52 protein-coding genes and 1 tRNA gene (1 of these 53 running past the window's edge) are annotated in these 57671 nt (G+C 62.8%); 16 read left to right on the top strand and 37 right to left on the bottom strand.

Features of this window, described 5'->3' with window-relative positions; genetic code table 11:
• Positions 1-751 carry the 3' portion of an anthranilate phosphoribosyltransferase gene (gene trpD, locus RAS12_RS23790; RefSeq protein ID WP_306942025.1) on the top strand. 281 nt of this gene lie to the left of the window's left edge, so 751 of the gene's 1032 nt are visible here — the last part of the coding sequence; the start codon falls outside the window, past its left edge; its stop codon occupies positions 749-751.
• Positions 748-1536, top strand: a complete 789-nt coding sequence (gene trpC / locus RAS12_RS23785) for an indole-3-glycerol phosphate synthase TrpC (RefSeq protein ID WP_306942022.1) — start codon at positions 748-750, stop codon at positions 1534-1536. The genes trpD and trpC overlap by 4 nt, the downstream gene beginning before the upstream one ends.
• A gap of 11 nt (positions 1537-1547) precedes the next feature.
• Here trpC and RAS12_RS23780 read toward each other — a convergent pair whose 3' ends face one another.
• The gene (locus RAS12_RS23780; protein ID WP_306942020.1) at positions 1548-3449 is read right to left on the bottom strand and encodes a sigma-54-dependent Fis family transcriptional regulator; all 1902 of its coding nucleotides are present in this window, start codon (positions 3447-3449) and stop codon (positions 1548-1550) included.
• A gap of 229 nt (positions 3450-3678) precedes the next feature.
• Here RAS12_RS23780 and adh point away from each other — a divergent pair, with 229 nt between their 5' ends.
• Together adh and RAS12_RS23770 are read left to right on the top strand one after the other, a co-directional pair.
• Positions 3679-5208: an aldehyde dehydrogenase gene (gene adh, locus RAS12_RS23775; protein ID WP_306942018.1), complete on the top strand. Its 1530-nt coding sequence runs from the start codon at positions 3679-3681 to the stop codon at positions 5206-5208.
• A gap of 68 nt (positions 5209-5276) precedes the next feature.
• Complete coding sequence (locus RAS12_RS23770; RefSeq protein WP_306942017.1) at positions 5277-5654, top strand: DUF779 domain-containing protein; 378 nt, start codon at positions 5277-5279, stop codon at positions 5652-5654.
• A 280-nt stretch (positions 5655-5934) separates the two neighbouring features.
• Here the strand turns inward: RAS12_RS23770 and RAS12_RS23765 are convergent, their stop codons facing one another.
• The gene (locus tag RAS12_RS23765) at positions 5935-6585 is read right to left on the bottom strand and encodes a 2-hydroxychromene-2-carboxylate isomerase (protein ID WP_306942016.1); all 651 of its coding nucleotides are present in this window, start codon (positions 6583-6585) and stop codon (positions 5935-5937) included.
• A 126-nt stretch (positions 6586-6711) separates the two neighbouring features.
• Between RAS12_RS23765 and RAS12_RS23760 the strand changes: the two genes are divergently transcribed.
• Positions 6712-7632: a LysR substrate-binding domain-containing protein gene (locus tag RAS12_RS23760; protein ID WP_306942014.1), complete on the top strand. Its 921-nt coding sequence runs from the start codon at positions 6712-6714 to the stop codon at positions 7630-7632.
• Between the two features lie 243 nt (positions 7633-7875).
• Positions 7876-9996, top strand: coding sequence for an LTA synthase family protein (locus tag RAS12_RS23755; RefSeq protein WP_306942012.1), 2121 nt, complete (start codon positions 7876-7878; stop codon positions 9994-9996).
• A gap of 6 nt (positions 9997-10002) precedes the next feature.
• On the opposite strand, the gene selD is transcribed toward RAS12_RS23755, so the two are convergent.
• Positions 10003-11064, bottom strand: a complete 1062-nt coding sequence (selD, locus tag RAS12_RS23750) for a selenide, water dikinase SelD (protein ID WP_306942009.1) — start codon at positions 11062-11064, stop codon at positions 10003-10005.
• A 140-nt stretch (positions 11065-11204) separates the two neighbouring features.
• Between selD and RAS12_RS23745 the strand changes: the two genes are divergently transcribed.
• Both RAS12_RS23745 and RAS12_RS23740 read left to right on the top strand, forming a co-directional pair.
• Positions 11205-12305, top strand: a complete 1101-nt coding sequence (locus tag RAS12_RS23745; protein WP_306942008.1) for a transglutaminase-like domain-containing protein — start codon at positions 11205-11207, stop codon at positions 12303-12305.
• Between the two features lie 21 nt (positions 12306-12326).
• The gene (locus RAS12_RS23740; RefSeq protein ID WP_306942006.1) at positions 12327-12866 is read left to right on the top strand and encodes a TlpA disulfide reductase family protein; all 540 of its coding nucleotides are present in this window, start codon (positions 12327-12329) and stop codon (positions 12864-12866) included.
• A gap of 59 nt (positions 12867-12925) precedes the next feature.
• Here RAS12_RS23740 and RAS12_RS23735 read toward each other — a convergent pair.
• From RAS12_RS23735 to fdnG, 7 genes are all read right to left on the bottom strand, one after another.
• Positions 12926-13021: transfer RNA gene (locus RAS12_RS23735), tRNA-Sec, on the bottom strand.
• A gap of 12 nt (positions 13022-13033) precedes the next feature.
• Positions 13034-14968, bottom strand: coding sequence for a selenocysteine-specific translation elongation factor (gene selB / locus RAS12_RS23730; RefSeq protein ID WP_306942004.1), 1935 nt, complete (start codon positions 14966-14968; stop codon positions 13034-13036).
• Positions 14965-16395 carry an L-seryl-tRNA(Sec) selenium transferase gene (gene selA / locus RAS12_RS23725; RefSeq protein ID WP_306942002.1) on the bottom strand — a complete coding sequence of 477 codons (1431 nt, stop codon included), beginning with the start codon at positions 16393-16395 and terminating at the stop codon, positions 14965-14967. The genes selB and selA overlap by 4 nt, the downstream gene beginning before the upstream one ends.
• A gap of 2 nt (positions 16396-16397) precedes the next feature.
• On the bottom strand, positions 16398-17330 hold the full coding sequence (gene fdhE, locus RAS12_RS23720) for a formate dehydrogenase accessory protein FdhE (RefSeq protein ID WP_306942000.1): 933 nt from the start codon (positions 17328-17330) through the stop codon (positions 16398-16400).
• Between the two features lie 124 nt (positions 17331-17454).
• The gene (locus RAS12_RS23715) at positions 17455-18087 is read right to left on the bottom strand and encodes a formate dehydrogenase subunit gamma (RefSeq protein ID WP_306941999.1); all 633 of its coding nucleotides are present in this window, start codon (positions 18085-18087) and stop codon (positions 17455-17457) included.
• Positions 18080-18979 carry a formate dehydrogenase subunit beta gene (gene fdxH / locus RAS12_RS23710; protein WP_306941998.1) on the bottom strand — a complete coding sequence of 300 codons (900 nt, stop codon included), beginning with the start codon at positions 18977-18979 and terminating at the stop codon, positions 18080-18082. Before fdxH ends, RAS12_RS23715 begins: the two co-directional genes overlap by 8 nt.
• Before the next feature lie 10 nt (positions 18980-18989).
• Complete coding sequence (gene fdnG / locus RAS12_RS23705; protein ID WP_306941996.1) at positions 18990-22058, bottom strand: formate dehydrogenase-N subunit alpha; 3069 nt, start codon at positions 22056-22058, stop codon at positions 18990-18992.
• A gap of 310 nt (positions 22059-22368) precedes the next feature.
• Between fdnG and RAS12_RS23700 the strand changes: the two genes are divergently transcribed.
• Positions 22369-23922, top strand: a complete 1554-nt coding sequence (locus tag RAS12_RS23700; protein WP_306941994.1) for a DUF1254 domain-containing protein — start codon at positions 22369-22371, stop codon at positions 23920-23922.
• A gap of 75 nt (positions 23923-23997) precedes the next feature.
• Positions 23998-24504, top strand: a complete 507-nt coding sequence (locus tag RAS12_RS23695) for an acyl-CoA thioesterase (protein WP_306941992.1) — start codon at positions 23998-24000, stop codon at positions 24502-24504.
• Between the two features lie 21 nt (positions 24505-24525).
• Here the strand turns inward: RAS12_RS23695 and RAS12_RS23690 are convergent, their stop codons facing one another.
• The 24 genes from RAS12_RS23690 to gpmA form a co-directional block, all read right to left on the bottom strand.
• Entirely contained in the window at positions 24526-25701 is a 1176-nt protein-coding gene (locus RAS12_RS23690; RefSeq protein WP_306941989.1) for a T6SS immunity protein Tli4 family protein, read from the bottom strand.
• 50 nt (positions 25702-25751) lie between these two features.
• Positions 25752-27524: an esterase/lipase family protein gene (locus tag RAS12_RS23685; protein WP_306941988.1), complete on the bottom strand. Its 1773-nt coding sequence runs from the start codon at positions 27522-27524 to the stop codon at positions 25752-25754.
• Positions 27525-27763: 239 nt separating this feature from the next.
• Positions 27764-28771: a sterol desaturase family protein gene (locus RAS12_RS23680; protein ID WP_306941987.1), complete on the bottom strand. Its 1008-nt coding sequence runs from the start codon at positions 28769-28771 to the stop codon at positions 27764-27766.
• A gap of 2 nt (positions 28772-28773) precedes the next feature.
• Positions 28774-29568: a polysaccharide deacetylase family protein gene (locus RAS12_RS23675; protein ID WP_306941985.1), complete on the bottom strand. Its 795-nt coding sequence runs from the start codon at positions 29566-29568 to the stop codon at positions 28774-28776.
• Entirely contained in the window at positions 29552-30532 is a 981-nt protein-coding gene (locus RAS12_RS23670; RefSeq protein WP_442538743.1) for a YVTN family beta-propeller repeat protein, read from the bottom strand. The genes RAS12_RS23675 and RAS12_RS23670 overlap by 17 nt, the downstream gene beginning before the upstream one ends.
• Positions 30533-30707: 175 nt before the next feature.
• The gene (locus tag RAS12_RS23665; protein WP_306941984.1) at positions 30708-31565 is read right to left on the bottom strand and encodes a DUF2950 family protein; all 858 of its coding nucleotides are present in this window, start codon (positions 31563-31565) and stop codon (positions 30708-30710) included.
• Between the two features lie 23 nt (positions 31566-31588).
• Positions 31589-33091: a DUF3300 domain-containing protein gene (locus RAS12_RS23660; RefSeq protein WP_306941982.1), complete on the bottom strand. Its 1503-nt coding sequence runs from the start codon at positions 33089-33091 to the stop codon at positions 31589-31591.
• A 120-nt stretch (positions 33092-33211) separates the two neighbouring features.
• Complete coding sequence (locus tag RAS12_RS23655; protein ID WP_306941979.1) at positions 33212-33427, bottom strand: TOBE domain-containing protein; 216 nt, start codon at positions 33425-33427, stop codon at positions 33212-33214.
• Positions 33428-33494: 67 nt separating this feature from the next.
• Positions 33495-34400 carry an ATP-binding cassette domain-containing protein gene (locus RAS12_RS23650; RefSeq protein ID WP_306941977.1) on the bottom strand — a complete coding sequence of 302 codons (906 nt, stop codon included), beginning with the start codon at positions 34398-34400 and terminating at the stop codon, positions 33495-33497.
• Positions 34401-34424: 24 nt separating this feature from the next.
• Positions 34425-35252 (bottom strand): MetQ/NlpA family ABC transporter substrate-binding protein, encoded by an 828-nt coding sequence (locus RAS12_RS23645; RefSeq protein ID WP_306941976.1) that lies wholly within the window; start codon positions 35250-35252, stop codon positions 34425-34427.
• 15 nt (positions 35253-35267) lie between these two features.
• Complete coding sequence (locus RAS12_RS23640) at positions 35268-35930, bottom strand: methionine ABC transporter permease (RefSeq protein ID WP_306941975.1); 663 nt, start codon at positions 35928-35930, stop codon at positions 35268-35270.
• The gene (locus RAS12_RS23635) at positions 35930-36730 is read right to left on the bottom strand and encodes a methionine ABC transporter ATP-binding protein (protein WP_306941974.1); all 801 of its coding nucleotides are present in this window, start codon (positions 36728-36730) and stop codon (positions 35930-35932) included. The genes RAS12_RS23640 and RAS12_RS23635 overlap by 1 nt, the downstream gene beginning before the upstream one ends.
• Positions 36731-36758: 28 nt before the next feature.
• Positions 36759-37985: an acyl-CoA dehydrogenase family protein gene (locus RAS12_RS23630; protein ID WP_306941972.1), complete on the bottom strand. Its 1227-nt coding sequence runs from the start codon at positions 37983-37985 to the stop codon at positions 36759-36761.
• Positions 37986-37995: 10 nt separating this feature from the next.
• A complete protein-coding gene (locus RAS12_RS23625) occupies positions 37996-38799 on the bottom strand; it encodes an ABC transporter permease subunit (protein ID WP_306941971.1) in 804 nt (267 codons plus the stop codon).
• Positions 38799-39971: an FMNH2-dependent alkanesulfonate monooxygenase gene (ssuD, locus tag RAS12_RS23620; protein WP_306941969.1), complete on the bottom strand. Its 1173-nt coding sequence runs from the start codon at positions 39969-39971 to the stop codon at positions 38799-38801. The genes RAS12_RS23625 and ssuD overlap by 1 nt, the downstream gene beginning before the upstream one ends.
• A gap of 14 nt (positions 39972-39985) precedes the next feature.
• Positions 39986-40579: an NADPH-dependent FMN reductase gene (ssuE, locus tag RAS12_RS23615; protein ID WP_306941967.1), complete on the bottom strand. Its 594-nt coding sequence runs from the start codon at positions 40577-40579 to the stop codon at positions 39986-39988.
• 22 nt (positions 40580-40601) lie between these two features.
• Positions 40602-41402 (bottom strand): MetQ/NlpA family ABC transporter substrate-binding protein, encoded by an 801-nt coding sequence (locus RAS12_RS23610; protein ID WP_306941964.1) that lies wholly within the window; start codon positions 41400-41402, stop codon positions 40602-40604.
• A gap of 656 nt (positions 41403-42058) precedes the next feature.
• Complete coding sequence (locus tag RAS12_RS23605; protein ID WP_306941962.1) at positions 42059-43471, bottom strand: FAD-binding oxidoreductase; 1413 nt, start codon at positions 43469-43471, stop codon at positions 42059-42061.
• Positions 43468-44187, bottom strand: a complete 720-nt coding sequence (locus RAS12_RS23600) for a FadR/GntR family transcriptional regulator (RefSeq protein WP_306941960.1) — start codon at positions 44185-44187, stop codon at positions 43468-43470. Before RAS12_RS23600 ends, RAS12_RS23605 begins: the two co-directional genes overlap by 4 nt.
• Before the next feature lie 108 nt (positions 44188-44295).
• A complete protein-coding gene (locus RAS12_RS23595) occupies positions 44296-45507 on the bottom strand; it encodes a GGDEF domain-containing protein (RefSeq protein ID WP_306941959.1) in 1212 nt (403 codons plus the stop codon).
• 139 nt (positions 45508-45646) lie between these two features.
• Complete coding sequence (locus RAS12_RS23590) at positions 45647-46402, bottom strand: HesA/MoeB/ThiF family protein (RefSeq protein WP_306941958.1); 756 nt, start codon at positions 46400-46402, stop codon at positions 45647-45649.
• Complete coding sequence (locus RAS12_RS23585; protein ID WP_306941956.1) at positions 46399-47844, bottom strand: S41 family peptidase; 1446 nt, start codon at positions 47842-47844, stop codon at positions 46399-46401. The genes RAS12_RS23590 and RAS12_RS23585 overlap by 4 nt, the downstream gene beginning before the upstream one ends.
• Positions 47845-47934: 90 nt before the next feature.
• The gene (locus RAS12_RS23580; RefSeq protein ID WP_306941954.1) at positions 47935-49527 is read right to left on the bottom strand and encodes a murein hydrolase activator EnvC family protein; all 1593 of its coding nucleotides are present in this window, start codon (positions 49525-49527) and stop codon (positions 47935-47937) included.
• A gap of 7 nt (positions 49528-49534) precedes the next feature.
• Positions 49535-50287, bottom strand: a complete 753-nt coding sequence (gpmA, locus tag RAS12_RS23575) for a 2,3-diphosphoglycerate-dependent phosphoglycerate mutase (protein ID WP_306941952.1) — start codon at positions 50285-50287, stop codon at positions 49535-49537.
• 206 nt (positions 50288-50493) lie between these two features.
• Between gpmA and RAS12_RS23570 the strand changes: the two genes are divergently transcribed.
• From RAS12_RS23570 to RAS12_RS23550, 5 genes are read left to right on the top strand one after another with little or no spacing between them, the layout of a single operon-like run.
• Positions 50494-50916 (top strand): rhodanese-like domain-containing protein, encoded by a 423-nt coding sequence (locus RAS12_RS23570; RefSeq protein ID WP_306941949.1) that lies wholly within the window; start codon positions 50494-50496, stop codon positions 50914-50916.
• Positions 50917-50965: 49 nt separating this feature from the next.
• A complete protein-coding gene (gene grxC, locus RAS12_RS23565) occupies positions 50966-51223 on the top strand; it encodes a glutaredoxin 3 (RefSeq protein ID WP_006224674.1) in 258 nt (85 codons plus the stop codon).
• A 40-nt stretch (positions 51224-51263) separates the two neighbouring features.
• Positions 51264-51791, top strand: coding sequence for a protein-export chaperone SecB (gene secB, locus RAS12_RS23560; RefSeq protein ID WP_306941946.1), 528 nt, complete (start codon positions 51264-51266; stop codon positions 51789-51791).
• A gap of 15 nt (positions 51792-51806) precedes the next feature.
• The gene (locus tag RAS12_RS23555; RefSeq protein WP_306941944.1) at positions 51807-52889 is read left to right on the top strand and encodes an NAD(P)H-dependent glycerol-3-phosphate dehydrogenase; all 1083 of its coding nucleotides are present in this window, start codon (positions 51807-51809) and stop codon (positions 52887-52889) included.
• A 48-nt stretch (positions 52890-52937) separates the two neighbouring features.
• The gene (locus tag RAS12_RS23550) at positions 52938-53930 is read left to right on the top strand and encodes a Bug family tripartite tricarboxylate transporter substrate binding protein (protein ID WP_306941942.1); all 993 of its coding nucleotides are present in this window, start codon (positions 52938-52940) and stop codon (positions 53928-53930) included.
• Positions 53931-54034: 104 nt separating this feature from the next.
• Here RAS12_RS23550 and RAS12_RS23545 read toward each other — a convergent pair whose 3' ends face one another.
• Positions 54035-54505 (bottom strand): tRNA (cytidine(34)-2'-O)-methyltransferase, encoded by a 471-nt coding sequence (locus RAS12_RS23545; RefSeq protein ID WP_306941940.1) that lies wholly within the window; start codon positions 54503-54505, stop codon positions 54035-54037.
• A 135-nt stretch (positions 54506-54640) separates the two neighbouring features.
• Positions 54641-55351: a ComFC family protein gene (locus RAS12_RS23540; protein ID WP_306941938.1), complete on the bottom strand. Its 711-nt coding sequence runs from the start codon at positions 55349-55351 to the stop codon at positions 54641-54643.
• Between the two features lie 90 nt (positions 55352-55441).
• On the opposite strand from RAS12_RS23540, the gene RAS12_RS23535 reads away from it, so the two are divergent.
• Complete coding sequence (locus tag RAS12_RS23535; RefSeq protein ID WP_306941936.1) at positions 55442-56377, top strand: methyltransferase domain-containing protein; 936 nt, start codon at positions 55442-55444, stop codon at positions 56375-56377.
• Positions 56378-56407: 30 nt separating this feature from the next.
• On the opposite strand, the gene RAS12_RS23530 is transcribed toward RAS12_RS23535, so the two are convergent.
• Positions 56408-57649 carry a YbdK family carboxylate-amine ligase gene (locus RAS12_RS23530; protein ID WP_306941934.1) on the bottom strand — a complete coding sequence of 414 codons (1242 nt, stop codon included), beginning with the start codon at positions 57647-57649 and terminating at the stop codon, positions 56408-56410.
• Positions 57650-57671 lie beyond the last annotated feature (22 nt).

The following is a 57671-nucleotide window of genomic DNA, read 5'->3' as shown; positions in this document are numbered from 1 at the left end:
TATCTCGACCACCGCGATGTTCGTGGCAGCGGCGGCCGGCGTGCCGATCGCCAAGCACGGCAACCGCAGCGCCTCGTCCTCAAGCGGCAGCGCCGATGTGCTGGAAGCCCTGGGCGCCAATCTGGTCCTGACGCCCGATCAGGTTGCGGAATGCATCCAGGCCACCGGCATCGGCTTCATGTTCGCGCCTGCCCACCACGGCGCGATGAAAAACGTGGCAGCCGTACGCAAAGAGCTGGCGGTTCGCACTATCTTCAACATTCTTGGCCCCCTGACCAACCCCGCAGGCGCGGCGAACCAGCTGATGGGTGTGTTTCACGCCGATCTGGTGGGCATTCAGGTGCGCGTGCTGGAACGCCTGGGCTCGCGTCACGTGCTGGTCGTGCATGGCAAGGACGGCATGGACGAGGCCTCGCTGGGCGGCGCCACCTTGGTCGGCGAACTCAAGGATGGTCAAATCCGGGAATACGAAATTCATCCCGAGGACTACGGGCTATCCATGATGTCCAACCGGAGCATCAAGGTGTCCAATCGCGAGCAGTCACGCGAGCTTGTCATCGAAGCGCTGGAGAATGTCGACGGCGCCGCCCGCGACATCGTCGCCCTTAATGCAGGCCTTGCCATTTACGCCGGTAATAAAGCCGATTCCATTCCCGAAGCCTTAGCGTTAGCATTTGAACTACTCTCCACCGGCGCGGCGCGAGCCAAGCTGGAAGAATTCTGCGCATACACCCGGAAGTTCCAGAAATGAACGATATTCTTGCGAAGATCCTCGCCGTCAAAGTCGAGGAAGTCGCGGCCGCTCGCCAAATGCGTAGCGAAGCCGAAGTCTTGCGTGAAGCGCAGGCGCGGCAAGACGTGCGTGGCTTTGCCCAAGCCATTGAAGACAAAATTTCTCAGGGCAAAGCCGCCGTCATCGCCGAGATCAAAAAAGCCTCGCCGTCCAAGGGTGTGCTGCGCGAAAATTTTGTCCCCTCGGATATTGCCTCGACGTACGCTGTGCATGGCGCAGCCTGCCTGTCGGTGCTGACCGACGTGCAGTTTTTCCAAGGCTCGCACGATCACCTGCGCCAAGCGCGCGCGGCGTGTTCGCTGCCGGTGCTGCGCAAAGACTTCGTGATCGATCCCTACCAGATCATCGTGGCGCGCGCGATGGGCGCGGACTGCGTGTTGCTGATCGTGGCCGCGCTCAGTCCCTCGCAATTGCGCGACTACGAAACGCTGGCCATGGAGCTGGGCATGGATGTGCTGGTGGAAGTGCATGACGCCCAGGAGCTGGACGTGGCGCTGACCTTGAAGACGCCGCTGTTGGGCATCAACAACCGCAATCTGCGCACATTCGAGACCAGCCTGCAAAACACGCTGGACCTGCTGCCGCGCATCCCTGCGGGCAAGCGCGTCGTGACGGAAAGCGGCATCCTCAAGCCCGAAGACGTCAAGCTGATGCGTGATCACCAGGTGAATGCTTTCCTGGTGGGCGAAGCCTTCATGCGCGCCAAGGACCCAGGCGCTGAACTCGCACGGCTCATCGGCTGAACCCGACGCGGCTAACGCAAACGCAGCAGGCCCAGCGCGGCCGCGCGCCGGTAGATGGTGCTGCGGTGCACACCCAGCGCCCGCGCCGCGCGGCTGACATTGCCTTCATGCGAGGCCAGCGCGTCGCGGATCGCGGCGTCTGTCATCGATTGCAGATTGGACGGCTCGCTGCTCAATAGCGGCGAGCCAGCCGCCGCGTCGCGCGAGCCTGCTGGCGACAGCTCGGCAGGCAGCATGTCCATATCGACCATGCCCGATGGGCCTGCCAATACATGCAGCGTACGCAACACCGCAGCCAGTTGCCGGTAATTGCCGGGCCACGGATAGCGGGCCAGGATAGCTTCGATGGTTGGCGGCAAGACCGGGCCCGCGCCTTGCGCGGCCCACAAGCCGCGCAGCAGTTCCAGCCGGTCCGCACGCGTGCGCAAGGGCTCAAGCGTGACGGTGTATTCGGCGATGCGGAAATACAGATCAGGACGCACCGGCGCATCCGCGCCTTCGTGGGCCAACGGACGGTGGGTTGCGCAGACCAGCGCAAAATCCACCAAGACGGGCCGCGCCGCACCCAGCGGCGAAACCTCGCGGGTTTGCAGCACGCGCAACAACCGTGATTGCAGTGTCAGCGGCATGTCGCCGATTTCATCCAGAAACAACACCCCGCCATGCGCCTGGCGCAACAGGCCCTTGCTTCCCTGGCGGCGCGCGCCGGTAAAGGCGCCCTCTTCGTACCCAAACAATTCGGATTCGATCAGGCTTTCGGGCAGCGCCGCGCAATTAACCGCCACGAACGGCCCGGTTGCCCGCTTGCTGCGCTCATGCAGTTGGCGTGCAAACACTTCCTTGCCCACGCCGGTTTCGCCTTGCAGCAATATCGACACGCCCGCGTCTGACAGATGCACGGCGCGCGCCAACGCTCCCAAGGTGGCCGCATCAAAACTCGGTGTGCGCATGCCGCCCGGCAGGCGCGGAGCATCAACCGCTGGCAACGCCGGCGTCACAGGTGATTTCGGCGGCCGTGAGCGCGGCCAACGCAAACGCGCGTGATACGTCGTGCCCGCGCGCGTCTGCACCCGGCCCGCGGCGTCCGGGCAGCGTTCAAGCTCGCCCTCAAAGACATCGGCGTAGCGGTACACCCCCAGCGCGGTGGCGGCCAGCCCCAGCGCATGCAGGGCGCGCCGGTTCGCGCCGATCAGAACATCACCTTGAAACGCCAACAAGCCTTCGCCCGGCGCGCCCAGTCCGGAATGGTCTCCATGCAGACGCAGCACCGCGTGATGCTCGTAGGCCTCTTCAAACAAACGGTGTTCAATCACATCGACCGCCGCGCGCACTTGCTCAAGCACATCCGGGCGTACGTCGCGCGCTTGACTGGACAAGTCCAGCACGCCCAGCGTGCGCCCTTCGCTATCGGTAATGGGCACCGCTGCGCACGTCAGAATGCGGTTGGGTTCGAAATAGTGTTCGGCGCCATGGACGGTAGTAGCGCGGCCTTCGACCAGCGCCGTGCCGATGGCATTGGTGCCGGCCGCGGCCTCGTCCCAGGGTGCGCCGGGCATCAGCGCCACGCGTGAGGCACGATGCGCAAAACCGGTATCTCCGTCGCTGTCCAGGACCAATCCTTGCGCGTCGGACAAAATCACCAGGTTGCCGCTGCCGCCCGCTTGGCGGCGCAAATAGGACATCGCAGGTTCGGACAAGCGGCGCAGCGCTTCATTGCGCTGCTGGGCTTCACGCAGCTCACCCTGCGTCATAAGTTCAGCGCGGCGCACGCCGCGCATATCAAAGCCCAGGTCGGCGCAACGCCGCCAGGATCTCAGGATGGGCTCGGCAACCACGCCGCCGGGCACGGCGCCCTGCTGGTTGAACAGCAGGCGCGCTTGCGTCAGCGCGTGCTGACGGGAATGTGTGGCCATGCATGTCTCCTAGGACCGGTGTTCTGCGACACCTGTTCCGCGACAATGTCGCAAAAAACATCATCCCGGCAAGAAAAAACTTTGCCCGCGCCCGGTAAGAGCGCGTGCAAATCTACTTTCGCATGCGTCGCACGGGCTGTCCAGCAGGGAAGCCCCGGACTGGCACGGACTTTGCTTGATATCGGATAGGCAGCCGACTGCCGCTATCCCAACAATATCGGAGACAAGCATGGACATCGCGACCCGCATTACCCCGGATACCTATGGCACACGCCTGGATCTCAAGACGCAGTACGACAACTTCATTGATGGAAAGTGGCAGAAGCCGGCGGACGGTGAATACTTTGACAACGTGACCCCGGTTACCGGACAGGTCCTTTCCCGCAACGCCCGTTCCAAGGAGCGCGACATTGACCTGGCGCTGGACGCCGCGCATCGTGCCGCACCGAAATGGGGTGCGACCCCAGCCGCGGAACGCGCCCGCATGTTGATGCAGATTGCAGACGTGATGGAAGCCAACCTGGAACGTCTGGCTACCGCCGAAACCTGGGACAACGGCAAGCCCATCCGCGAAGCCCGCGCGGCCGATATCCCGCTGGCGATCGACCACTTCCGCTACTTCGCTTCGTGCATCCGCAGCCAGGAAGGCGGGCTGTCAGAGATCGACAGCGACACCGTGGCCTATCACTTCAACGAACCGCTAGGCGTGGTTGGCCAGATCATTCCGTGGAACTTCCCCATCCTGATGGCCGCGTGGAAGTTGGCGCCGGCCTTGGCCGCAGGCAACTGCGTGGTGCTCAAGCCCGCCGAACAGACGCCGCTGGGCATTTTGCTGCTGGCCGAGTTGATTGCCGACATCCTGCCCCCTGGCGTGCTGAACATCGTCACGGGCTTTGGTCTGGAAGCCGGCAAACCGCTGGCATCCAGCAAGCGGATTGCCAAGATTGCCTTCACCGGCGAAACCACGACCGGCCGCTTGATCATGCAGTACGCGTCGCAGAACATCATCCCCGTCACGCTGGAGCTGGGCGGCAAGTCGCCCAACATTTTCTTTGCTGACGTGGCCGCGCAGGACGATGACTTTCTGGACAAGGCCATCGAGGGATTCGTCATGTTCGCGCTGAACCAGGGCGAAGTGTGCACCTGCCCCAGCCGCGCTTTGATTCAGGAATCGCTATATGACCGCTTCATGGAACGCGCCTTGAAGCGCGTGGCCGCGATCAAGCAGGGCAACCCGCTGGATGGCGATACCATGCTGGGCGCGCAGGCCTCAACCGAGCAACTGGAGAAGATTCTGTCCTACCTGGACATCGGCAAGCAGGAAGGCGCCGACGTGCTGGCAGGCGGCTCTCGCGCACAGTTGCCTGGCGCGCTGGAAGGCGGCTATTACGTGCAGCCCACGGTGTTCAAGGGCCACAACAAGATGCGCGTGTTCCAAGAGGAAATCTTCGGGCCGGTGGTGGCCGTGACGACGTTCAAGGACGCCGATGATGCGCTGGCTCTGGCCAACGACACGCTCTATGGTTTGGGCGCGGGTGTGTGGTCGCGCGACGCCAACACGTGCTATCGGATGGGCCGCGCCATCAAGGCCGGCCGCGTGTGGACCAACTGCTATCACGCCTACCCCGCGCACGCGGCGTTCGGCGGCTACAAGCAGTCTGGCATTGGACGCGAGAACCACAAGATGATGCTCAACCACTATCAGCAGACCAAGAACCTGCTGGTGAGCTACTCGCCGAAGAAGCTGGGTTTCTTCTGATCCCCAAGCCGTGAAACGGCGCGCCGGGCCCCTGGGTCTGGCGCGCCGGATGCCAATAGGAAAACGTCATGGCAGAGCACACCCCACGCGTGGTTGCGACCGACGAGGCGCGCCAGCTGATCAATACCCTGCGCACCAAGCACGGGCCGCTGATGTTCCACCAATCGGGCGGATGCTGCGATGGCAGTTCTCCCATGTGCTACGCGCTGGGAGAATTCATGGTGGGCGGCTCGGACGTGCTGTTGGGCGACCTGGAAGGTTGCCCGTTTTACATGGGCGAAGACCAATTCGCGTATTGGGAGCATACGCAATTGATCATCGACGCCGTGCCCGGACGGGGCGGTGCGTTTTCATTGGACAGCGCAGAAGGGAAGCGCTTTCTGCTGCGCTCTCGTCTGTATTCGGATGAAGAATGGGCCCAAGTCGCACCGGTGACGAAGGGGTAGGCGCGTTGGATGCTGGCGTGTTTATAACCGCGCCTCCAGCCCCCTGCCTACGTGCCTACGTGCCTTTGGGACCTTGGCGGGTTCCGCTTGGCAAGGGCTGGCTTTCTGTGAAATCTGGCTGCCCTATCTGCTGCCATTGAAACGATACCCGCCGGATGCGAGCGGCGCGGAATTGGGTGAATGAACGGCCGCCCGGCATGGGCGCGCCGCGATAGGCACTGCTTGCGTTTTTCATTTGAGGTGCGTTGACGAAGAAATCTGTGCGTTGCTGCGGATATTCTCAAGCGTGCCGGGCGGCGGGCCAAGGACTGGCCGCTTCGGCGCGGCGCGTCCAATCCAGCGCGTCTTCCAGGCGGTCGTTGCCCCAGAACATCTCGCCATCCACAAAAAGCGTAGGCGCCCCGAAAATGCCCAAATCCCGCGCGCGGTCCACCTGCCGGCGCAGCGCCTCCTTGGCGGCTTCGGACTTGCCGCGGGCAATGAGGCTTTCCGCATCCAACGACAAGTCTGTCAGCAACGTATGGACAACGTCTTCGTCCTGGATGTCCAGGTCATGCTGGAAATTGGCACGGAATACGGCCACGCAAAAGTCGCGGCCCCAAGGCTCGTCCTGACCCAGCAAGGCAATACGGGCGGGCAGCACACTCATGCGGGGAAACAGGCGCGGCCGGTTGTAGACCACGCCATACTTTTCGGCCAGGCGCGCGATGTCGCGCATCATGTAGGCGCCCTTGCCCGGGAACAGACGGAACGGCGTGTCATTCCAGCCTTGCGCCTGAAAAATCGGCCCCAACAGAAAAGGGCGCAGATCAACCTGGACGCCTGCCGCTTGCGCCAGAGCGTCAACACGCTCGATCGCCAGATAGCTGTAGGGGCTGGCGAAATCGAACCACATCTCGATGTGAGGCGTATCGGGCAAAGGGGCGGTCATCACTGCAACTCCGGTGTCCTGTCTGGTGGCGCGGCCAGGGCGTTGCCCATACCACTCAAGTATTGAACGCCTTGGGCGTACTATTGCTCAAGCGATATTTCCGCCCGCTACGCATGAGTTTCAGGAATGTCATACCCGCTGGCAAAACTCCCCCCGCTAGACCTGATCAAAGGTTTCGTCGCCGTCGGACGCCGCATGAGCATCACGCTTGCTGCGCAAGATCTGCATGTCACGCAGTCGGCCGTCAGCCGTCAGATCCGTGCCCTGGAGGCCCATCTGGGGGTGCCGCTGCTGGTGCGCGGGTTTCGCAGCGTGTCCTTTACTGCTGAAGGCGCGCAACTGTTCCGCATGGCCGATGCCTGGTTGAGCCGGCTGGGCGACGTTACCGAGCAATTGCGAGCGCCAGAACGGCGCACGCCCGTCACTGTGACGACCACCATCGGCGTGGCCTCGCTGTGGCTGCTCCCCCGGCTGGGCGACTTCCAAGCCGCGTATCCGCATATTGACGTGCGCGTCGCTGCGGACAACCGCCTGATCGATATCGACCGCGAAAGCGTGGATATCGCCATCCGCTATAGCCCGCGTGACATGGTGCCAGATGGCGCGGTATGGCTGTTTGGGGAGTCGGTGGTGCCGGTGGCCCATCCTTCATTGCAAGCCCGCGGCTTGGATGCCAGTGAATTGCAACGTCATGTGCTGCTGGAATTCGATGACCCCACGCGTCCCTGGCTGCAATGGTCAGAATGGTTGAATGCGCGCGGTCTGGGCCGTGTACGCCCCCGGGGCATGCTGCGGTTTAACCAATACGATCAGATCGTGCATGCGGCCCTGGCGGGTCATGGCATTGCACTGGGACGGCTGGCGCTGATTGCCCCCATGCTGGCCGATCACCGGCTTGAAGCGGTGGGGGGCCAGACCGCCAGCGCCACGGAGCATGCCTACTGGCTGGTGCGCAACACGCGGCGCAGCACCCCGGACGCCGACGTCGTCGCAACATGGTTGACAGAGCAGGCGGCGTCAACTGCCCGCGGTCTGATCGCGGAGTAAGGCGGCCGGGTCCCCGGCGACAGCCGTCCCCTCGTCCCCCTGCATCTCTACAAAGGTATACAAACCTTTATACATTCGGCTGAGACGTCCTGTACATTTCGCGCTGCATGGCGAAAAGCGGCAATAACCTGAACCCCAAAAGCCACTGATCGCCAACCGGCCATACCGGGTCCCGGCGCAAGCGCCCCCTTGAACCCGGGGCCGGATTGTTCCCCATATCACTGAGTCCCCGACGGTTTCTCCTTGAAGAAGCTGCGGCCCCCGGTGGCTGCCAGTTGCGTGCTGCCGATAGATTCCTTTACGTTGCAGATGAAACTCTTCCGTCCGGCATTTGCGTGGCAAGACTGGTTCCTCAATGTTCAGCGCTCGTGCTTGTTCATGCTGGCGCCATGGCTGATCTGCGTACTGGCCCAGTTCATCGGCCGAGCCTATCTGCTTGTGACCTACGCTCCCCCTGCCACCTATGCCGCATTGCCTCTGGATGTTGGCCGCACATTGGGTATTGGGCTGCTGTTCGATATCAAGATCGCCAGCATCGTGTTCGCGGTGATGTTGGCGCTGGCCATGCTGGCCGCCGCCAGCAAGACGCTGCAAGCGCAATGGCTGCGTTGGTTGCCGGGCGTCAGCGCCAGCCTGGCGATGCTGATCACGGCCTCGACGCTGATCAGCGCGTTCTACTACGCCACGTTTTCCCGATCGATCGATATTTTTGTTTTTGGCCTGATCGACGACGACACCCACGCCATTCTGATGACCTTGTGGCACGGTTATCCGGTGGTGCAAGCGGGGCTGCTGCTATCGGCGGTGCTGGCGGGCACCTGGTGGCTGGGTCTACGCTGGCGGCGCAGCGTGCTGCAAGCCGGCCTGCGCCGCAGACCCCTGATTCCCACCCTGCTACGGCTGCTGCTGATCTTGGGGATTACCGTGCTGGCATGCCGTGGATCCATCGGCCGGTTTCCGCTGAACAAGGACGACACCAGCATTTCCAGTGTGAGGGTGCTGAACGACATTGCCCCCAACGGCATTTCTTCGTTCTTCTGGGCACTGGCTGAGCGCGACAACGACAAGCGCTTCACCCCCGTCACCGCATCGGAAGGGCGCGCGCTGTTCGAGCGCTTCCAGGGATGGGCCAAACCCGGGTTGGAGCCCTTCATGGCCGTCACGGCCGCGCATCCCGCGGCGCGAGAGCGCCCGCCTCATGTGGTGCTGCAAATCATGGAGAGCATGGGGCACCATCTGAATGCTTACGACCAGCCCGGCCGTGACCTGCTGGGCGCGCTGCGTACGCATTGGGAGCAGGACTGGCGCTTTGACCGCTTTGTTTCGGAGGGCAACGGCACCATCGATTCGCTGGCCCGTCTGCTGGTGCGCAGCCCGGTGTCCGCCATCGGCCAGTCGTCGGCCGCCAACGCCGAATTTGCCAGCAATGCCTTTACACCCTATCTGGCGCGCGGGTATCGCGTGCTGTTTGTCACGTCTGGCACCGCCACGTGGCGCAGTCTGGGCACCTTTGCCACGCACCTGGGCGCCCACAAATTTATCGATCAGCAGACCTTGCGCGCGCGCTTTCCCAAAGCGGAAACCGGGACCTGGGGCGTGCCCGACGAATACATGTTCCGCTACATCGAAAGCCGGCTGGCTGAAGCCGATAAAAACGGAGAACGCCTGTTCATCGTTGCGCTATCCACGACTCATCATCCACCGTTCATCCTGCCCGACGGCGCGCGCCGCGGCGGCTTGCCGCTGGATGACGTTACCAGCCAGCCGTACTTCAAATCCTGGGATTCGCTGGATGACACCTTCGACACGCTGCGCTATGCCAACGACCAGTTGGGACAATTCCTGACGCGACTCAAAGCATCGGCCAGCGGCCGCAGCACCATCGTCGCCGTCACGGGGGATCACAACATCCAGGGCATCTCTTACCAAGACCCGAAGGACGCGGTATTAAACCGCGCCGTTCCGTTCTATCTGTACGTGCCGCAAGCCTACCGAACGCGCTCCGTGTTTGATCCGGCGCGCGCAGGCAGCCACAAAGACATCATGCCCACCTTGTATCAGTTGAGCCTGCCTGACACGCCCTTCTTTCGAAGCGGCTGCGATCTGTTGGCGGCGCAACCCGATCCCGTCTGGTGCTTTGGAATCAACGACCCGAATGTGACGATCACGCAGGAAGGCGCTTACCGGCGTAACCGGCCCGGCCGCATCCTGCCTTGGGCTGACGCAGCCGGCGTGAAACTGGCGGAGGAGCAGGACGCCTCAGCCGAGCAATGGGCGGAACAAGTGCGGCTCAACGCCTACCCCAAGCTGATGCACTGGCAGATCAACTACCAAGTGCAAGAGCAAGCGTCGCGGCCGCGATAACGCCGCTCAGTCGACCTGCACCATCGCGTCACCGGCCGTCATCTCGCCAATCACGGCCGCCTGATCGAACCCCTGGCTGCGAAACAGATCCAACACGGCATCCGCCACATCGGGCGAACACGAGACCAGCAGGCCGCCCGAGGTTTGCGGATCGGTCAGCAAGGCCCGCTGCGTGCCGGTCACGCTGGCGCCCAGGCGCACGGAATCGCCGTATGACGCCCAGTTGCGGCCTGACGCGCCGGTAATCACACCTTCCGCAGCAAAAGCCTGCACGCCGGGCAACCAGGGCAAAGCGTCCAAGCGCAAACGCGCGGTCAGCTTCGCGCCCCTGGCCATTTCCAGCGTGTGGCCCAGCAAGCCAAAACCCGTCACGTCGGTGATGGCATGCACGCCATTCAGCGCGGCCAGCGCGGGGCCGGGCCGGTTCAGCAGCGTCGTCGTGTCAATCATGACGCGATAACCCTCGTCGCCCAGCCGGTTCTTTTTCAGTGCCGCCGACAAGATGCCAACGCCCAGGCCTTTGCCCAGAATCAGCACATCGCCCGCGCGCGCATCGGCGTTGCGCTTGATGCGGCCGGGATGCACCAGCCCCATCGCCGCCAGGCCGTAGATCGGTTCAACGGAATCGATGCTGTGGCCACCCGCCACGGGAATGCCCGCGTCGGCACAGACCGATTCGCCGCCACGCAAAATGTCCGCAATAACGCTGTGCGGCAACACATTGATCGGCATGCCAACGATGGCCAAGGCCATGATCGGGGTGCCGCCCATCGCGTACACATCAGACAGCGCATTCGTAGCCGCGATACGGCCAAAATCGAATGGGTCGTCAACAATCGGCATGAAGAAGTCTGTCGTGGCGATCAACGCCTGTTCATCGTTAAGACGGTAGACAGCGGCATCGTCCGCCGTTTCGGTACCCACCAGCAGATTGGGATAACTGGCCGCCGGCCCAAAGCGCGCCAGCAACGCGGACAGCACTCCCGGCGCGATCTTGCAGCCGCAGCCGCCGCCATGAGAAAGCGAAGTCAAACGCGGCACATCCGCCGACGCAACATCCTGGGTCATCTCAGTCTCCGGTGATCAATCGAAAAAGGATAGCACCGCTCCCGGGATTCGCCCTATGATGGATCGGCATTACGCAGCAACGGACGGCCGCCCGGCTCCGGGCGCACCGATAGCCAATCTTCACCGTGCGTGGGGGCTTTATGGACCGCCGACACTTTCTCCGTTTCTCGGGCGCATTGTGCGCCGCCACAACGGCGCTGCCGCAAGCCCTGCGCGCGCAGCAAGCGCCCGTCAGCGCCGACTGGCGCAGCTTTGAACTCAACACCGACATCACCGTTAAAGATCCCGGCGCGCACACGCGCATCTGGATTCCCGTGCCCTATGCCACCGACACCGCCTATCAGCGCGGCGCGCAAAGCACGTGGCAAGTCAGCGGTGGCGGCACCGCCCAGCTGACGCAAGCCCCCGGCTACGACGTACAAATGCTGGCCGTGCAATGGCCGGATGCACAGGCCCCGCGCCAAGTCACTGTCACGAGCCGCTTCCAAACCCGCAACCGGCGCGTGGACCTGACCCAGCCGCCTTCGGCCAGCGCCGCGCGCGAGAGTCAGGCAACCTTGCGCGAATTTCTACAGCCCACCGCATTGCTGCCCACCGACGGTATTGTCAAAAGCACCGCAGACCAGATTACGCGTGGCCATCAGGGCGACTTGGCGCGCGCCCGCGCGCTTTACGAATGGGTGGTTGAGAACACCTGTAGAACCGCCTCCACGCGAGGCTGCGGCGTAGGCGATGTGCGCTATATGCTGACCGCCGGTGATCTCAACGGCAAGTGCGCCGACATCAATGCGCTGTTCGTAGCACTCGCTCGCGCATCGGGCATCCCTGCGCGCGACGCCTACGGTTTGCGGGTGGCAAATTCTGAGCTGGGCTACAAGAGCCTGGGCAAAGCGGGCGACGTCACCAAGGCCCAGCATTGCCGCGCCGAGTTCTACGCGGCGGGCTACGGCTGGGTTCCTGTGGACCCGGCCGACGTACGCAAGGTCATGCTGGAAGAGCCTCCCGGCGACTTGCCGCTGACCAATGCGAAAGTCCGCGCCGCCCGCGTCATGCTGTTTGGCGCGTGGGAAATGAACTGGGTTGCCTACAACCATGGCCACGACGTGATGCTGCCAGGCACCAACCACGGCCCGGTTCCCTTCCTGATGTACCCCAACGGTGAAACGAGCGCAGGCCGGCTGGACAGCCTGGACCCTGACAGCTTCAGCTACAAACTTACCGCCAAACCCATTTCCATCTGACCCTTCGCAGAGGAAGCCGCCTTGATCAGCCGCCGCCGCCTGCTTCAATCCGGCCTGTCGCTGGCCGCCCTGCCCTGGTGGGCGCAGGCAGCCAGCGACTCCGCCTTAAAGACCGCCACCGGCCCCGACTGGGCGCCGTGGACCGCTCCGACGCCGCCGCTAGTCCTGCCCGACCTGTCGGGCCGTGAACAAAAGCTCTCGGCGTGGCGCGGCAACGTCGTCATTGTCAGTTTCTGGGCCACGTGGTGCGACCCCTGCCGCGATGAAATTCCGCTCATGTCCGCCATGGCCAAACGCCATCGCGAAGAAGGCCTGCGCCTGATTGCCGTGAACGTCGGCGAAGCCCTGGGCAAAGTCACCACCTTTCTGGCGAAATGGCCGGTGGCTGGCACCGTGCTGCACGACCGCAACAGCGCCGTATCGAAGAAATGGGAAGCGATCGGTTTGCCCGCCAATTACCTCGTCGATCGGGGTGGATCGATACGCTACTGGCACTTGGGAGAACTGGATTGGAAGTCGGACCGGGTGGGGGGAGTCGTGACCAGGATGCTGCGGACGTGAAGATGGATGGTCCACGCGGGGCCGTAGGATAGGTGCTGATCTAGCGGCTAGTCTGGAATTGGCGGAAGGCAGCAGGAGTCGAACCTACCTGGGAGCGTCTGACGCCCCCAACTGGGTTTGAAGCCCAGCCGTGCCGCCGGGCACGAATGCCTTCCGTAGCGACCCGCCTATGATACCGGTTGTGCCGCCGCGTAGGCGCTTTCGCCCCGCAGCACATGAGTGTCCCGCACGCGCCGCGTGTACCCCACACGATCGAAAAACTCCAGAATCTGAATCGACCGTTTGCGCCCCAGTCCTGTCGCATCGCGGAACACCGCCGCATTCAAACCGGCTGGCTGCGCCGCCAGGTCCGCAGCCAAGCCTGCCAGCACGCGCATCTGCTCACGGTGATAGAACAAGTCTTTGACCACCTGCGCCACTTCTGCGCGCCGCAGCAATTTGCGCAACAGCTGCCGTACGCGATCCTCGGGTTCGTTCAGCGCACCCGCCAGATCGCGCACCCACGGCGGATCAAATGCGCCAGCGGCCAATAGCGGCAACAAGCGCGCGGCCAGCGCCGTTTCCGCCTCTGCCAACGTCGAGGTATGCGCAGGCAGATGCAGCCACGGCCCGTTGCGCACCATGCGGCTATCACGCTGCAATTGGTCCAGCACTGCCAACCACAATGCGTCGGGCCCTACAGGCATCGCCATGCGGCGCAAACGTGCGCTATCCGGGCCCGGCTCATCCGGAGCGCTGAGATGGAACGCCGCCAGCGCTTGCTCTACACGATCGCGCAAGGCGTCCCAATGCGCGCTCAAAATCAAGGTACGCGGCGCCTGCGCATTGCGTGTCTCTATCCATACGGCGCCATGAGGCGCCGCGATCTCCCGCACGGGCTTGCCTGTCAGCCGTTGCAGGGCGCCTTCGTCCAGGCCCAGCGGCGCGTGTTCCAGCACGGGATGCAGCCCGGCGCCATCCAACATATCGCTCAACGCCTGCAAGCCCTGCATGCGCGATGCGGCACGGCGCTTGCGGTCCGGCGCGTTCGGATCAAGCACCCGCCCGCCGCCCACTGTGCGAGTCGCCTGCGCGTTGCGCACGATATAGCGGTCGCCTGGCATGGCGCAGACCGGCTCGTCGAACACCAATTGCACCCAGCCCGATTGGCCCGGCGCCAACGATTCCCCACTCAGCGGCACGACGTGCGCCACATGACGCGCGGCGCCAATATGCACGTGCAGCGGCGCCCAGGCGCGCACTGGCGAATCCGCGCTGGCCAACAACGTCAGCGCAACATCGATATGACGCGAAGGAAGAAAACAACGTGCGTCCGCAATCCAATCGCCTCGCGATATCGCGTGCTTATCAATGCCGGCCAGATTCAACGCGCAGCGCTGTCCGGCCACGCCGGTTTCACTGGGCTGATTCTGCGCATGAATGCTGCGCACTCGCACACGAGTGCCTGCGGGCATCAGGCGCAAGTCAGCCGTGTCATCGCCCGCGCGGACCAGACCCGCGTGCGCGGTGCCGGTGACAACAGTGCCGTGCCCCGCCAGCGTGAAGACGCGATCCACCGCCAACCGGAACAAGCCAGCCCGGTCGCGTTGGCTCAACACCTGTGCCTGCGCGTCCAGATGCGACTTCAATGCCACCACGCCCGCGTCGTCGGACTGGGAAGCGCACACCGCGAACACCTGCGCGCCATCCAGAAACGTGCCGGCTGTCAGCTCCGCGATTCCGGCGCGCGCGGCCGCCAGTTGCTCCGCATCAGCCCGGTCAGTCTTGGTCAGTGCAACCGCGCCTTGCTCCACGCCCAGCAGGGCCAGAATGGCCAAATGCTCACGCGTCTGCGGCATGACGCCGTCATCGGCCGCCACCACCAGCAAACCGAAATCGATGCCGCTGGCTCCGGCCGCCATCGTATGCACCAGTTTCTCGTGGCCAGGCACATCGATAAAACCCAGCACGTCGCCATTGGGCAGCGGCGTATAGGCGTAACCCAGTTCGATGGAAATGCCCCGCGCCTTCTCTTCCTTGAGACGGTCGGTGTCCACGCCCGTCAATGCACGCACGAGCGTGGTCTTGCCGTGATCAATATGGCCAGCGGTGCCGACGATCATGTCAGGGGCTCCGCCAGCTGCGCGGCAAAGGCTGCCTCGTCACGCGCTTCCAGACAGCGCAGGTCCAGCCAAAGCGCATCGTCGCCAATGCGGCCGATGACGGGCGTTGGCAGACGGCGCAACATCGTCTCAAGCTTATCCAGATGCCGTCCCGGACGTCCGCTGCCGGTGTAACGCACCGCCAGCCCGAAGCTGGGCAACTGATCCACCGGTAACGCGCCGCTGCCTATCTGGCTGAACATCGGCACCGCTTGCACCGCGTAGTTCGCGCCCAAGGCATGCGCCACCGTGCCGCGCAACCGCTCGGCCAAGGGTTGAATGTCGCGCTGCGGCCGCGTCAGCAAACGCAAGGTGGTCAGGCGCTCGGCCAGGAACTCCGGCGCGCGGTACAGGTTCAGCACGGGTTCCAGCGCCGCCAACGTCAGCTTGCCTACGCGCAATGCGCGCTTCAACGGGTTCTTTTTGATCTTGCGGATCAAGTCGGCACGTCCTACCAGCAACCCCGCTTGCGGACCGCCCAGCAGCTTGTCGCCGCTGAAGGTCACCAGATCGGCGCCCGCTGCGATGGTTTCTCGCACCGTGTCTTCTTTGGGCAACCCAAACTGTGTCAGATCCACCAGCGTGCCACTGCCCAGGTCCACGGTCGCTGGCAGACCCCGCGCATGCGCCAACGCGGCCACCTCGGACACGCCTACGCTTTTGGTGAAGCCCGTCACGGCATAATTGCTGCAGTGCACTTTCATCAGCATCGCTGTGCGCGGCCCGATGGCGCTTTCGTAGTCGGCGGCGTGGGTGCGGTTCGTTGTACCGACTTCAACCAATTTGGCGCCCGCGCGCTTCATGATGTCGGGGATGCGGAACGCGCCTCCGATCTCGACCAGTTCGCCGCGCGACACCACGACTTCGCGCCGGTCAGCCAGGGCGTTGAGCATCAGCAGCACAGCGGCAGCATTGTTGTTGACCACGGTGGCGGCTTCGGCGCCAGTCAGCTCGCACAGCACATCGTCGATCAAGTCATCACGATCGCCGCGCCCGCCGGTGTCCAGGTCGAATTCCAGATTCGCAGGCGATGTCAGCGCACGCAGCACTGACGCCACGGCCGCATCGGGCAACAGCGCCCGGCCCAGATTGGTGTGCAACACCGTGCCCGTCAGGTTGTACACGGCGCGCAATCGCGGCTCGGCCGTTTTGGCCAAGGCCGCGGCCGTGCGTGCGGCCACGGCGGCCGCATCCAGCTCGTGACGCATCAGACTCCCCGCCAGCGCACGCTGGCGCAGCGCATCCAGATCACGCCGCAACGCGGCAACCACCTGGGTACGGCCATACGTGTCCAAGCTGGCGCGCATGGCGTCTGCATTCAGCAAGCGGTCCAGCGCAGGGATGTCTGAGACGGCCGCCACGACGCCTTCGGACCGGTGATCAGCCATGCTTATTCCTCAGAGCCGTGCCATAGCAACGGGTTGCCGCTGGCGCGCGAATAACCCGCCTCGCCCACCAGCACGTCCAGCATCAGGCTGGCCAAGTCGTCGGCTACCGGCTCTACATAAAAGTCTTTGTCTTGGTAGAAAATCTTGCGGTACGTATGGCAGTGGTCGCAGGTTTCAGCCTTGATGGCGGGTGAGCGGCCATCAATGGCCTGGTAGGCCACGGATTCCACATCCTCGCAGTGGGTGCATTTCACACGCACCATGTGCCACTGGGTCGCGCACAGGCTGCAACACAGATATCGATAACCTTCAAATTGTCCGCCCACGCGCACCACGCTTGCCACCGGCAGGCTGGCGCACACGGGGCACACCCCGAAGGGGCTCGCCACGGGCAATTGCTTTTCGTCAAACCGGCTGGCCAGGTCGGTCCAATAGACCTGCAAGGCAGCCATGACAAACGGCGCGGCGGCGCTGTCTACCCCTTGGTCCTGTTCGGCCAGCACGGCCTCGGCCAAGTCTTCCAGCGATTCGGGGTCTTCATCGACTGCGCGGCGCAACGCCGCGCATACTTCGATGGCTTCGGCCGGCACGGTTTTGCTGCGCGACACCTCGTCCACCAACTGGGCAAGAATCCCGCGCCACAAGGGATCTCGTGGCCAGCCCACCGCCTGCAAGGGCGGCATGCCATGCGCCTGAGCCAGCGCAATACGGTCTTCGGACGCCTCGGGCGCAGCGCAATCTTTCAACGCGCTGTGTTGGGCATCAACCAGTTGGGCCATCAACAGCAGATAGTCGCCCACCGGGCTGTCCACGGCCAACTGCCGCAAGCGCGCCGCCCGGGTCGAAAACACGGAAGCGCGATCGGGCAGACTGATGCGCGGAATACGGTTGTGGTCTAGCGCTTCGATCTCGCCGCGCGGAAGAATTCGCTGCAATTGCGTCTCCAAAAAAACAAACACGGCTGCCAGCCTTCTGGAAGAAGGATAGCAGCCGTCGGACTTTATGTGGCCCCGCCATTTGGGGCCAGAAAGCGCGCGCCAAGCGCGCCGCGAAGCGCGTCTACTTTTTCAGTTGCTGGCGGAACCAGGCGCGGTGGTGTTTCCAGGCCCAGCCCGCGGTCACGTACCCGCGCAACATTGCCGTCAGCGATCCCTTGACCCAGATCGCCGCGTAAATGTGCACGATGATCGAGCAGATCAGCACCAGCGCACTGACGGCATGCACCAGGGACGCTGCCCGGATCACCCATACCGGGAAATAGAACGCGAAGTACTCGCGCCATATCACGATGCCGCTGGCAAACAGGCCCAACATGCACAGGATCAGCACATAGAACAGCAACTTTTGACCGGCGTTGTACTTGCCGACTTCTGGCAGCTTTTCTTCGCGGTTCTCGACCACATCGTTCAACTGCCGCAGCCACTGTCGATCCGCCTTCGTCATGATGTTGTGCCGCCACATATGCCCGGCAAAAACCACGAAGCAAACGAACATCACCACCCCGATGAAGGGATGCAGAATGCGCGTCCAGGGACCGCCGCCAAACAGGTTGGACAACCAGAACATGGACGGATGAAACAGCGCCAATCCAGACAAGGCCAGCATGATGAACGTGAAGGCGATGATCCAGTGATTGGTCCGCTCGCCCGGCGTATAACGCTTGATGCGGCGGTGTTGGTGGTCTTCACTCATGGCGCACCTCCTCTTCGGCACGGCGTTCATCTTCTTCCGTCACCTCGTTGCGGCCAACCCGGGCGTAGTGGAAAAAGCCCGCCAGAGCCGTCAGGGCCATCACGGCCACGCCCAGCGGTTTGGCCAGCCCCTTCCATAGCGACACCATGGGGCTGATATGCGGATCTTTCGGCAAGCCGTGATAAAGCCCCGGTTGATCGGCGTGATGCAGCACATACATGACATGCGTGCCGCCCACCCCTTGCGGGTCATACAGGCCGGCCTGCTCAAAGCCGCGCGACTTCAGATCGACGATGCGTTCTTCGGCGTGCTGCTTCATGTCTTCCTTGGTGCCAAACACAATGGCGCCGGTAGGACAGGCTTTGACGCAAGCAGGCTCCTGGCCAACGGCCACGCGGTCGGAACACAAGGTGCATTTATAGGCCTTGTGATCCTTCTTGGAAATGCGCGGCACATTGAACGGACAGCCGGTGATGCAGTAACCGCAGCCAATACAGTTTTCTTCGTGAAAATCCACGATGCCGTTGGTGTACTGGATGATGGCGCCCGGTGACGGACAGGCTTTCAAACAGCCCGGGTCCTCGCAGTGCATGCAGCCGTCTTTGCGGATCAGCCATTCCAGGTCGCCCGCCGGGTTCTCGTATTCCGAGAAGCGCATGACGGTCCACGAGTGCTCAGTGAGATCGGCCGGGTTGTCGTAGACGCCCACGTTGGTGCCGATCTCATCGCGCAGATCGTTCCACTCCATACAGGCGCTTTGGCAAGCCTTGCACCCGATGCACTTGGACACGTCGATCAGCTTGGCCACCGAGCCCGTGACGGGCTCACGGATGCCCGGCGGCGGCGTGGTCGTGGCGGAGCGCCGTTTGATGTCTAGGGATTGCATGGACATGACGGTTCTCCTAAGCCTTTTCGACCTGCACCAGGAACGACTTGAATTCCGGTGTCTGCGAATTTCCGTCGCCAACCACTGGCGTCAGCGTGTTGGCAATGAAGCCAGGTTTGGCCAAGCCCACGAAGCCCCAGTGGATGGGAATGCCCACGTGGTGCACCGTCTTGCCCTCGATGGTCAGCGCCCGCAAGCGCTTGGTGACCAGCGCAACCGCCTTGATGTAGCCGCGGTTGGACGACACCTTCACTCGAGACCCGTTGGCGATGCCCAATTCCTTGGCCAGCGCCTCGCCAATCTCCACGAACTGCTCAGGCTGAAGAATGGCGTTGATGCGGACGTTCTTGGTCCAGTAGTGGAAGTGCTCCGTCAGACGATAGGTGGTGGCGACATACGGGAACTTGTCCACCGTGCCCATGGCGGCCAGGTCGTCCTTGAACACGCGCGCGGCCGGGTTGCTGGTCACGCCCTTGGCCTTCGGATGCAGCGGGTTGTAGCCCAGTGGATTCTCGAAGGGTTCGTAGTGCTCGGGGAACGGCCCTTCGGCCATGCCCGCCCGCGCAAAGAAGCGCGCCACACCTTCCGGGTTCATGATGAACGGCCCCATGCCGCCGTCCGGGTTCTCATCGCCCTTGAAGTCGGGGATATCGGCCCCGGTCCAGATCTTGCCGTTCCACGCGATCAGGCTGCGGCGCGGGTTGAACGGCTTGCCAGACACGTCGCAAGATGCGCGGTTGTACAAGATGCGGCGGTTGGCCGGCCACGCCCAAGCCCAGTTCAGGGTTTGGCCGATGCCGGTCGGGTCGCTGTTGTCACGGCGCGCCATCAAGTTGCCGCCCGGTCCCCAGGCGCCAGCAAAGATCCAGCAGCCGCTGGCCGTGGAGCCGTCATCGCGCAATTCCGCAAAGCCCGCCACTTGCTCGCCGCCCTTGCGAACAAGCTTGGTGGGGTCCTTGGGATCAACGACGTCAGTCAGCGCCTTGCCGGAATACTCCTTGGCCAACTCTTCCGCGGTAGGGCTTTGCGGATTGGAGTACGGCCAAGACAGGTTGACGATGGGGTCGGGATACTTGCCGCCTTCGTCCTGGTACATCTTGCGCAGGCGCGTGAAGATCAGCGACATGATTTCGATGTCGCTCTTGGCTTCGCCCGGAGGCTCGGCGCCCTTCCAGTGCCATTGCAGCCAGCGCCCGGAGTTCACCAGCGCGCCATCTTCCTCGGCGAAACAGGTGGTGGGCAAACGGAAGACTTCGGTCTGGATCTTGGAAGAGTCCACATCGTTGTGTTCGCCCGCGTTGCGCCAGAACTCCGAGGTCTCGGTGACCAGCGGGTCCATGATGATCAGGAACTTCAGCTTGGCGAAGCCGTCATTCATCTTGCCCTTGTTGGGCGCGGCAGCCAGGGGGTTGAAACCCTGTGCGATATAGCCGTTCATCTTGCCCTGAACCATGAGCTCGTAGACTTGCAGCATGTCGTACATCTTGTCGAGCTTGGGCAGATAGTCGAACGCCCAGTTGTTCTCGGCAGTGGCCGACTTGCCCCACCAGGCCTTCATCAGACTCACGTGGAACTTGCTGTAGTTCTGCCAGTAGCTCAGCTGATTCGGCCGCAAGGGCTTGAGCGCGCGCGTCTCGATGTACTTCGCGTAGTCCTGTTCGGGTTCGTTGGGCAGGGTCATGTAGCCCGGCAGCAGGTTCGACATCAGGCCCAGATCGGTCAAGCCCTGAATGTTCGAGTGCCCGCGCAGGGCGTTCATGCCGCCGCCAGCGATACCGATATTGCCCAGCAGCAGTTGCACCATGGCGCCGGTGCGGATGATCTGCGAACCGATGGAGTGCTGCGTCCAGCCCAGCGCATACAGGATGGTGGCCGCGCGGTCGGTCGTGGCCGTGGATGCCAGCATGTCGCACACCTTCAGGAACTTGTCCTTGGGCGTGCCGCACACGCGCTCGACCATGTCTTCGGTGTAGCGCGAATAGTGCTGCTTCATCAGCTGGTAGACCGTGCGCGGATGCGTCAGGGTCGGGTCCGTCTTGACGAAACCGTCGTCACCGCGCTCGTAGTCCCAGCTTGCCTTGTCGTAGGTGCGTTTCTCGGCGTTGTAGCCCGAGTAAAGGCCCGCGTCGAACGTGAAGTCCTCGCGCACGATGTAGGAAAAGTCAGTGTAGTTGCGCACGTACTCGTGCTGGATCTTGTCGTGATCCAACAGGTACTTGATGACGCCACCCAAGAAGATGATGTCGGTGCCGGTTCGTATAGGCGCGTAAAAGTCCGCTACGGATGCCGAGCGCGTAAAGCGCGGGTCCACAACGATCAGCTTCGCCTTGTTATGAGCCTTTGCTTCAGTGACCCATTTAAACCCGCACGGGTGGGCCTCGGCGGCATTGCCGCCCATGATCAGTACTACGTCCGCGTTCTTAATGTCGACCCAATGGTTCGTCATCGCTCCACGGCCAAACGTCGGGGCAAGACCTGCCACCGTCGGGCCGTGTCAGACACGGGCTTGATTATCGAACGCCAACATCCCCATGCTGCGCACAGTCTTGTGCGTGATGTAGCCCACCTCGTTGCTACTTGCCGAGGCGGCCAGCATGCCGGTGGTCAGCCACCGGTTAACCGTTTTGCCATCCGCGGTCTTCTCGACGAAGTTTGCGTCGCGGTCGGCTTTCATGAGTTTCGTAATACGCGTCAGGGCGTCGTCCCACGACATCCGCACCCATTTGTCCGACCCGGGCGCCCGGTATTCCGGGTACTTGAGGCGGTTGGGGCTATGGATAAAGTCGATCAGGGCTGCGCCCTTGGGACAGAGTGTGCCGCGATTGACGGGGTGATCGGGGTCGCCTTCGATGTGCATGATGCTGGCGCGGGCGTTCTTGGCGCCATCGCCCAGACCGTACATCAGCAAACCGCAGGCGACCGAACAGTAGGGACAGGTGTTGCGCGTTTCTGTCATGCGCGCAAGTTTGTACTGGCGGACTTCAGCCATGGCCGTGCCGGGAGCTACCCCCAGCATTGCCAGGCTGGAGCCTGCCAGCGTTGCACCCGTCACCTTGAAGAACTGGCGGCGATTCATGTTGACCATGAAGCACTCCTCTCCTGGTGAAAGACAAAAGCCGCTGGCCCTTCCGGATGTAGAAAAGCCCTACGACTTCAAAGGATATGTGAGGAAGTATATGCCCTGCGCGGCATGCGCGCCATGGCATCACTCAGCCGTCCGCTTCGTCCTCATGGCCAGGGTTTGACAGCAAAATCCGTGTTTTTCGCGGATTTTGGATCATCGCCAGGCTGCTACCATTACCGGCGGTCCCGGCTTGCCACCACCCGGCCCCACACTTATGGGGACGCATGAAGCCAGGGATTTCCGTCTTTCCCGAATGACTGTTGGAGCGCCCATGCGCCGCTTTGCCCCGCTGGCCCTGTCCCTGTCTGTTGCCGTCTTGGCCTGGGCGCCCGCCCCCGCCGTCCTTGGCGCTCCCGCCGCCGCGCTGAGTCCGGCCGCAGCCGCCACCGAGGCAGCAAGCCAAGCCGCCATGGAAGGGTATTTGTACTTTTACCCGCTGGTCACGATGGACCTGACGCGGCGCCAGTTCACGCATCCGTCGCAAGGCGCCCAAGGCGCGCCCGCCAATACCTTTCTGCACGGCCGCACGCTGCCCCAACCCGGCACGGCGTCGCCCTGGGCCAACCCCGACATGCTGCGCAGCACCGGGTGGATAGACCTGACGGCGGGGCCCGTGGTCCTGTCGGTGCCGGACACGCAGGGGCGGCTCTATACGCTGACGCTGCTGGACATGTGGACAGATGTCTTCGCCACGCTGGGCAAGCGCAGCACGGGCACGGCCAAGGGCAATACCGTCATCGTGCCGCCGGGCTGGACGGGCACCCTGCCCTCGGGCATGACGCGCATCAACGCGCCCACTGTCCATGTCTGGGCAAAGAACCTGATCCAGACGGACAATGCCGCGGAATACCCGGCGGTCCATGCCTTGCAGGACGGCTTTGTTCTGACACCGCTTGCCGAATGGAACCTGCCGGCACAGACACAGCGGGTGAAATCCGATCCGTCGCTGGACCTGAAGATCGCCGTGCGGGAACAGGTCGAATCCATGCCCACGGACGCATTTTTTACTTATGCGGCCGAGTTGCTGCGCAAGAATCCTCCGCATACAACCGACCAGCCGGTGCTGGCGCAGTTGCGCCGTGTGGGACTCATCCCCGGCCGTACCTTTGATTTCGACAAGCTCGACCACCCCGCCAAGCAGGGCATGCGGCGGGGACTGCGTGCCGCGCGCGAACGCATGGAAGCCGCCTCGGGCAGCACCTTGCGCAGCATGAACGGCTGGCAGCAGGAAACAGCCAGCATCGGCGTGTATGGCAACGCCTACCTGCGGCGCGCACTGGCTTCGCAAGCGCAGCCCGGCTCGGGTCTGCCCGAAGATCTGGCCGTGCTGCTGCTGGCAGCCGACAGCCAAGGCGCGCCAGTGGATGGCGCGCATCGCTACGCGCTGCGCTTTGAAAGCGGCCAGTTGCCGCCCGCTGGCGCGCTCTGGTCGCTGGCGGTATATGACGGACTCGGTCTGCCTGTGGCCAATATGCTGAACCGCTACGCGCTGGGCGACCGCGATCCCTTGCGGTACAACGCCGATGGATCGCTGGACGTACACATCAGCTACGCGCCGCCCGCCCTGGACAATCAGACGAACTGGCTGCCCGTCCCCGCCATCGGTCCGGTAACCGTGCTGTTGCGCGTCTACGCGCCGGGTCCGGCGCTGGTGGACGGTTTGTGGATGCCGCCCGCGCTGATACGCGATGAGCCGGAACCCATCGCACAAGCTCCCGCGCCGGAAGTGACGGAAGCCCCTGCGGCACCAGCACCCGCACCGCAAGCGGCTGCCGTCACGGCGCCCCCCGTCAAGACGACATCCTCCCCTGCGAAGAAACCCTAAGAGGCGCACAGATGACGGCGCCATGACGGGCGCCTGCCGCTACCATAGGCGTTTTATTCAACATGAATGCCCGCTATGGACGACGCCTTTAGCCACCAATTGTCGATGACCATCCTGATGACGCCAGACATGGCGAACTTCTCAGGAAATGTGCACGGCGGAACCATCCTTAAATATCTGGACCAGGTGGCTTATGCCTGTGCCAGCCGGTACGCCGGCCAATATGTGGTGACGCTGTCCGTAGACCAGGTTGTTTTCCGCGAACCGATCCACGTCGGCGAACTGGTGACGTTCCTGGCAGCGGTGAACTTCACCGGCCGCACCTCGATGGAAATTGGCATCAAGGTTGTCACCGAAGACATCCGCAAGAAGCTGGTGCGCCATACCAACAGCTGTTATTTCACGATGGTGGCGGTTGACGAAAAGGGCGCATCCACGGCGGTGCCGCCACTGGAACCGCGCAATCTGGAAGAACGGCAGCGCTTCGAAGCCGCCCTCCTGCGCCGGGAACTGCGCCAGGATATGGAACGCCGCCACGCGGAGATCAAACGCGAAACGACGCACGACACGCCGACGGCCTGATTCGCAAGATAAACCCGCGCTCTACTCTTTCGTTCCAGGTTCGCTCGCTATAAAGGCATCCAGCGATATCCGGTCTTTTTCTGCTTGCCCCGGGGTCACGCCGCGAAAGAACCGTTCCGACTCGACCTTGGGCGACGCCACCGCCCCATAGCGCGGACGCAAAGATCGTATAGCGTGATCCCAAATGGCCACGATTTCCTCGTTGCTCAACACCGGATCAACCGCCGATGGCCGCGGTTTACGCTGCCATAGCGGCGGATCGCGCCGAGGTACGAAGCCGGGCATCAACCAGTTCAGCAGCTTGTCCGGCGAAATATCTGGGTCGATAGGGGTGTTGCGAACGCCCCCTGCCGTTAGGCGCACATTTATCGTGGGATTGGCCAATGACCGATTGTCGCGATAGTTTTCTGCGACGAACAGCAGCTCGCGATGCGCATCCATTTCGTACGCCAACAAATATTCTTCGGCAGGATTGCCCGCAAGCGTGGTCCGGCCTTTGCGCAGCACTTCATGGTCATCCGCGTTAAAAACCTTGGAGTCACGAGCCATGCGATCGATCAAGCGGGGCGACTCGTCCGGTGTGACAGCGCTTATATAGAACTTCAGCCTGACATTCGAGCCTGGAGCGACAAAGCGCACCGTGGCTTGCTCGTGATCATGAGCGCTCCGAATGATGACGGCACCCAGCGCAAAGCCCGGCCCCGCCGTTTCCCCCTGGCGGATCGCAGCCACTTGCTCGGCCAGTGCGATCAGTCTTGATTCCACCTTCGCATTGTTTCCATTGTGCGCATTTGCCGACAGCATGACGTGCGCGCCATTCACCCTTATATGCAACTCATAGGTTTGTGACCTAGTCCCGCCTGAGCTCAGGTAATACTGAAGTAGCTGCTTTCCAGGCGCCAACTCAGTGGCGGTAATCAGCATGGATTTCGTGACTTCTGAATTCTCCACGGCGCTTATACGCTGAGCCCGTTCGGTTAAAGCCTCATCGAACTGCGCTTGAGTAATGTCCTGTCCCAACAAATCAACGTCGACGGTTTCGTGATCGGCGCCCAAGCCGAAGTACAGCTTGCCCCCGCCCAACGGATGCCCCCAGTTGGCGGGCAGTTCAACTTGGTGACGGCCCAGCGCCCAGGACTGCATCGGTGGCGTAGCATCGCTCATAGCAGGATTCTCCTTCAGGTGTGAATGGGCCATCGTGCCCGGGGACAGGCACAGCAACAGGCACAGCTGGGATATCAAGCGATTCATAGCGGACGCTTGGCTTTGGCCGCGATTTTGATCAGGGCATACAGCGTGATATGCCGGGTCAGCGCAACACCATAAGAGCCTTCATGATCAAAACCGGTTGCTTTGATCTGTGCCTGCACTTGACCCTCACGGGCCTGCATGGCTGGCGCTTTACCGGAGCTGACGGGAACCGTGCCGTCGCCACTGCCATCCTGCATGGCGCAATGCAGTTCCCAATGGCTGATTTCCTTGGTCTGCACGTACCAATCTCCTTTGGTCCGCACCTCTTGTTCGATGCGCTTTCCGCCGACATACTGGGGGCTAGAGCCGGAATCGCGGACATCCGCCATCGTCATACTGGAAACAACAATAGCGTCTGGCGACACACCCAATGGGTTGTCCGGGTGCCCCTGGCCTCGGCGCATTTTCCAGCAGATGGATTCAAAACTGGGTTGGTTAGGATCCGCACCGTAATACACGTATGTATTGGGGTGATAAGCCCCGTTGATCCTTTCATGGAACCGTTTTGCCATTCCAATATTCTCGGCGTAGTCGTCCCATGAAAGAGGAGTTCCGTTTACAGGCGCCAGCCATTCTTCGCGCAACATAGCCCACCAGCGATCGCGGCGCAAGTAGATTTCGTCGTAGGGGTCCGCGACCGGACGGGCGGCCATCGCGGGTGCATCGTTCTGATCCTGCACCCGCAACCATCCTGCCGCATAGTTCTTAGTGGGCAGCAATTGCAGCGCGCCCGGCGCCTGGGCAAATACTGCCGTCACCTCTTTGCCCGTCGTGCCGATCACCGCGCCGGCCATCGCGCTTTCTTGCTGCATGCCCACCTTACACCGACGATAGGCCACTGGCGCGCCAGCGGCGGGCATAACGCCGTGTATCACGCCGGCAATAAGGTCACTCATGCCAGGCAACTGCGCGCAGCGCCGTGCCACGAGTCCGCCCATAGAATGGGTAACCAGGATGACTTGCTGACAATTCCTGCCGTACTGATGCCGTATCTCTTCGATACGGGCGGCCAGCTTTTTTGCCGCGTCCTCGTTGTCGCCCAGCCAGTTGTAGCCAACAGCATGGACTGGCATCCGGTATTCAGCGCGGGCTGAAAGGTCGTCGGTTTTCAGATGGGGCAGTTCACGCAACAACTGCTGACCAAGGGCAGCCAGCGGAACATCCAACCCGGGTTTTAGGCATGGGTGAGGCGCCCCGTTGTCGGGCATTTCCAGATGCTTGGAATTCAGTTGAAATGCCGGCCACTGATGCGGAAGGTAGCTGCTATTCAAGGTGTCTTCCAGCCACAGCAAAAACGAGTGATAGCTGCTTTCGCTGACTTCCCCCCAGCCCCGCTCACGATAGCGGTCGTTCAACGCCTGTTTGCGTTGCCTGGCCGGTTCGCCAGGCGGCTCCATCACGGTACCCGCAGCACGCGAAGGCACGGCGCCATCGTTATCCACCGTGACACGTTCGGGATGCAGAACCCTCTGACGAGTCCCTGCGGATTCACCACTCCAAAATCTAAACAACGTGAGAGGGTGACCGCCCAGCCCCGCATCCAGGCGCCAGACAGGCTCGCTCTGTTCTCGGGGCTGTCCCGCCGACTTCAAGTTGGAACCCATAATGCCCGGCACAAACACCACAGGCAATATGCCCGCAGGGGGCACCAAACAGAGCACCGGGTCGCGAATATGCGCCGGGGTCAGAGTGCAACTGTATACAGGTAGGCCCCGCGCATCGTAAGACATCGGTGCGATACGCGGAGCGGCTGAGGCGTTGTCGGTCATGGCGAACTCCCTGGAGTGCTTTCACACCGCGCCGACATGTTGCCTAGCGTTGTGCGAGCCAATCACTGCAACCGACTAGTTTGCCGCCAAACAGACAACATCAATATTGGATAAATCTGATATTCGACCTGAAGCGGCTAGACGATGCCGGAAAAGCGTAGCCACACAACTTCTCGATGGAATGCTCTTAAGCAGGCGGCCGGCTAGCCGGCCGCCTGCTTAAGGGTGGCGGAGAGCGATCACGCTCGTTCCGCAGTGCCGGGAGGGCTGGGAGGCGCCGCCGCCGGTTCACGATCGCGGCCCACCATGCGCTTTAGCCCCAGCCACTGCTGGGACCAGAAGCCGCGGCCATAGTCGCGTCCGCCCAATTCCTCGCGCTGGTCGTGGATACCGGTCGGGCCGTAACCCACGCCGAATCGCGCCGAGCGGAACAGCACGTCCCAGATCGGGAACAGCGCGGCAAAGTTATAGCCGCCCGCCGGGCCCGGAGACGAAGCGTCGTAGGCAATGGAATGGTGATGACGGTGAAAGCGCGGGCTGACCAGTATGCGTTCTCCCAGCGCCCCAAAATGCATGCGCAGATTGGCGTGCGAGAAGCTCTGCGCCAACTGGGTAATGGCCACGATCACCACGAACTGCGCGGGCGGCACGCCCACCAGTTGTGACACGAAGACAACCAGCACGTCACGCAGCATGTCATCGAGCAAGTGGTTGCGGTCATCGCTCCACATGGTCATCTGGCGCTGGCTGTGATGCACGGCATGCAGCGCCCAGAGCCAGCCGAAGCGGTGCTGGGCACGATGGTAGAAATAATCCACCGCGTCGAACAGCAGCAGGTAGATGATCAGGCTGACCCAAGCTTTATCCGTGACGCCCGGCCAGTACTGGTCCAGCTGAAACGGCGCGAAACCCCAGATATGGAGTTGGCCGAACACGCTGTCCCAGAACGGGTCGATCGAGAAGAACAGGATCAGCCGGAATGCGCCCAGCCGGTGAATCAGCGTGTACAGGACGTCGATGCCGATCTGACGCCGATCGGTGACAGGCTCAACCGGACGCAGGCGCTGTAGCGGGCCGAATACCAGCAACAGCACGACCACCTGCAAGAGCCCGACCAGCAGCCACATCGTGGCGTCGTAGCCGTCCTCGATAAAGTTGCTCATGCCCAGATGAAACAGCGCGGGCTGAATCAGCGTTTCGAAGAGCCATTGCTGGCAAGCCCCGAAGAATTGACTAAGCGTATCCATGATCAATGATGCGTAGCGATCCAATCGCGGTAAGCGGGATGCGTATTCAAGGTAGCAAAACAATAGCCCTTCTGCTGCAAGCCCACAATCAGGGGCTCAAGCACGGCGGGCGCCCAGGGGTCCTGGCGCGACCAGATGCCCAGGTGAGCAAGCAGAATGTCACCCGGCTTGATGGTGCGCAACGCCTGGTCCAGCAGCTTGGCGTTCGGGTATTTGTCGCTGGGCAGTTCATCACCCAGGAAACCCGCTGGCGCCCAGCCCACATGCTCAAAGCCGCAAGCCTTGGCCGCCTTCAACAACGCAGGAGACGTCTTGCCGCCCGGCGCGCGGTATAGCGGCAGCATGTTATGCCCCGTCATTTGATGAAACCGCGTGGCGGAACGCTTGATCTCGGCGCAATACTGCTCGGCCGTCCATTCAGCGCGCTTGCCCGTGTCTGGACCGGCGCTGGGCTTTACGCGGAACTTGCCGCCGGGCAGGTCGCCCTGCCAATACACGTGATCGTAAGTGTGCGAGCCAAAAGCATGGCCTTCCGCCGCGCGCGCCTTCCACCACGGCGCCCAGACATCATCCAGGCTGGTTCCGTCGGTTTTGGTGCGTTCGTTCGCCAGGAAGAACGTGACCTTGACGTTATGACGCGCCAACACGTCGGCGATCAGCGGCGCCACGCCCATGTGGCCGGTGTCGAATGTCAGGTAGACCGGCTTATCGCAGGTCGCTGGCGCGGCGCCGGCCGCCGTGACGGTCAGCGCCAGGCATAGCGTAGTGACGACAGAGAATTTAGCGTGTCGGAGCATGGTTCAGCGTCCAGACGCCGTGGGGCGACTTGCCCACAGACACCTGATTCACCACTTTCTTCTGTTCCAGGTCCACCACGGTGAGCTTGCGAGCCCAACGCGACGTCACCAGCAGCGTCTTGCCATCGGCCAGGACGTCCATGCAGTCAGGGCCGCCCGGCACCGCGAAGGTGTCAGTGACCGCCAAGGTCTGCATATCGATGCGGCTGATGGAATTGGCCGTGCGATTGCTGACAAACAGATGGCGCTTGTCGCCCTGTGCGCGGAACGCGTGCGCACCGGCTGCGGTCGGAATGCGCTTGATCAGCTTGGCCGGGCCATTGCTGACGTCATAGGCTTCCACGAAGGAATCGCCCGTCAGCGCCACCAGCAAGGTCTTCTGGTCGGGCGTCAGGAACACATCCGCCGGGGTCTTGCCCACCGATACCGTCCACTTCGGCGTCTGGGTCGCCAGGTCGATGGCGATCAGCTGATCGCTGTCCTGCAACGTGACGTAGGCCGTCGTGCTCTTCTTGTCGATCATGATGTGGCTGGGCGTCTTGCCAGCCGGAACGCGCTTGACCAGTTTCAGCTCGGCGCCCTTTTCCTGCGGTTGCCAGGCATAGATGTCGATATGGTCCAAGCGGTTAGCGGCCGTGACGAACCACTTCATGTCCGGCGAAAACTGCAATTGGTAAGGATCGACGATACCGGTCAACGTGCGCTGCACTTCGCCCGTCTTGGGGTCCATCATGGTGATGGTGTTGCCGGTGGCGTTGGCCACCATCAGCGACTTTTCATCCGGAGTCAGATACAGGTGATGCGGTTCTTTCCCGGTCGGGACGCGCCGCAGTTCCTTGTAGGACACCGGGTCAATGATGCTGACGTTGGCATCCAGGGAGTTCAGGACAAAAATCGGGGCGGCAGACGCCGCGGCGCTCAGCGCCATCCCCACGCCGAATACGGCGCAGCGGACAAATTGCAAGGGGTTCAATTTCTAGGTCCGGCAAAAGGGGATCAGGCACAGATCCCAATGGCAGCCATTTTAGGCACAGCGGCCTGTCAAATGGCCAACAGGCCGGGGTTTGTCGACAAACGCTCACGCCTGTTGCGACGCAGCAACAACCCCCGCCCTGAATCCCGCCCCACATCCCAAAAAATCATTTGGCGCCAACGGGTTGCGCGTTGGCATCGACCCAGGCGCCACCAACAATATCCCGGTCTCGCAGCGCTGCTGCACGCGCTGCCGTCGACGGCCCAAGGTCGGCCTCCAACACCCCGCCCTGCCGGCCGATGACAAAGGTGCCGATACCCGTCTGCCCGTAGCGCGCCGGCCATGCAACGATACGGTAGTCGATGCCCTGCTTGCTCGGAATCACCTTGTAGCGATACCCGTAGTAGGCATCTGCCACCGGCACCTCAGGTCCCATCGTCAATGCGTCTGGCCCCAAGGCCTGCGGCGGCGATCCCGGCACTTCCGGCCAGTACAAGCCGTCCATGGTGCCGGGCTGACTGACCAGCCGGCTCGCATAGCGGCCCTGGCCCACGCCCTGCTGATAACGCGTCTGGGCCGCCTGCAATTGTTGCAAGGTCTCGATGGCGGTCAACTCATTGCGGCCCATCGCACGGCGAAGGATTTCCGCCTTGCCCTGGACAGGGTCGAAACGCCATCCCTTGCCAGCCTGCACGATGGGCACGGGCATGGTCCAGCCAGAGTCGCCCACGGCCAGCCAGGCGCGTCCGCCATCGGCCACCACTTCATGCTTCTGAGCCCACCCGGCCAGAAAACGGTAGATATCGTCTTGTGCAACGCCGCCGGGCACGATTTGCCTGTGATTTGGCCCCAATACCTTGGCCATCGCGGCTAGATCGCTGGTCGCAAGCGCGTCAGCAAACGCATCCGCTGCCGCCTGTGGCGTGGGGTAGAGGCTTTGCGCGCCAAGCGGGGCGGCAAGCGCCAACCCCAGCACCGGCACCGCCGTCAGCGCGCGAATACGATGGACCCAGGTATTTCTCATGAAAGCTCCGTTGTTCATGTTCCTTACCTCCGCCCACCGAAATGGCCACCGCCGCCACCGCCACCGCCGTGACGAGCCCCGCCTCCGCCGCCTCCACCGCGTTGGACTCCGGCGCCTCCGCCACCGCCACGGTTCATTTCGGTGCGCTGGCTCTGCTGCCGCACGCGGTCGCCGTTGCCCGCGTCGCTCAGGGCATTGTTGCTGTTGGACGCGCGGCCCCGGTCACGAGCCGCTGCCTCATCCGATCGTTGCCGCTGCGCCGCCGCCTGGCGATCTTGCGTGGATGCGCCCGATGTTCGGGGCGCTTGCGAATTGGCCTGGCTCCGGTCGCGTGCGCCTTGACCTTGACCTTGAGCTTGGCCCTGGGCTTGGCGTGTGCCTGCACCTGCACCCTGGCCTTGGCCACGGCCACCCGCGCCGTCGCCGCCCCGGCCTGCCGCGGATTGTCCGCGCCCGGCGCCGGGTTCAGAATGACCGGGAATGGATTGCCCAGTACGTCCCTCGAACGATTGCGCCGCACGGTCGCGGGCCGCTTCACGGGAGTTTGCCGCCCCCGTCGCCGCGCCCGGCTGCCTGGCGCCCTGGCCTTGATTCAAACCTTGTCCCTGCCCCGCGCGCGGGCCCTGGCCAGCGGTTTGTCCCGCCGCCCGGTTCTGCACCCCGGCCTGCCGCTGGCTGTCAAAGCGCTGGCGATTGGCGTTATCCGCATAAGGCGTATTGCCCCGGTTGGCCGGATTGTGCTGCCAAGCCACGTTGTTGTTATTGACGTTGTTGATCCGCTGGTTCGTATTGATGTTGTTGTAGCGGTTGACGTTGATGTCTACGTCGCTATGCCCCCAATTAAATCCGCCCCACATGGAATCCACGGCCGCCACGCCCAGGCCAAAGCCTATGCCAGCCACTAGCGATGTCGCGAAAACCGAACCCGGCGGCGGCGGGTAGTAAGCCGGTGGATAGGCGGGATAAGCCCAGGCGCCATAGACCACGGTGGGGTTGTAACTGGGAACGTAGACCACTTGCGGGTCAGCCGGTTCAATCACCACCACTGTCTTGTTTTCAATCGTGTTGGTCGTGACTTTCTGCTGAGGCGTGCTCTTCAGATTGCCGGCCTTTTGCGCTTGCGTGCGCAGGCGCTGAACCGAATCCATCACCGCATCAGGTTGCGCCAGAAAAGCGTCGCCCATCGATTTGACCCAATCCGGCTGGCGGCCCATCAAGTCCATGACCGAGGGGAATGCGACGAGCGATTTGACGCTGGGGTCCCAGGCTTCGCCCTCAACAGCCTTGACGGCCTTATCGCCCGATTCCGAAGTGTGGGCGGCCGACCATTTGGCTGCCGCCGCGATATCGTCGGGGTAGGTTGCCCCCATGAGAATTTGCGACAACAGTGAATCCGGATAGAGCGCCACGGGCGCCATCAGTTGATCCAGTTGCGCATTATCCAGCTTGGTTTGCGCTGCAACAGGCAGACAAACCGCCAGCCCCAGGCATAACCAGCCGATGAACCACCCTTGCAGTCGACGCATAAACCGTTCTCCGTAATGCACAGCATGTATCTACAACCAGGACGGAACCGACGGGTATCGCGCTGACAATATATGCCTAACGCCGGCGCAGGGGAAGCGCCGGCGTCGTTCTACTCATTTTCACAGCTTGGCAATCGAGACCTCGGTTGCCTTGACGAACGCCAGCACCTCGGTGCCCACCTGCAAATTCAATTCCTTCACCGAGCGCGTGGTGATAACAGACGTGACGATGCCAGCGGGCGTTTCCACGTCCACCTCGGACACCACGGAACCCAGGATGATTTCCTTGATCTTGCCGCGGAACTGGTTGCGGGCGTTGATGGATTGAATGCTCATAGTCTTGCTCCTGAAGGATAAGTCGGCGCCGCCATGGCGCCTGTCGGGAAATACGGAGCCAGCGGCGCTACACCGCCAGCCTCAGATGCCGGATCTGAATGACAGGCGCCAACGGCCTGTCCGAATCCGGCGGTTCGGGTTGCTTCAGAACGGCCCGCAGCACTCGCGCCGCCAATGCGGCGCAGGCCGCCGATCCACGGGCGCGCGGCCGGACCAACGCCACGCGCTCGTCAAACACCAGGACGCCTTCGTCGATGACCAGGATGCGATCGGCCAGTGCCACAGCCTCCATGACGTCGCGGGTTGCCAGCACTGCCGTGAACCGCTCTTGCTGCCAGGCTTGCAGAAGCGCCTCCTGCATCTCGATACGCGTCAGCGCATCCAGCGCGCCCAGCGGCTCATCCATCAAGAGCAACCCGGGCCGTCGCGCTAAAGCGCGTGCCAGCGCCACCCGTTGGCGCTGCCCGGCGTCAAGTTGCGCAGGCCAGTCCGCGCCACGGCCGTGGAGGCCCACCTGACGCAAGGCGCCTGCCGCCTGAACACGGGCATTCCCTGTCAGACCCAGCGCCACGTTTTGCAGAACGCGCTTCCACGGCAACAGACGCGCATCGGAGAACAGCAGCCTCACCCGCTCGTCTGCCGCCCATTGCGGAAAGTTGTCGAACAGCACGGGCGAGCGAGCAGGCGCTCCGCCCTGCTCTCCGCTGGCGCGTTCCAGCCCGGCCAGAATCCGCAGCAACGTGCTCTTGCCCGCGCCGCTGCGGCCAACCACCGCCACGAACTCTCCGGCGGCAATATCCAGATCCAATCCGTTGAGCACGATGCGCGTGCCGTAGCGCTTGCAGAGCTTGCGCAAGGTCACGCGCACCGGCGCGGCGACGCCCTGATCGCTGGCAGGCGCGGGCTCCTGCTGCGCAGGCCCCGGCACTTCCAGATGCTGTAGTAGCTCGAACTCGTTCGGATGGATGAACATGGCCGCGCCTACGCGCCGGACGCCCTAGCGGGCCGCTTCCAGCTTTTGCTGATAATCGGTCTTCACGAAACCGGCGAATGACTTCTCGGTAACGTCCAGGAATTCACGTGACGCATAGGCCGCCGCAATATCCTTCACATACGGCTTGTTCAAATCAGCCGTACGCACAGCGACAAGATTCTGGTAGGTGGGCGTGGTCTTTTCCAAGGCCAGCGCCGACGTCAGCTTCAGCCCCGAAGCCAGCGCAAAGTTACCGTTCACAAAGGAATAGTCGGTGTCTTCCAGCGAACGCGGCAGTTGAGCGGCTTCAAGTGGAATCAGTTTGATCTTCTTCACATTGACCGCCACGTCCTTTTCAGACGCCTGCAACGGGTCATAGCCCTCTCGCAGTTTTACCCAGCCCAGATCCTGCAACACCACCAGCGCGCGCGCCTGATTCGTCGGGTCATTCGGCAAAGCCACACTGACACCATCCGGGGCGGCATCGACGCTCTTGTATTTCTTGCTGTAGATCGCGATGGGTGCGGTAGGAACCTTGACCAGTTCGGACAATTCCAACTTGTTCTTGGCCGCAAAGTTCTTCAGATAGACCACGTGCTGAAAGGCGTTGGCATCCAGCGCGCCCTGCGCCAGCGCAAAGTTGGGCTGCACGTAATCATTGAACTCGACGATCTTGACGGTGTAACCCTGCTTTTCCAGAATAGGCTTGATACCCAGCTTGATCTGATCGCTGTACGGCCCCGCCGTGGCGCCGAAAACGATCTCTTTCTTGGCGGGGTCCGCGGCCTGAGCAGCGCCGGCATACGTCAGGGCGGCCAATGCCACGGCCAGGATATTGCGGGTCAATGACATGGTAGTCCTCAAGAATCAACGCTTGTCGATATGCCGCGCGACGGTATTGCCCGCGACTTGAATGATCTGCACCAGCACGACGAGCAGCGCCACAGTCAGCACCATCACATCGGACTGAAACCGGTAGTAGCCGTAGCGGATGGCCAGGTCGCCAATGCCGCCGCCGCCCACCACGCCGGCAACGGCTGAGTACGACAGAAAGCTGACGGCCAGCACGGTTAACGCCAGCACCAATCCCGAACGCGCTTCCACCAGCAAGACGCGGCGCACAATCTGCAATTCGGATGCGCCGGCAGCATGGGCGGCTTCAATCACGCCACGCGGCACTTCGCGCAGGCATTGCTCCACCAGCCGTGCGAAATAGGGAATCGCCGCGAATGACAGCGGCACGGCAGCTGCCACCGGCCCGATGGAGGTGCCTGCGATCACGCGGGTGAACGGCACCAGCGCAACCAACAGAATGATGAAAGGAAAGGAGCGCACGGTGTTCACTGTCCAGCTCAACAGACGGTGCACCACCGGCCTGTCGAGCGATTGGCCGGGGCCGGTCAAAAATACGAGAACGCCCAGCGGCCCGCCCAGCAAGATGGATGCAGTCAGCGCAATGGCCAGCATCAAAAAAGTCTGATCCACCGCCACGCCCAGCTCGGGCAGCAATTGCACAAAAGTTTCCAGCATCACGCGACCTCTTCGTAGGGATGGGTGGCCTCGCGGATAAGCTCGCGGCCCAGCGCCGAAGACAAATGCACGTTGGCCCCCGAAATCTCAGCCTGCTCCAGCACTTCGCCGTTTTCCATGACGGCGACATGCCGGCACAAGGCCCGCACCACGGCCAGCTCATGCGTGACGATCACGATGGTCACGCCCAGCCGTTTGTTGATGTCGCGCAGCACCGCAAGGACCGACCGCGTGGTCTCGGGGTCCAGCGCGGAAGTCGGTTCATCGCACAGCAGCACGGCGGGTTCACTGGCCAATGCGCGCGCGATCGCCACGCGCTGCTTCTGGCCCCCTGACAGCTGGGCGGGATAACTCGTGGTTTTGTCGGTCAGCCCCACGATGTCCAGACATTCACGGACACGGGCCGCTATCTGGTCGCGGTCACGTCCGCCATGCACGCGCAGCGGAAACGCGACGTTCTCGAACACGGTCTCGTTCTGCAGCAGATTGAACTGCTGGAAGATCATGCCGATGTTTTGCCGAGCGCCGCGCAGGTCGCGCTTGGACAGGCTTGTGAGTTCCGTGCCCGCCACATGCACCGCGCCTTCATCCGGACGTTCCAGCAGATTGATCAGCCGCAGCAGCGTGGACTTGCCCGCGCCGCTCTTGCCGATGATGCCGAAGGTATCGCCTGCACGGATCGACAGCGACACGCTGCGCACGGCGTCGAATCGGCCCGCTCGCGTGGCGAACGACTTGCTCACGGCATCAAGCCGGATCACCGGCTGCGGCACGGCGGGAATAGGGGAAATGTCGGTCATTGAAAAAATCCAGGCAAGGTCGGCCGCATCAGGAATAAGCAGTAGGTTCAGGGATCTGGTTCAACAACGCGTAGCGGCCCAGGTCACGAATTTTGTAGGCCACGGGGTCGTGCAAGGTATGCACCCGGGCATTGCGCCAATAGCGGTCGTACCCATGGCGGGCGGCGGTCGAGCTGGCTCCCGTCACATCAAAGATTTCAGAGCCGACTTCCAGCGCGGCGCGATGCGCCAGCACCTTGGCCTGCGCGCCGGCGACGGCCACCTCGCCCCGTTCATCGGCCGTCACAGACGGCCCGCGCGCCAGCGCAGCATCCAGCTTCAGCCCTGCCAGATCGGCCAGAGCCTGCGCGGCCTGCACGCGCAGCCAGAACTCGCCAAACCGCTCCTGTACATAGGGATCATCGGCATGGCGCTGCACGCCCGACGCAAACCAGGGCCGCGCATCTTCACGCACATAGCGGCGCGCTTCGAGGAAGGCGCCACGTGCCAGGCCCAGATACAGATTGGTCATGATCAGTTGCGCCACTTGCGAACGCAGCGTGGCACGCGCCGATGGCACGGTGCCCGGCGCTTGCAGCACCTGGATCGCCTCCAGACGCACATGATCGAACCGCACCGTGCCGCTGTCGGTCTGGCGCTGTCCGAAAGCGTCCCAATCCGGATTCACGGTGATGCCTTCGGCCTGGGTCGGCAGCGCCGCAATGATCGCCGTGTCCGATGCCTTGTGCCATGCCGAAAACGTCAGCACGTCAGACCCGACAGAGCCGGAACTGAAATTCTTCACGCCATCCACGCGATAGCCGTCCAGTTCCGCGCGGGCCACTACGCGGCGGTCCAGCGGATTCAGCGCATTGCCCCAGAACAGATTCCGGTCGACAGTGGGCTTGAGAAAATAGTTGTGCTGCTCGGGTGTGCCATACAGCAGCACACCCGCTACTTGCAGGTGATGAAAACCAAACACGTGCGCCAAGGCGCTGTCCGCTTCCGCCAAGCGGCGCACGGCGCCAAGCACGGTAGACCACGAAGCTCCCGTGCCGCCATACGCGGCCGGTACCGATAGCCGCAGCAGGCCGCTTGCGCGTATCAATTCGCGCTCGTGGGCGGCATGCCCGCCCTGACGATCCCGTTCGACGGCAGTAGCGGCCAGTTGCTCGGCCAGCGCTTCTACGGCGCGTGGGGTATCGCTTGCCCGTGTGGGCGCAGCTCCCGCGGGTTCCACGGGACGCACATCTTCACGCGCTTGAATCTTGGCCATGGTTTGAATCCTAATAAGCGCCAGCCCGCCGGACGGCAGGCGCCCAACGCAGCAGCCGGCGTGTCGACGCAGTGACCAGCACATCGGTGGCCTTGCCCAGCGCGACGTAAAGCAGAACGGCCAACAACGCCAGATCCGCCGGTGCAATATCACGCACACGTGTGGCCAAGCTGCCGATCCCGGATTGCGCGTCAAGCGCTTCAACGGCGATGATCAACCCCCACAACAGCGCCAGCGCAAAGCGCAGGCCAGAGAGCAACGAGGGCAAAGCGCCCGGCAACATCACATCGCGCAACAACGGCCACCCGGTCAATCCCGCTGCACGCGCCATTTCGATCAGGGCAGGATCGACCCCGCGTATGCCGTGCACCACGCCCAGGTAAACGGGAAAGAACACGCCAGCCGACAGCAATGTGAGCTTGGCGCCTTCCTGAACGCCTGCACCCAGCAACAAGAGAGGAATGAACGCCACGACCGTAACGTTGCCCAGCAACCGCAGCGCGGCGTCCAACACACCCGCCTGCGTTCGCGACAAGCCATTCAGCACGCCCAGCGCCAGCCCCAATCCACCGCCCACCAACAGCGCCACGACGGCGCGCAACAAGCTGATCTGAATCTGTACCCACAACTCGCCCGACGCCGCGACGGATTGCGCCGCCCGGGCGACTGCCGATGGAGACGAAAACAAGACCACGGGCAACCACCCGGCCTGCGACGCCCATTGCCACAGCCCCAGCAATGCCAGAGCTGCCAGCCAAGGCGTGAGCGCCGCACGCAGAAGGCGTTTACGGTCGGATTGGGCGGGCGCGGCCATCAGCTTGCCGATTCCTTCGGCACGAGTTCCGTCGCCATGACTTCGCCAAACGGTCCCGTCAGCACCGTGTTGCCAACCTGGCGCTGGCCCTTGCCGGGCAGCAACGGAAATACCAGCTCCGCAAAACGGTAGGACTCCTCCAGATGCGGATAACCAGAGAAGATAAAAGTGTCTATGCCCAGATCGGCATATTCCTGAATGCGCGCGGCCACCGTTTGCGGATCACCCACCAGAGCGGTGCCTGCACCGCCACGCACCAGCCCGACGCCTGCCCAAAGATTGGGTGAAATTTCCAGATGCGAGCGCCCGCCCTTGCCGTCACTCAACTTACCGCCGTGCAAGGCCGCCATGCGGCGTTGCCCTTCGGAGTCCATCTTGGCAAACGCTGCTTGCGCGGCGCGTACGGAGTCTTCGCTAAGGTGGCTGATCAGTTCGTCGGCCGCCGCCCAGGCAGCGTCTTCAGTTTCGCGAACGATGACGTGCAGCCGAATTCCAAAGCGCAACGTGCGCCCATGACGCGCCGCACGCGCGCGCACATCAGCGATCTTTTTGGCAACCGCGTCAGGCGGTTCGCCCCAGGTCAGATACACGTCCAGTTGTTCCGCGGCCAGCTCGTGCGCGGCTTCGGATGAGCCGCCAAAGTACAGCGGCGGATACGGCTTTTGCACGGGCGGATAGATCACCTTCCCGCCCTTGGACACCAGTTGCTCGCCTTCAAAACTGAAGCCTTCGGCCTGATGGCTGTTTTCCAGAATGCCGCGCCAGATCTTCAGATAATCGTCGGTGATGGCATAGCGTTCATCGTGGCTGACAAACACGCCGTCCCCTTCCAATTCACCCGGATCACCGCCCGTCACCACGTTAACCAGCAGACGGCCTTCGGACAGCCGGTCAAAGGTAGCGGCCATGCGCGCAGAGACCTGCGGCGAACTGACACCGGGGCGTATCGCCACCAGAAATTTCAGCTGGCGCGTGGCGCCGATCAGGCTGGATGCCACCACCCATGCGTCTTCGCAAGAGCGGCCCGTGGGCAACAGCACACCGTCATAACCCAGCGTGTCTGCCGCCACGGCAACCTGCCGGAAGTAGTCATAGCTCGCGGCGCGCGCGCCCTGGCTGGTGCCCAGGTAGCGCGAATCTCCATGCGTGGGAATAAACCAGAAAACGTCCATCAGCTCACTCCGAGTCAGACGCTGAAACCGCCCGCAAGCGCGAGCCGGCCCAGGTCAAAGGCTTCGTTGACGACAATGCCGCGGGGCAGCACCTGATCCGACAACCGGTCAACGGAGTCGTCCAGACGTTGGCGCACGTCATCATCGATATGAACCTGGCCATCGTCATCCACGCGCACCTGTGTGTCGGTGGCATAGACGCCAGCCAAGATGTGGCGCGCGCCAAGCGCAGACAGCACGGGTTTCAGCCCGTATTCCAACGCCAGCAAATGCGCGGGGCTTCCACCCGTTGCGATCGGAAGCACCACCTTCCCCGCCAGCGCCTTTTCATCCAGCAAATCCAGCACCGCTTTCAAGCCGCCAGAAAACGATGCCTTGTAGACCGGCGTCGAAATCAACACCGCGTCCGCACTGGACACACGCGCCCGCAATGCAGCCGCCGCCGCGCCGGTGTAATGGCCTTCGATCAATTCTTCGGAAGGAATATCGCGCAGCCCCAGCTCGCTGATATTCAGGCCACGCGCACGCAGCCGTTGTGCAGCATGCCGCAGCAACGCAGACGAACGGGACCGCTGAGACGGGCTACCCGCCAGGGTAATGATGCTCATGATGAGTCGCCGGTGACGCGCGTTAGAAGGCAGGAATCAGCGAACCCTTGAATTCCTTATCGATGTAGGCGCGCACCTCCGGCGACTGATACGCCGACACCAGCTTCTTCACCCACGGCTGATCACGATCCTTGGTGCGCACGGCGATCAAATTGGCATAGGGACCATCCGCCGCCTCACGCCCGATAGCATCGCGCGCGGGCACCAAACCCGCTTGTTCGGCATAGTCGTTATTGATCGAAGCCACCGTCAAATCATCCAGCGAACGCGGCAGCTGCGCGGCGTCCAGCGCTATCAGCTTGATCTTGCGCGGATTCGACACCACATCCAACGGCGTCGCGGTGTTCTTCGCCTCGGCCTCGGGCTTGAGCGTAATAATCTTGTACGCCGCCAGCAACCGCAGTGCGCGATTGCCGTTCGAAGGATCATTCTGAATACCTACCGACGCGCCTTCCGGCAAGTCGTTAAGCGACTTGATCTTGCGCGAGTAGTACCCCAACGGCGCCGTGACCGTCAGCCCAACAGGAACAATATCGAAGCCGCGCGCCTTGATCTGATTGTCCAGAAAAGGCTTGTGCTGAAAAGCATTGGCATCCAGATCCCCCGCATTCAACGCAGCATTGGGAAGCTGATAATCGTTGAACTTGACCAGCTTGATCGTCAACCCATCCCGGGCAGCAACCTTCTGCACCACATCAAATATCTTCTCGGCCGTACCCACCGAAATACCAACAGTGATGGTCGATTTATCTTCTGCATGCGCAGGCCCCGTGAAGGCAACAGAAAGCGCAGTGACGGCTAACAGGCGAAGCAGCGGTGACATGTTTGAATCCCGATATGAAACAGGTATGCAGGGATTCTGGCACCGCGAGAGGATGGCGAAAAATACTTAGTCGGTATGAAGATATGTCCTGAGGGTTGGTGTTTAGGCAAGTTATAAAGTTTGGGAAATATGCCCTAAAGCCCCAACCTTCACCAGAACCGATGGGCGGCGCGCAACAAGCCCGCACTCAAGCATAGATGCCCAACGCGCGCCGCCCATCGCTTTTCCCCACCAAGCGAGATCATCAGCAAGCCGCTATGCGCATGCGCGCAAGCGACCACCGCTACGACGCCCCCCAACGCGTAAGCCGATAGCGCGCCGCCCGGGCGGCCGCAGAGGCAGGCAACGTAAACCTCGTCAGTAACCAGCGCCCTGGCAGCGCACCGGCTTAAGACAGCGAGAGCCCCTCGACGCGGGCGACGTGGCTGCGAGCAACCTCGATGCGCCCGAGGGAATCTGAAGGTAGCCGAAGGCGGACGAAGATGACGAAGGGGGGGGCCGCCTAGGCAAGTCCGGAGCGAAGGCTCCGGACCGCAATCGTGGGCGCGAGCAGTCACGGCGCCCGCGGCGAGGGGCGGCCTACGAAGACCCCCAGCAGTGCCTACAAAGAACCAGCCCAGCCACGCCTACCCCCCCTGCACGCAGAAACCGCCCCCCTACAGCAACTTCCCCGGATTCATAATCCCGGCCGGGTCCATAACCCTCTTGATCTCCCGCATCAACCGTAACTCCACAGCATCCTTGCTATGCAAAAAATGCTCCCGCTTCAACTGCCCGATCCCGTGCTCCGCCGAGATACTCCCGCCATACCGGTTCACTTCATCCAGCACAGCATCCGTAATCGCCGCGCCATGCACCGATACCCAGTCGCGCTCCGCGCCAGCCGGCCGGGACAGGTTGTAATGCAGATTGCCATCGCCAAAATGGCCAAAGATAAACGGCCGCAAATCCGGATACAACGCACGAATGCGCGCCTCCGCCGACACCATGAAATCAGGAATGCGTTCAATCGGCAGCGACACATCGTGCTTCAAATGCGGACCATCGGCGCGTTGGGCTTCGGAGATTTCTTCCCGCAACTTCCATAACGTCTGCAACTGCGCCAACGACGCCGACACCGCCGCGTCCAGACACAACCCGCGTTCCAGCGCCGTGCCTATCACCGTTTCCAGCAACGTATTCAAACCAGCCTCGTCAGCCGTGTCAGCCAACTCAACCAGCACGTAAGCCGGATAACGCTGATCGAAAGGTTCTTGCACACCCTCGGCATGCTTAAGCACCAGATCCAGGCAATCGCCCGAGAAGTACTCAAACGCCTGAAGACGCGCCCCGCATTGTTCAAACAGGATTTCAAACAGCTGCAAGGCCTGCGCGGGCGACTCCACTGCGGTCAGCACCACCGAGCGCACATCGGTACGCGGGAACAGACGCAGCGCGACTGCCGTAATGACGCCCAGCGTGCCCTCCGAACCGATCAACAACTGCTTCAGGTCGTAGCCGGTATTGTCTTTGCGCAAGGTACGCAGGCCGTGAAAAATTTCACCCGTAGGCAGCACGGCTTCCAGGCCCAACACCAATTCGCGCGCCATGCCGTAACGCACCACATTCACGCCGCCCGCATTGGTAGCGACGTTGCCGCCAATCTGGCTGGAATCTTCCGCCGCCAGGCTCAGCGGCAGCAAACGCCCCGCGTCTTGCGCCGCACGGCGCAGATTGCCCAGGATGGCGCCGGCTTCCGCCACCATGGTGTTGGCCACGGTATCAATCGAACGCACGGCATTCATGCGATCCAGACTGAGCACCACGTTCGTGGCCCCGCCATCAGGCGTCGCGCCGCCACACAAACCGGTATTGCCCCCACGCGGCACCACAGGCACGCCAGCCGCCTGGCACAACGTCAGGCAGGTCGCCACTTCGGCGGTCGTGCGCGGACGAACTACCGCCTGTGCCTGCCCGTTGTACAAGCCCCGCCAATCGGACAACCACGGCGCAATATCGGCGCTGGCGGTGTAAACGGTGTCGGGGCCCAGAGCCTGGACCAAGCGTTGGGTAAAGTCGGATGCGCTCATGATGTCTGCGGTGCCGTGGGAAAGAGTAGATCGAGTTGCAGGCGGCTCGCCGCCTGCTTCAAATGGCGGATCGCCGCCTGACGGGCACGCTCGGGATGACGCGCTCGAATGGCTTCGAACAAGGCGACGTGCTCCTGGTGTACCGCTGCGCTCAGACCGTCTTGCTGACGGCTGTTGGCGCGCGCCGTGCTGACGGCTAGGCGGAGTTGCAGATTCAGGTACTGCAACAAATCCTGGTAGTAGCTGTTGTGTGTGGCTTGGGCTACGGCCAAGTGGAACGAGAGGTCCTGCTCGACCCCTTGCTCGGGATGCTCGAGGTGGGCTTCCAGATTGGCCAGCGCATGTGCCATGGCGCTCAGGTCATCCGCATTGCGGCGCACGGCTGCCAAGGCGGCGGCGCCCCCTTCCAGCTCCATGCGCAATTCGTACACGCTGGCCAGTTGTTCCCGGTTCACGGCTATGCCGGTGGAAACCTGAAAGCCTTGCGCACCCGTGCGCGCCAGCACCGTGCTGCCAGACCCCTGACGGCTCTGGATCAACCCCTGCGCACGCAGCCGCTCGGTGACTTCCCGGATCACGGCGGCGCTGACGCCAAAGCGTTCGGCCAGCACCCGGCCCGGAGGCAGCTTGGAGCCGACGGGATGCACGCCATCGGCAATGTCCGAGGCGATCTGGCGGGCTACCTGTTCGGTAAGCGTAAGGCTCTTGGTTAACATGCCGGAATTATAGGCAGATTTTTCAGGTTATCTGATAACTTTTGCCCAAAAAAAAGCCAGGTGTCTCTGGCAGATCGGCGGTTCCGGCCCGCCCAGCCACTCCGCCCATCAGGCCAGGGCGGCGGTGTCGGCTCCGCGGCTGTCCACCGCGGTATCCTCGGCCTCGGCCTCGGTCTCGTCCACGCCGGCAACGGCGCAGCAGCGTCCGCCTCGCGCCTTGGCGCGGTACAAGGCAGCGTCGGCAGAATCCAGGGCCGCCTGCGGGCTGCGATTGGCGCCCGACATGATCGAAATACCAATCGACAGCCCCACACTGACACGCGTGCCGTCAGCCAGGGTAATCGGCTGCGAGGCATCCCGCAGCAGGTGTTCTCCCAGCCGCAATGCGGAGGTTGCGTCGATACCGGTGACCAGCACAATGAATTCGTCGCCGCCGATGCGGGCAGCCACATCATCGACCCGCAACATGCTGCGCATGCGCTGGGCGATGGTGATCAGCACCTGATCCCCCGCGGCATGGCCGTAGGTATCGTTGATGCGCTTGAAATCGTCCATGTCCATGTACAGCAGCGCCGCGGCGCTGTCTTGCCCGCGTGCGCTGGAACACACGCGCTCCAACGCTGCTTGCAGACCGCTGCGGTTAGCCAGGCCGGTCAATGCGTCTTGACTGGCCCGGCGCTCGCTATCGCGTTCAGCCAACATGGTGGATACCAGGATGCGATTGAGCCGGTGAGAGGCGATGCTCATGCTGACCAGATAAAACGGAATCTGGATGAACACAATCGCAGTCACGTATTCGCCAGTGAACAGCGCGCCCAGGCACATCGGCCCCAGGCTCAGGAAGATCATGACGCCGACCAGGCGCGGCGCGCCATAGTTGCGAAAGCAGATGCCCCCGGCCATTGCGCCGCAGGACACACCGGCCAAGGTCGCGGCCAGCCAGTCGCCATTCAGGAAAGTGATGAACACACCGTAGCCCACGCTGAATGCCCAGAGCAGGGCCAACAGAATGTAGACATCAGTGTGGGTGTTGCCGCCCTTGGCCGCAGCGCGCAGGGCCGAACGCAGAATGGTGACCCGGATGATGGCCAGTACCAGTTCCAGCAACAGCCAAGAGATATACAGCGGCTCGGGGCGGCGCCAGGCGACCACACCCGAAATCATCAAGGTATTGATGACCCCGCCCGCAAAAATAGGCAGGGTGCCAAACAGGCTGGCAATCAGCGCCGCGCGGATATCCGCGGGCGTATCGTGCCCGGAATGCGTGAGCCAGCGCGTCAGGCGCCACTTAGGCAAGCTGAACTTCAGTCCTGTATCCACACTGTCACGTCCTTAGCCCTCTACCCGATTTACGTAGGCTGGCTGGCGTTATAGCAGGTATTTCACGCCTTTTATATTGTCCGCGAGGGCAATAAGGCCATTGTGTGAGAACAAATTTTCAGCTTGGCCCGCCTGGGCGTCAGTGTCCGCGATGTCCGCAGACCGCACATTCGGGGTCGCGCTGGACATTGACGCTGCGCCATTGCATGGTGCGTACATCCAGCCAAAGCAACCGGCCAGACAGGCTTTCGCCGATGCCAGACAGCAGTTTGAGCGCTTCGGCGGCCTGCATGCTGCCGATGATGCCGACCACGGGCGCGAACACGCCCATGGTGGCGCAATTGGCGTCTTCGACGTCGTCGGCTTCGGGAAACAGGCAGTGATAGCAAGGCGCGTTGTCGTCGCGCAGGTCGTATACGCTGACCTGGCCGTCAAAACGGATAGCGGCGCCCGATACCAGCGGCTTGCGATGCTGCACACAAGCGCGGTTGATGGCGTGGCGGGTAGTGAAATTATCGGTGCAGTCCAGCACCAGATCCGCTTGCGAGACGGCTTCGGACAAGGCTTCGTCCTTCAGCCGTTCAACACGGGCATGAACCCGGGTTTGCGGATTGAAGGCCGCGAGCATGTCGCGCCCGGACTCGGCCTTGGGCCGGCCCACGCTTGCCGTCGTATGGAGAATCTGGCGTTGCAGATTGCTGAGTTCGACGATGTCGTCGTCAGCCAGAGTGATGTCGCCCACCCCGGCAGTCGCCAGGTAGAGGGCTGCGGGTGAACCTAGTCCACCCGCCCCCACAATGAGCACACGCGCCGCCAGCAGTTTTTCCTGCCCTTCGATTCCCAGCTCGTCCAGCAGGATGTGGCGGGCGTAGCGCAGCAGTTGCTCGTCGTTCATTTGTCCTTGCTGGGCTCGACTCCGGTCGGCGTAATCTTCATGCGCTGGGCGGTGCCGCCACCGGGCTTGGCGTCAGCCTTGGCCTGTGCGCGGGCCGAACCCTTCTGGACCGGCTTGCCGGCCAGCACGTTCAGCGCCTGTTGCAGTTGGAAGTCGTCCTTGCCGCCAAACTCGAAGACCTTGGTCGGCACGTCCACGTTGTCTTGCGCCGAATTGGACTTCACTTCGTTGGAAGTTTCCGGGTTGGACAGGTGGCGTTGCAGATCGGCTTCGCGCGGCAGGCGGAACAGGTCGCCGTCGGCCGTATCGGCAACAACGAAGTCCGGCTCAATACCCGTGGCCTGAATGGAACGGCCGCTGGGCGTGAAGTAGCGCGACGTGGTCAGCTTGACCGCCGTGGTTTCGGACAGCGGCAGGATGACCTGCACAGAGCCCTTGCCAAACGTGCGATTGCCCAACACCTTGGCGCGCTTGTGATCTTGCAGCGCGCCGGCCACGATCTCGGAGGCCGAGGCCGAACCCACGTTCACCAGCACCACCATCGGCACGGTCTTGGTCCAGGCGGGCAAGCCCGACAGGTAGTTGCTTTCACCGCGGGCGTATTCCGACGGCGTGGCCAGGTACTTATGGCGGGCGTCAGGCGTACGGCCATCGGTGGACACCACCAGGGCGTCGGGCGGCAGGAACGCGCCGGACACGCCAATGGCGCTGGTCAAGAGACCGCCCGGATCGTTGCGCAAGTCCAGCACGAGGCCCTTGGGCGCTTCTTTCGCACCCAGCTCTTTCAGCTGCTTGGCCAGATCGGAACCGGTCTTTTCCTGGAATTGGGCGACACGAACGTAGCCGATGCCGTTGTCCAGCATCTTGCTGCGCACGCTACGCACCTTGATCACGTCGCGAACGATCTTCAGCACGATAGGCTGAGGGCGGTCGGCGCGCATGATGGTCAGCGTGATGGGCGACTTTGGCGCGCCACGCATCAGCTTGACCGCGTCGTTCAAGGTCATGCCTTTGGTGGGCGTATCGTCGATTTTGATGATCAGGTCACCGGCCATCACGCCTGCACGCGCAGCGGGCGTATCTTCGATCGGCGAAATCACCTTCACGAAGCCGTCTTCTGCGCCGACCTCGATGCCCAGGCCGCCAAACTCGCCTTGGGTGGCCGTCTGCATTTCACGAAATGCGTCGGCATCCAGGTAAGCGGAGTGCGGGTCCAGGTTGGAGACCATGCCGGAGATGGCATTGTCGATCAGCGTCTTGTCGTCAACCGACTCGACGTAGTTGTTCTTGATGGCCGCGAAAACATTGCTCAGTTGCCTGAGCTCGTCCAGGGGCAAGGGACTGCCGCGCTGAGCGACAGCAGTCACTCCAACGCTAAGCAATACGCCAGCCACCGCACCGATGGCAATCAGACCGAAACCGCGAAACTTGCGAGTGCCCATGCACACTTCCCGAATTTTGTTTTCGCCGATGGGGTTTGGTAATTTACCAACGGTTGTTTACCAACGACATGTATTGACCAACCACATGATCTACTGCGCCAGCCACTGGGCTGGGTCCACAGGAGCGCCACGATGGCGAATTTCAAAGTATAGGCCGGATTCCACTTGGCCGCCGGTTGCTCCTACCGTAGCAATAGTATCGCCACCTGTCACCGAATCTCCCACCCGTTTGAGCAGACTTTGGTTGTAAGCATAGACGGTCAGGTATTGCTGGCCATGATCCACAATGATGAGATTGCCAAAACCGCGTAGCCATTCGGCGTAAACCACGGTGCCCGGAGCTACCACCTTGACCGGGGTGCCCTCTGGCGCGCGCAGTACAACGCCCCGCCAGACACCGCCATCCGGGCGATCCACCCCGAAACGGCCTTGCACCTGCCCCCGGACCGGCATGGCCAGACCATGGCGCAATCCGTTGCCGCCGCCCAACGGAGCAGCGCGCGCGGGTTGGGAAGCGGATGCCGTGCGGGTTGGAGTGGTTTCGGGTTCGACTGGTTCCGCCTTTTTCGGCGGTTCCACGGTTTTTACCGGGGGGGGAGCTTCCGCCGGTCCGGTCAGACGGGTCTGCCTTTGGTCTGCCGGGCGTAATCCGGCGGCATCGGGGTCGGCCACCGCGACCGGACCGCGATTCTGGCGCGAGGCCGCTTCGACCTGTTCGCGCGCCTGGGCTGCTTCACGGGCATCGCGGGCATCGCGATCCCGGCGGGCTGCGCTATCGGCGGCGAGTTTGCGGTCGGCTTCGGCTTTCTTGCGGGCCTCTTCGGCGCGGCGTTCGGCCTCGGCGCGCTTCTTGGTTTCTTCAGCGGCGCGGCGGGCTTCTTCCACCCGTCGGGCCTCTTCCGCCTTCTTGCGCGCTTCTTCGGCACGGCGGGCGTCTTCGATCTGCTTGGCGATGGCCGTGTCCAGATCGGTGATCAGCCGCGACAGGCGCTGGTCGTCACGCCCCAGTTTGTTGGCTTCGGCGCGCTGGGCGGCAATTTGCCCTTCCAGCTGGGCAAGCAAGGTGGACCGCTCTTTTTGCTGTCCGATCAGGGCAGTTTTCTGCTCTGACGTTTCCGCCACGACTTTTTCAATCTCGGCTCGCCGGGCATCGGCCCGGCCCTGCAAAGCGGCCAGGCGGTCAATATCTGCCCGCAGCGCCTGCACGGCGCTGGCCCGAGCTTGGGATACGTAGTCCAGATAACCCAGGTTGCGCCCCAGCAGTTGGGGATCGTCGCCGGACAGCAGCGCCGTCCACGGCGACAGGCCGCTGGTGTATTGGGTACGCAGCTGATCGGCAAGCTCCACCCGGCGCTTGGCCAGCACGGTTTCTTGCACGCCGATCTGCTTTTCCAGGCCGGTCAGGTCCGTCTGCGCCTGGCGATTGGCGTCGGCCAGTTCCCGCAGGCGCAGATTGATCTTGGAAATAGAGGATTCCGACTGCTTGAGCGCGTCGGCCGCTTCCTTGCGGGCTGCCTCGCGGCCGTCGATATCCTTTTGCAGGTTCTCGATGCGGTCCCGCAAGGCGGCCTGCTGGCGTTCGGCGTCGGACTGGCGCCCGGCAAGGTCGTTGGGCGCAGCGCGAGCCGACAGCACCCCACCGGTCAACATGACCGCCAACAACACCCCTGCCGCGCGACGCATATAAATATCAGTCCTTCTTAGCCTTGCCTTGGGCTGCAACAGCAGCCATGGCCGCCTCGATCTCGGCGGCGTCGCCCAGATAATAGTGGCGGATGGGACGCAGGTCATCATCCAATTCATATACCAGCGGCTGGCCGGTAGGAATATTCAGATTGACGATGTCGTCATCCGACACATTATCCAAGTGCTTGATCAGGGCGCGCAGGCTGTTGCCGTGAGCGGCGACCAGCACCTTGCGGCCGGCACGGATGGCCGGGGCGATCGATTCATTCCAGAACGGCAGCACGCGGTCCACGGTGTCTTTCAGGCACTCGGTGGCGGGCAGCTGGTCTGCCGGAATCTTGGCGTAACGGCTGTCAAAGCGCGGATGACGCTCGTCGTTCAGATCCAGCGGCAACGGGGCGATGGCGTAGGCGCGGCGCCAGATCAGCACCTGCTCGTCACCGTACTTGGCAGCGGTTTCGGCCTTGTTCAGACCTTGCAGCGCGCCGTAATGGCGTTCATTCAGGCGCCAGTTCACGCCAATCGGGGTGTACATGGCGTCCATGGCATCCAGCGCGATCCACAAAGTGCGGATGGCGCGCTTGAGCAGGGACGAATAGGCCAGATCGAAGGTGTAGCCTTCTTTCTTCAGCAATTCGCCCGCACGGCGGGCCTGTTCACGGCCCGTATCGGTCAGATCGACATCAGTCCAGCCGGTGAAGCGGTTTTCCAGATTCCACTGGCTTTCGCCGTGGCGCATCAGAACAAGTTTATGCATGGTTTGGCACGCTGGCAGCGCGGGTTAAAGTTAGGGGATGGTTAAAGAATGCGCTCATTTTATAATTGAGTGATTTTGCCCTTGATTCTGCTCTGGCGCACCCGTCCATTTCCTGGACGCGGCAGCTTCGCGGCAGGCCAGGGGTTCGCCCATACCAGGCCTATACCGGCCCATAGCAGGCTCATCGTCACATTTCAGGATGCCCCGTGGATCTTTTGCAATTTTTGCTTGATAAAAACAACATCTTCATCGTCGCCGTCACGGTCATTTCCGGCGTGATGCTGGCAATCCCCGCGTTGCGCAAAGGCCGCAAGGGCTCGGCCATCAGCACGGGTGAAGCCATTCAAATGGTCAACCAGCGCAATGCCGTCTGGATCGACGTGCGCCCCACCGAACAGTTCCAAGCCGGTCACATCGCCCAGGCCCGCAGCGTGCCCGCCGCCGATCTGGAACAAAAAGCCGCCTCGCTGCCCAAGAACAAGCCGTTGATCGTAGTTTGCGACAATGGCCGTGATTCCGCCCGTGCCGCCACCAAGCTGCGCACGCAAGGTTTCGCTGACGCGGTTCCGCTGGAAGGCGGCATGCGCGCCTGGTCGGCCGCCAACCTGCCGGTCACCCAGAAGGGTTGAGCCGGGGTTGCGTCCCTACCTCTTTTCTTGAATTCCGCGAGGAGCGCCTATGAATAAAGTTGTCATGTACAGCAAGGACTATTGTCCCTATTGCGCCCGCGCCAAAGCACTGCTTGAGCAGCGCGGCGTGGCCGACCTGGAAATCATCCAGATCGACCGGGACCCGTCCCAACGCGATGTCATGATCGAACGCACCGGCCGGCGCACCGTGCCGCAAATCTTCATCGGCGATACCCACGTCGGCGGTTGCGACGACTTGATGGCCCTGGATCGCTCGGGTGGCTTGGCCCCCTTGCTCAACGGCTAATCGCCTTCCTTTTTTGCCCCTCCCACCAACGGAAACACTCATGGCTGATCAAGACCAAAACACCCAGCAAGAAGGCGGTAACGACGCGCCCTCGTTCAATCTGCAACGCGTCTACCTGAAAGACCTTTCGCTGGAAATGCCGAACGCGCCCCACGTCTTCCTGGAGCAAGAAGCGCCCCAGGTTGAAGTGAGCATCACCGTGGGCGGCCAGCGTCTGGCCGACACCGTGTTCGAAACCACGGTCACCGTCACCGTCACGACCCGCATCAGCGACAAGGTTGTGTACCTGGTTGAAGGCACGCAAGCTGGCATTTTCGAAGCATCCAACATCCCCGAAGATCAGCTTGATCCGCTTCTGGGCATTGTTTGCCCGACGATGCTGTACCCGTATCTGCGTGCCAACATCGCCGATGCCATCACCCGCACCTCGATGCCGCCGCTGCACCTGACGGAAGTCAACTTCCAAGCCCTGTACGAACAGCGCCTGGCTGAACTGCAACAGCAGCAAAGCGGCGCCAACGGCAGCGACTCGGGCATCATCCTGCCCCCCGGCGCGACTCGCCAGTAATAACGCCGCGCCCCGATGAACAAACCCGCTGAGCCGCGCATGCGCGTCGCCGTCTTGGGTGCGGGAAGTTGGGGCACCGCGTTGGCGGCGGCCTCCAGCCGCCGCCACTCCACCCTGCTTTGGGCGCGCGACGCCGCGCAGGCTGCCGATATGGCCGCCACGCAAGAGAACGCGCGCTACCTGCCCGGCATTGCTTTGCCTGCGGCACTGAAAATTTCCTCGGATCTCGACGCTACGCTGCGCAGCCTGCAAGACGAGGGCGCGCGGCGCCTGATCGTGCTGGGCGTGCCCGTGGCCGGACTGACGGCCATTTGCGGCGAACTATCGCGCCGCTTGCCCGCTCTGGGATTACAAGACACCCCCATCATCTGGACCTGCAAGGGCTTTGAAGCCGACACGGCCAGACTGCCTCACGAGATCATGCGCCAGGCGCTGCCTGGCGCTACCGGTGGCGCCTTGTCCGGACCGTCTTTCGCGCGCGAAGTCGCGCAGGGCCTGCCCGTGGCGCTTACCGTCGCCAGTACCAACACCGCGCTGCGTGACGCCACGACGGCCGCCTTCCATGGCGCGGCGCTGCGCGTGTACGCCAGCACCGATCTGGTCGGTGTGGAAGTCGGCGGCGCCTTGAAGAACGTGATCGCGGTGGCCTGTGGCATCTGTGACGGGCTGGCGCTGGGCACCAATGCCCGCGCCGCGCTGATTACTCGCGGACTCGCCGAGATGACCCGCTTTGGCGTGGCGCTGGGCGCGCAAGCCGAGACCTTTGCCGGCCTGACCGGACTTGGGGATCTGGTGCTGACCGCCACCGGCGAGCTCTCGCGCAACCGGCGCGTGGGCCTGGAAATCGGCGCCGGCCGCAAACTGCCCGACATTCTGGCCAGCGGCATTACTGCCGAAGGCGTGCGCTGCGCACGCGCGGCGCTGGAACGCGCCCGCGCCATCAATGTGGAATTGCCCATTACCGAAGCGGTCTGCGCCGTGCTGTTTGACGGCGTCGCGCCCATGACAGCGGTATCGGCCCTGTTGGCTCGCGACGCGCGATACGAAAGCGCGGACGCAGACGGCCACCTGGACGAATCGCTGGGCGGCAATCTTTAACCCACTCCTAAAACAAATCACCCGCACAACACCGAGGAGACATCCTTCATGACGCAAACCCGCAAGTTCCGGGTCGGCCCGCTGCTGCGCGGCCTGTGCCTGAGCCTGGCCGCCATTCTGCCCGCCGCCGCCCACGCCGACTGGCCCGATCACCCAATCCATATGGTCGTGCCCTTCCCCCCAGGATCGTCGCCCGACATCCTGGCGCGCACGATCGCGGAACCGCTGTCGCAAGCGCTGGGCCAGCCCATCGTCATCGACAACAAGCCGGGTGCAGGCGGCAACATTGGCACACGTGTCGTGTCGCAGGCCAAGCCCGACGGCTACACCCTGCTCTACACGATCAACGGTCCGCTGGTTACCGCACCCACGCTATATAAGAAGACGCTGGGCTACGACCCGCTGCGCGATCTGGCGCCGGTTTCCCTGGTGGGCACCAGCCCCAACGTGCTGGTCGTGCCGGGCAGCTTGCAGGTCGATAACGTCCAAGACTTCGTCAAGCTGGTCAAAAGCCGCGGCAATTCGCTGAATTACGGTTCGATCGGCCCGGGCAGTTCGGCGCATCTGGCCATGGAAATGTTCAAGGAAAGCGCAGGCGTGGACCTGGCGCACATCCCTTATTCCGGATTCCCGCAGGTCATCACCGCCATCATTGGCGGCGACGTGCAGGCCGGTTTCATGGTGCCGGCGATTGCCGTGCCTCAAGCCCGCGATGGCAAGGTCAAGCTGCTGGCCGTGACCAGTCTGCAACCCAGCGAAGCGCTGCCGGGCATCCCGACCATGGGGTCCCAGGGTTACCCCGATTTCGAGGCCATTTCGTGGAATGCCGTACTGGCCCCGGCTGGCACGCCCGCGCCCATCATCGAACGGCTCAATAGCGAGCTTGCGCGCGTCATCAACAGCGAAGCGGTGCGCAAACAGTTGGCGTTGCAGTACTTCACACCCGCCCCGTCCACGCCCGAAGCGCTGACAAGCCGCATCAAGAATGAGAAAGCGCGATGGGATCAGGTGATTGAAAAACTGAATCTGTCGCTGGATTAACGCAGTCGGCGGCACGCGTGCGGCTCAGGCCGCAGGCTCGCAGGACGGGTTCCGTGCGAGCCGTGCCGCGTTTCTTGCGGGCGGCCTTCCGCGCTGCCCTCGTCCTACGACCCGCCTTCGTAGCCTTGTTGACGCCAGGCTTCGAATACCGTCACCGCGACGGCGTTGGACAGGTTCAGGCTGCGCTGGCCAGCGCGCATCGGCAGGCGCAGGCGTTGCTGGGGCGGAAACATCGCCTGATGCTCGTCCGACAGCCCGGCCGTCTCCCGGCCAAACACAAACACATCGCCGGGCTTGAAGCCGATATCCGCCACGCTGCGTTGCGCGTGCGTGGTCAGCGCGTAGATGCTGGAGGGCGCGGCGCCCGTATCGTCCAGCGCCTCTTGCAAGGTATCGTGCACGCGCACGGGCTGCCACTCGTGGTAGTCCAGGCCCGCGCGGCGCATTCGGGCGTCGTCCAGTTCAAAACCCAAAGGGCGCACCAAGTGCAATTGCGCGCCCGTATTGGCGCACAGCCGGATGGCGTTGCCGGTATTGGGGGGAATCTCGGGGCAGACGAGGATGACGTGGAACATGGCGGATAAGGAGCAAAGACGGCTTGCGGCGCAAGGGTGGCCGCACTGGGGGGAATTGTCGCCGATTTAGCGCCGTGCCGCCCCGGCCGTCCCGTGCAGGTGTTCGGGCTCCGCCCCAACGCCAAGCACGCCTGATCAAGGTGTGCGCGCCACCACCAGCACGGTCACGCTGGCCGCGCCCGCCGCCAGCAAAGCGGTAGCCGCGGCCTGAACGGTACTGCCCGTCGTCATGACGTCATCGACCAACGCCACATGATGCCCTGCCACAGCCGCCGACGCCTGGAACAAGCCGACCGCGCCCCGCCGCCTGGCCTGGCGGTTCAGTGAGGACTGACGGGGGGTTTCACGGCGTCGCCGCAGCGCGTCACCCACCAGCGGCAACCCCAATTCCGCTGCCAGCCCCCGAGCGATCTCGCCCGCAGGATTCATGCCGCGCAAGCGCAACGACGCCCGGCTGGCGGGCACGGGCACCAGCACCGTGCCCGTAGGCAGCGCCCCGTCCCGCAACATCGCATCCGCCAGCACTCGGGCCAGCACCGGCGCCATACTGAGCCGTAGCTGAGTCTTCAGCATGCGGATCAAGGCGTCCGCCGGTGGCGCATAGTCAAATGCCGCAATCGTGCGCGCATAGGCGCGGGGCGCCCCAAGACAGGACGCGCAATGCGCGGCGCCCGCAGGCAAACGCAGAGCGCAGCGCCGGCAGCGGGCCTGCATACCGGGCGGCGTGCCGGTAATGTCGGTTGCACACCCCTGGCACAGCCTTGCCCCCGCTACACGGGCGCCGCACAAGGGGCACTCGCAGCCGATCCGGGACAGCCACCGCCGCCCCATGCTCAGTAGGGACAATCGGAACCTGCGGCCGGGATGCGCAATAATGTCTGCCATCCCTCATGAAACCATGCTCCGCCCCGCGGCGAAGTCGCGGGCGCGACCGAAATGTCCCTGCCAGAATCCGCAACGCCTCCTTCCCTGCCCATCGTAAGCGCCGATGTTCCCCGGCAATTCGCCCGCCGGGGCGACCTGTCGAATGCCCAATTTCTTTACGGCGAAGTGGCCCGCCGCATGCTGGGGCGCCTGCAATACATCCGTGTGCAGCCGCAAGCCATGCTGGACGCGGGCTGTGGCGCGGGCGACAACCTGCCGCTTTTGCGGGAACGTTATCCCGACGCCGCCTACACGGGGCTGGACAACTGTGAACCGCTGCTGGATTTGGCCAAAAAACGCCATGCGCCGGCGGGCTTGGGCGCCTGGATCGGCAAGCTGGCCCGGCGTGGACCTGCCGCGCCGGTTTTTGTGAACGGGGATCTGGCGCAAACAGGCTTGGCGCCCGAATCGCTGGAGCTGGTGTGGTCCAACCTGGCCATGCACTGGCACCGCGCGCCGCACGACGTGCTGGCGGAATGGCGCCGCATTCTGAAGGTGGGCGGGCTGGCGATGTTTTCCTGTTTGGGGCCAGCCACATTGCGCGAACTGCGCCAAGCCCTGACCGATGCGGGCTTGCGCACCGCCACGCCGTCCTTTGTGGACATGCATGACTTTGGCGATTTGCTGGTGGAAAACGGTTTTGCCGATCCGGTCATGGACCAGGAGCTTCTGACCTTGACCTACCGCAGCCCGGAAAAACTGCTGGAAGATGTGCGCGCACTGGGTGGCAACCCGGCTGAAGGGCGGCGCGGCGGGCTGGTCGGCCGCGAATGGCGCGCCCGTCTCTACGCCGCGCTGGAAGCCCAGCGCCGGCCTGACGGTCTGATACCTTTGAGTATTGAAGTTGCCTACGGCCATGCCTGGCGTGCCGCCGCACATCGCACCGTAGCCGGAGAAACCCGGCTGTCCATCAGTGCAATAGGTGGGCGGCACCGCGGGAACCCCTGATCCGGGGCCCCGCCGACCACGCATTCAAGGCTAGTGCAGGCGTTCCGGCAACGGGACGCTGACCCCGGGTTCAGACGCCGACAAGGGCTGCATCGGTTCAGAATTAGCCCGGATACGCCGGCGCAGCACTGCCGTCGGCTCCGCCGGAGCAGCAGCCTTGGACTCGCCGCGCCACGCTTGCGACATGGCCTCAACCACCAGCGGCAGATCGCGCAGGCGGTGAAACTGGCTGCGCAACCAGCGCGAATCATTGCCGCTGCGCACGGCATCGTCGCGCAAGGCGGCGATCATGTCACCCGTGCCCAGTTCTTCAGCCACCGGCATCAGACGCTGGAACAAATCGCGCAGGTGGTCGATCAGGCGCAGGCGCTTGCCATCGGGCGTGACATAGCTGCCCTGCAAGCCAAAGCGGCAGGCCTGGAAGTGGTTGCTGCGGTAGGACAGCCAGGCTTTGTCGCTAGGATCATCTTCGCGCATCAGCAGCACCGCCAAGGCTTGGGCAAACGCCGCAATCTGGCAGGCGCGCTCCACCGTCAACGGCGTATCGCAAACGCGGATTTCCACCGTGCCGAACTCCGGCTTGGGGCGGATATCCCAATACAGGTCCTTGATGCTTTCGGCCAGACCGTATTCACGCAATTGGGAAAGATGCGCCTCGAACTGATACCAGTCTTTGACCTCGGGCGGCATATGGCCGGCCAACGGGAAGCTGTTCACGGCATTCAGGCGCGAGCACGAAAACAGGGTGTCCACCCCTTCGCAATACGGCGACGAAGCCGACAGCGCAATAAAGTGGGGCACATAGGGGGACAGACGGCGCAGCAGCTTGATCGAGTCGTCGCCGCTCTTCACGCCTAAGTGGATGTGCTGGCCGAAAACCGTAAATTGACGCGCCAGGTAACCGTACATTTCGGCCAGGTACTGGAAGCGCGGGGTGTCCGAGATAGAACGCTCTTGCCAACGCATGAAGGGGTGGGCGCCGCCGCCAGCCACCGAAACACCAACAGCATCGGCGGCTTCGACAAGCGCGTCGCGCATTTCGCGCATTTCAACCAGCAGGCCCATCGGGTGCTCGTGCACCGAGGAATTCAGTTCAATCATGGACCGCGTAATTTCTGGTTTAACGCGGTCGGCAATGGGATGGTTGGCCATTTGGGCCAGCAGCTCGTCAGAGGCTGCGGTAAGGTCAAAACTGCGGGGGTCGATCAGTTGCAGCTCGAGTTCGATGCCCAATGTGTTGGGGGCCGACGAAATGAACGGGATCTGTTCCATCTCGGACTCCTTTGAATGTTTG

The sequence above is a fragment of the Achromobacter seleniivolatilans genome (assembly GCF_030864005.1).
Classification (GTDB): domain Bacteria; phylum Pseudomonadota; class Gammaproteobacteria; order Burkholderiales; family Burkholderiaceae_B; genus Achromobacter; species Achromobacter seleniivolatilans.
This window is presented reverse-complemented; position numbering and strand designations above follow the sequence as displayed.

Bases quoted from the DNA above. Each gene is read 5' to 3' on its own strand.
- trpC (WP_306942022.1), top strand. From the start codon at position 748: ATGAACGATATTCTTGCGAAGATCCTCGCCGTCAAAGTCGAGGAAGTC.
- RAS12_RS23780 (WP_306942020.1), bottom strand. From the start codon at position 3,449: ATGGCCACACATTCCCGTCAGCACGCGCTGACGCAAGCGCGCCTGCTG.
- adh (WP_306942018.1), top strand. From the start codon at position 3,679: ATGGACATCGCGACCCGCATTACCCCGGATACCTATGGCACACGCCTG.
- RAS12_RS23770 (WP_306942017.1), top strand. From the start codon at position 5,277: ATGGCAGAGCACACCCCACGCGTGGTTGCGACCGACGAGGCGCGCCAG.
- RAS12_RS23765 (WP_306942016.1), bottom strand. From the start codon at position 6,585: ATGACCGCCCCTTTGCCCGATACGCCTCACATCGAGATGTGGTTCGAT.
- RAS12_RS23760 (WP_306942014.1), top strand. From the start codon at position 6,712: ATGTCATACCCGCTGGCAAAACTCCCCCCGCTAGACCTGATCAAAGGT.
- selD (WP_306942009.1), bottom strand. From the start codon at position 11,064: ATGACCCAGGATGTTGCGTCGGCGGATGTGCCGCGTTTGACTTCGCTT.
- RAS12_RS23745 (WP_306942008.1), top strand. From the start codon at position 11,205: ATGGACCGCCGACACTTTCTCCGTTTCTCGGGCGCATTGTGCGCCGCC.
- selB (WP_306942004.1), bottom strand. From the start codon at position 14,968: ATGATCGTCGGCACCGCTGGCCATATTGATCACGGCAAGACCACGCTC.
- selA (WP_306942002.1), bottom strand. From the start codon at position 16,395: ATGGCTGATCACCGGTCCGAAGGCGTCGTGGCGGCCGTCTCAGACATC.
- RAS12_RS23715 (WP_306941999.1), bottom strand. From the start codon at position 18,087: ATGAGTGAAGACCACCAACACCGCCGCATCAAGCGTTATACGCCGGGC.
- fdxH (WP_306941998.1), bottom strand. From the start codon at position 18,979: ATGTCCATGCAATCCCTAGACATCAAACGGCGCTCCGCCACGACCACG.
- RAS12_RS23700 (WP_306941994.1), top strand. From the start codon at position 22,369: ATGCGCCGCTTTGCCCCGCTGGCCCTGTCCCTGTCTGTTGCCGTCTTG.
- RAS12_RS23695 (WP_306941992.1), top strand. From the start codon at position 23,998: ATGGACGACGCCTTTAGCCACCAATTGTCGATGACCATCCTGATGACG.
- RAS12_RS23690 (WP_306941989.1), bottom strand. From the start codon at position 25,701: ATGGCCCATTCACACCTGAAGGAGAATCCTGCTATGAGCGATGCTACG.
- RAS12_RS23685 (WP_306941988.1), bottom strand. From the start codon at position 27,524: ATGACCGACAACGCCTCAGCCGCTCCGCGTATCGCACCGATGTCTTAC.
- RAS12_RS23680 (WP_306941987.1), bottom strand. From the start codon at position 28,771: ATGGATACGCTTAGTCAATTCTTCGGGGCTTGCCAGCAATGGCTCTTC.
- RAS12_RS23675 (WP_306941985.1), bottom strand. From the start codon at position 29,568: ATGCTCCGACACGCTAAATTCTCTGTCGTCACTACGCTATGCCTGGCG.
- RAS12_RS23665 (WP_306941984.1), bottom strand. From the start codon at position 31,565: ATGAGAAATACCTGGGTCCATCGTATTCGCGCGCTGACGGCGGTGCCG.
- RAS12_RS23660 (WP_306941982.1), bottom strand. From the start codon at position 33,091: ATGCGTCGACTGCAAGGGTGGTTCATCGGCTGGTTATGCCTGGGGCTG.
- RAS12_RS23655 (WP_306941979.1), bottom strand. From the start codon at position 33,427: ATGAGCATTCAATCCATCAACGCCCGCAACCAGTTCCGCGGCAAGATC.
- RAS12_RS23650 (WP_306941977.1), bottom strand. From the start codon at position 34,400: ATGTTCATCCATCCGAACGAGTTCGAGCTACTACAGCATCTGGAAGTG.
- RAS12_RS23645 (WP_306941976.1), bottom strand. From the start codon at position 35,252: ATGTCATTGACCCGCAATATCCTGGCCGTGGCATTGGCCGCCCTGACG.
- RAS12_RS23640 (WP_306941975.1), bottom strand. From the start codon at position 35,930: ATGCTGGAAACTTTTGTGCAATTGCTGCCCGAGCTGGGCGTGGCGGTG.
- RAS12_RS23635 (WP_306941974.1), bottom strand. From the start codon at position 36,730: ATGACCGACATTTCCCCTATTCCCGCCGTGCCGCAGCCGGTGATCCGG.
- RAS12_RS23630 (WP_306941972.1), bottom strand. From the start codon at position 37,985: ATGGCCAAGATTCAAGCGCGTGAAGATGTGCGTCCCGTGGAACCCGCG.
- RAS12_RS23625 (WP_306941971.1), bottom strand. From the start codon at position 38,799: ATGGCCGCGCCCGCCCAATCCGACCGTAAACGCCTTCTGCGTGCGGCG.
- ssuD (WP_306941969.1), bottom strand. From the start codon at position 39,971: ATGGACGTTTTCTGGTTTATTCCCACGCATGGAGATTCGCGCTACCTG.
- ssuE (WP_306941967.1), bottom strand. From the start codon at position 40,579: ATGAGCATCATTACCCTGGCGGGTAGCCCGTCTCAGCGGTCCCGTTCG.
- RAS12_RS23610 (WP_306941964.1), bottom strand. From the start codon at position 41,402: ATGTCACCGCTGCTTCGCCTGTTAGCCGTCACTGCGCTTTCTGTTGCC.
- RAS12_RS23605 (WP_306941962.1), bottom strand. From the start codon at position 43,471: ATGAGCGCATCCGACTTTACCCAACGCTTGGTCCAGGCTCTGGGCCCC.
- RAS12_RS23600 (WP_306941960.1), bottom strand. From the start codon at position 44,187: ATGTTAACCAAGAGCCTTACGCTTACCGAACAGGTAGCCCGCCAGATC.
- RAS12_RS23590 (WP_306941958.1), bottom strand. From the start codon at position 46,402: ATGAACGACGAGCAACTGCTGCGCTACGCCCGCCACATCCTGCTGGAC.
- RAS12_RS23585 (WP_306941956.1), bottom strand. From the start codon at position 47,844: ATGGGCACTCGCAAGTTTCGCGGTTTCGGTCTGATTGCCATCGGTGCG.
- RAS12_RS23580 (WP_306941954.1), bottom strand. From the start codon at position 49,527: ATGCGTCGCGCGGCAGGGGTGTTGTTGGCGGTCATGTTGACCGGTGGG.
- gpmA (WP_306941952.1), bottom strand. From the start codon at position 50,287: ATGCATAAACTTGTTCTGATGCGCCACGGCGAAAGCCAGTGGAATCTG.
- grxC (WP_006224674.1), top strand. From the start codon at position 50,966: ATGAATAAAGTTGTCATGTACAGCAAGGACTATTGTCCCTATTGCGCC.
- secB (WP_306941946.1), top strand. From the start codon at position 51,264: ATGGCTGATCAAGACCAAAACACCCAGCAAGAAGGCGGTAACGACGCG.
- RAS12_RS23555 (WP_306941944.1), top strand. From the start codon at position 51,807: ATGAACAAACCCGCTGAGCCGCGCATGCGCGTCGCCGTCTTGGGTGCG.
- RAS12_RS23550 (WP_306941942.1), top strand. From the start codon at position 52,938: ATGACGCAAACCCGCAAGTTCCGGGTCGGCCCGCTGCTGCGCGGCCTG.
- RAS12_RS23545 (WP_306941940.1), bottom strand. From the start codon at position 54,505: ATGTTCCACGTCATCCTCGTCTGCCCCGAGATTCCCCCCAATACCGGC.
- RAS12_RS23535 (WP_306941936.1), top strand. From the start codon at position 55,442: ATGTCCCTGCCAGAATCCGCAACGCCTCCTTCCCTGCCCATCGTAAGC.
- RAS12_RS23530 (WP_306941934.1), bottom strand. From the start codon at position 57,649: ATGGAACAGATCCCGTTCATTTCGTCGGCCCCCAACACATTGGGCATC.